The sequence below is a fragment of the Noviherbaspirillum sp. ST9 genome, assembly GCF_048799745.1.
GTDB lineage: Bacteria > Pseudomonadota > Gammaproteobacteria > Burkholderiales > Burkholderiaceae_D > Noviherbaspirillum.
Window position 1 is genome coordinate 453,609 of the sequence record NZ_JBLWFR010000004.1, and the last position, 54,273, is coordinate 507,881.

Sequence of the window (54,273 nt, forward strand, 5' to 3'; positions counted from 1 at the left end):
CGCCTTTTGTAACGCTTATCCCTCGCCCGAATCGAGGCGCTGGATCAAGTGTCCAACGCACAGTTTTCCCTCCTGGTTCCGGACAATCGATTCCGGGACTGTATTTTTATTAACGCAGTTATTTTGTTGGATTAAAGACCGATGCCAACCATCAATCAACTGATTCGCCAGCCGCGTGTTTCCGCACACGCCAAGAGCAAATCGCCGGCGCTGGAAAACAGCCCGCAAAAGCGCGGTGTTTGCACCCGCGTGTACACCACGACCCCGAAGAAGCCGAACTCGGCGCTTCGTAAGGTTGCCAAGGTGCGCCTGACCAACGGTTTCGAAGTCATTTCGTACATCGGCGGTGAAGGCCACAACCTGCAAGAGCACAGCGTCGTGCTGATCCGCGGTGGCCGTGTGAAGGACTTGCCGGGTGTGCGTTACCACATGGTTCGCGGTGCGCTGGATACCCAGGGCGTCAAGGATCGTAAGCAGGCGCGTTCGAAGTACGGCGCGAAGCGTGCAAAGGCTGGCGCAGCCAAGAAGTAATCAGGTTTTCCGCAGGTGCTTCACCGCGCGGATTGTGAGTCGGCCCAGGACAAAAGTTAGGGGTCGAGTAAGTGGAGGGTCATGATGGCCATCCGCGAGCGAGCGGCAAATCACTCTGTGCCGACGCTCAACTGAAGAGTGAAAGGAATCGAAATGCCACGTCGTCGTGAAGTCCCCAAGCGGGAAATTCTGCCGGATCCGAAGTTCGGCAATGTTGAAGTAGCGAAGTTCGTCAACGTCCTGATGCTGTCCGGTAAAAAATCGGTCGCCGAAAACATCATCTACGGTGCGTTTGACCACATCAAGACCAAGTCCGGCAAGGATCCGCTGGAAGTCTTCACCGCTGCAATCAACAACTGCAAGCCGATGGTCGAAGTCAAGTCCCGCCGCGTCGGCGGTGCCAACTATCAGGTGCCGGTCGAAGTGCGTCCGGTGCGTCGTATGGCACTGTCCATGCGCTGGCTCCGCGAAGCTGCCAACAAGCGCAGCGAAAAGTCCATGCCGCAGCGTCTGGGCGGTGAGCTGATGGAAGCTGCGGAAGGCCGCGGCGGTGCGATGAAGAAGCGTGATGAAGTGCACCGCATGGCAGAAGCCAACAAGGCGTTCTCCCACTTCCGTTTCTAATAGTAGTTTGAATAGTCGCCTTCGCATCGTTGAAGGCACTGCAATGTAAAACGGTCAAAACCGGGTGCATCTTTGATAAAAAGCGGCGCCCGGTTTTCGACCATTAAAAGACTTAGGATTGAATATGGCTCGCAAGACCCCCATCGAGCGCTACCGTAATATCGGTATTTCCGCTCACATTGATGCCGGTAAGACCACCACTACCGAGCGTATCCTGTACTACACCGGTGTTAACCACAAGATCGGCGAAGTGCACGACGGCGCTGCGACCATGGACTGGATGGAGCAGGAGCAAGAGCGCGGCATTACCATCACCTCCGCGGCGACGACCTGCTTCTGGAAGGGCATGGCCAACAACTTCCCCGAGCACCGCATCAACATCATCGACACCCCGGGCCACGTGGACTTCACCATCGAGGTGGAGCGCTCCATGCGCGTCCTGGACGGCGCTTGCATGGTGTACTGCGCAGTGGGTGGCGTGCAGCCGCAATCCGAAACCGTATGGCGTCAGGCCAACAAGTACGGCGTGCCGCGTCTGGCATTCGTCAACAAGATGGACCGTACCGGCGCAAACTTCTTCAAGGTCTATGACCAGATGCGCACTCGCCTGAAGGCAAACCCGGTACCCATCCAGGTGCCGATCGGCGCGGAAGAAAACTTCGAAGGCGTGATCGACCTCGTCAAGATGAAGGCCATCTACTGGGACGACGCTTCCCAGGGCATGAAGTTCGACTACCGCGACATTCCGGACAACCTGAAGGATGCCGCGAACGAATGGCGCGAAAAGATGGTTGAGGCCGCTGCCGAAGCTACCGAGGAACTGATGAACAAGTACCTCGAAGAAGGCGACCTGACCGAAGCCGAAATCAAGAAGGCAATCCGTTCCCGTACCATCGCCGGCGAAATCGTCCCGATGATGTGCGGTACCGCGTTCAAGAACAAGGGCGTGCAGGCCATGCTCGACGCCGTGATCGAATACCTGCCGGCACCGACGGACATCCCGCCGGTCAAGGGCACGGACGAAAACGACGAGCCGGCTGAGCGCAAGGCCGACGACGGCGAAAAGTTCTCCGCACTGGCATTCAAGATCATGACCGACCCGTTCGTCGGTCAGCTGATCTTCTTCCGTGTGTACTCCGGCGTTGTGAATTCGGGCGACACCGTCTTCAACCCCGTCAAGGGCAAGAAGGAGCGTATCGGCCGTCTGCTGCAGATGCACGCCAACCAGCGCGAAGAAATCAAGGAAGTCCGCGCAGGCGACATCGCCGCTGCAGTGGGCCTGAAGGAAGCGACCACCGGTGAAACCCTGTGCGATCCGGAAGCGATCATCACCCTGGAGCGCATGGTGTTCCCGGAGCCGGTGATTTCGCAGGCTGTCGAGCCGAAGACCAAGGCTGACCAGGAAAAGATGGGCATCGCGCTCAATCGCCTGTCGCAGGAAGATCCGTCGTTCCGCGTCAAGACCGACGAAGAATCCGGCCAGACCATTATTTCCGGTATGGGCGAACTGCACCTGGAAATTCTCGTCGACCGCATGAAGCGTGAGTTCAACGTTGAAGCAACCGTCGGCAAGCCGCAGGTTGCCTACCGCGAAACCATCCGCAAGACTTGCGAAGAAATCGAAGGCAAGTTCGTCAAGCAGTCCGGCGGCCGCGGTCAGTACGGTCACGTCGTTCTGAAGATTGAGCCGCAAGAGCCGGGCAAGGGTTTCGAGTTCGTCGACGCCATCAAGGGCGGTGTCGTTCCTCGCGAATACATCCCGGCAGTTGAGAAGGGCATTATCGACACCCTGCCGACGGGCGTGATGGCCGGCTATCCGGTCGTTGACGTCAAGGTTACGCTGATCTTCGGTTCCTACCACGACGTGGACTCGAACGAAAACGCGTTCCGTATGGCCGGTTCGATGGCATTCAAGGACGGCTGCCGCAAGGCCAACCCGGTTCTGCTCGAGCCGATGATGGCCGTTGAAGTCGAGACGCCGGAAGAGAAGATGGGTGACGTGATGGGCGACCTGTCCTCCCGTCGCGGCATGATCCAGGGCATGGACGACATCCCGGGTGGCGGCAAGATCATTCGCGCCGAAGTCCCGCTGTCGGAAATGTTCGGCTATTCCACCACGCTGCGTTCGCTGACCCAGGGTCGTGCAACGTACACGATGGAATTCAAGCACTACTCCGAAGCGCCGAAGAACGTTGCTGACGCTGTCATCAACGCCAAGGCCAAGTAATAAAGCAGTGCGGTCTCCGGCAAGCGCCGGAGACCGAATCGAAAAACTCAATAAATCGTTCTTTTTGAAGGATATCTAAAATGGCAAAAGGCAAGTTTGAGCGGACCAAACCGCACGTGAATGTAGGCACGATCGGTCACGTTGACCATGGCAAGACCACGCTGACCGCGGCAATCGCGACGGTGCTGTCGGCCAAGTTCGGCGGCGAAGCGAAGAAGTACGATGAAATCGATGCGGCGCCGGAAGAAAAGGCACGCGGCATTACCATCAACACCGCGCACGTCGAATACGAGACCGCCAACCGCCACTACGCCCACGTTGACTGCCCCGGCCACGCCGACTACGTCAAGAACATGATTACCGGTGCCGCGCAGATGGACGGCGCGATCCTGGTGTGCTCCGCCGCTGACGGCCCGATGCCGCAGACCCGCGAGCACATCCTGCTGGCCCGTCAGGTCGGTGTGCCGTACATCATCGTGTTCCTGAACAAGTGCGACATGGTCGACGACGCCGAGTTGCTCGAGCTGGTCGAAATGGAAGTGCGCGAACTCCTGTCCAAGTACGAATTCCCCGGCGACGATCTGCCGATCGTTCGCGGTTCGGCCAAGCTGGCGCTGGAAGGCGACAAGGGCGACCTGGGTGAAGGCGCGATCATGAAGCTGGCCGAAGCGCTGGACACCTACATCCCGACCCCGGAGCGTGCCATCGACGGTACCTTCCTGATGCCGGTGGAAGACGTGTTCTCGATCTCCGGCCGTGGCACCGTCGTGACCGGTCGCGTCGAGCGCGGCATCATCAAGGTCGGCGAAGAAATCGAAATCGTCGGTATCCGCGACACCCAGAAGACCACCTGCACCGGCGTGGAAATGTTCCGCAAGCTGCTGGACCAGGGTCAAGCTGGCGACAACGTCGGCGTTCTGCTGCGCGGTACCAAGCGTGAAGACGTCGAGCGCGGCCAGGTTCTGGCCAAGCCGGGTTCGATCAAGCCGCACAGCCACTTCACCGGCGAGATCTACGTTCTGTCGAAGGATGAAGGCGGTCGTCACACCCCGTTCTTCAACAACTACCGTCCGCAGTTCTACTTCCGCACCACGGACGTGACTGGCGCGATCGAACTGCCGGCAGGTAAAGAGATGGTCATGCCGGGCGACAACGTGTCGATCACCGTGAAGCTGATCAACCCGATCGCGATGGAAGAAGGCCTGCGCTTCGCAATCCGCGAAGGCGGCCGTACCGTCGGCGCCGGCGTCGTTGCCAAGATCATCGAGTAATTTGGTTGCAGGATTAACCGCTCTTTGACTAAACATCGCCGCGGGTGAGTACTCGCCCGCGGCTCGCTCTTTTAAGGACAAAACCATGCAAAACCAGAAAATCCGCATCCGCCTGAAGGCATTCGACTATCGCCTGATCGACCAGTCCGCACTGGAAATCGTCGACACCGCCAAGCGTACTGGCGCAGTGGTCAAGGGCCCGGTTCCGCTGCCGACCCGCATCCAGCGTTTCGACATCCTGCGTTCGCCGCACGTCAACAAGACCTCGCGCGACCAGTTCGAAATCCGCACCCACCAGCGCCTGATGGACATCGTCGACCCGACCGACAAGACGGTTGACGCCCTGATGAAGCTGGACCTGCCGGCTGGCGTGGACGTCGAAATCAAACTGCAGTAATCGTTGCAAACCCGCACATACCACAATTCTCGAAAGTCGTGGCTTGTGGAGTAAAAAAATGCGGGTTATAATAATCGGCTTCGGTATTGGCGCGGCAATCCGTGCCAATACGTTTTTGTAGTACAAACATCAGCCCCGCCCAATCGCAGGCGGGAATGGAGAAAACAATGAGCCTAGGCCTTGTTGGTCGCAAGGTTGGTATGATGCGCATCTTCACGGATGACGGGGATACGATTCCTGTTACCGTGCTGGACGTGTCGAACAACCGCGTGACGCAAATCAAAACCGACGAAACAGACGGCTACACTTCTGTTCAGGTCACCTTCGGTCAGCGCCGTGCTTCCCGCGTCAATAAAGCGGCAGCCGGTCACCTTGCAAAAGCAGGTGTTGAAGCGGGTACCGTCCTCAAAGAATTCCGTATCGATGCAGCCAAGGCTGCCGAGCTGAAGGCCGGCGACACCATCGCCGTCACGATGTTCGAAGCTGGCCAGAAGGTCGACGTGCAAGGCGTGTCGATCGGTAAGGGCTATGCCGGTACGATCAAGCGCTACAACTTCGGTTCCGGTCGCGCAACCCACGGTAACTCCCGTTCGCACAACGTTCCGGGTTCGATTGGTATGGCGCAGGATCCGGGTCGTGTTTTCCCGGGTAAGCGCATGACCGGTCACATGGGTGACGTCACCACCACCGTGCAAAACCTCGAAATCGCTCGCGTTGACGCTGAGCGCCAGCTGCTGCTGGTCAAGGGTGCGGTGCCGGGTGCGAAGAACGGTGAAGTCATCGTTCGTCCCGCTGTCAAAGTCAAAGCAAAGAAGGGAGCCTAATCGATGGAACTCAAGCTCCTGAATGACCAGGGTCAAGCTGCTTCCAATGTCGCTGCGCCGGATACCATTTTCGGTCGTGACTACAATGAAGCGCTGATTCACCAGGTCGTGGTTGCCTACCAGGCAAACGCTCGCAGCGGCAACCGCAAGCAAAAAGACCGTGAAGAAGTCAGTCACACGACCAAGAAGCCGTGGCGTCAAAAGGGTACGGGCCGCGCTCGTGCCGGTATGTCGTCCTCGCCGCTGTGGCGTGGTGGTGGTCGTATCTTCCCGAATAGCCCCGACGAGAACTTCTCGCACAAAGTCAACAAGAAGATGTATCGCGCAGGTGTCTGCTCGATCCTCTCGCAGTTGGCTCGCGAAGATCGTCTCTCGGTGATCGAGAACCTGTCGGTTGATGCGCCGAAGACCAAGCTGCTCGCGCAAAAGCTGAAGGGCATGGGTCTCGAGTCTGTGCTGGTGATTACTGACAATCTCGATGAAAACCTCCTGCTCGCGTCGCGCAACCTGCCGAACGTGCTGGTCGTCGAGCCGCGTCATGCCGATCCCGTTTCGCTGGTGTTCTACAAGAAGGTCCTGATCACCAAGCCGGCGTTGGCCAAGATTGAGGAGATGCTGGCATGAACGCAGTCGTTAAGCACAGCGAAGAGCGCCTGATGAAAGTGTTGCTGGCTCCGGTAATTTCGGAGAAGGCCACCTTCGTCGCAGAACGTAATGAACAAGTTGTTTTCCGCGTCGCGCCGGACGCAACCAAGCCGGAAATTAAGGCGGCTGTCGAGTTGCTGTTCAAGGTGCAAGTGGATTCGGTGCAAGTCGTCAACCGCCAGGGCAAGCAAAAGCGCTCCGGTCGTTTCACTGGCCGCCGCAACCATACGCGTCAGGCATACGTTTGCCTGAAGCCGGGCCAGGAAATCAACTTCACCGAGGAGGCTAAATAATGGCACTCGTGAAAATGAAACCGACGTCGGCCGGTCGCCGTGGCATGGTCAAGGTCGTCAATCCCGACCTGTACAAAGGCCGCCCGTTTGACGCCCTCGTCGAGAAGAAGTCGAAGACCGCTGGTCGTAACAACAACGGTCGCATCACCACCCGTCATATCGGCGGTGGCCACAAGCAGCACTACCGCGTTGTCGACTTCCGTCGCAACAAGGACGGCATCCCGGCGAAGGTCGAGCGTATTGAATACGATCCGAACCGTACCGCGCACATCGCTCTGCTGTGCTATGCAGACGGCGAGCGCAAGTACATCATCGCCCCGAAGGGCGTTGCTGTCGGCGATCAGCTGATGAACGGCTCCGAAGCACCGATCAAGGCCGGTAACTGCCTCCCGATCCGTAACATCCCGGTCGGTACCACGATGCACTGCGTCGAAATGCTGCCTGGCAAGGGCGCGCAAATGGCGCGTACCGCAGGTGCAGGTGTTGTCCTCATGGCCCGCGAAGGCACTTACGCCCAGGTTCGCCTGCGTTCCGGCGAAGTCCGCCGCGTGCACATCGAGTGCCGTGCAACGGTTGGTGAAGTCGGCAACGGCGAGCACAACCTGCGCAAGATCGGTAAGGCCGGTGCAACGCGTTGGCGCGGTATCCGCCCGACCGTTCGTGGTGTGGTCATGAACCCGATCGATCACCCGCACGGTGGTGGTGAAGGTCGTACCTCCGCAGGCCGCCATCCGGTGTCGCCGTGGGGCCAGCAGACCAAGGGCAAGAAGACGCGTCGCAACAAGCGCACGACTTCGATGATCGTCTCGCGCCGTGGCAAGAAATAAGGGGTAACACATGACACGTTCATTGAAAAAAGGGCCGTTCTGTGACGCCCACCTGATCAAGAAGGTCGAAGCTGCGCAGGCGTCGAAAGACAAGAAGCCGATCAAGACTTGGTCCCGTCGTTCGACGATCATGCCGGACTTCATCGGACTGACGATCGCGGTGCATAACGGCAAGCAGCACGTGCCGGTCTATGTGTCTGAAAACATGGTTGGTCACAAGCTCGGCGAATTCGCGCTGACCCGTACGTTCAAGGGTCACGCAGCCGACAAGAAGGCCAAGAAATAAGGTGCGATGATGGAAACTAAAGCTATTCTCCGTGGCGCACGCCTGTCGGAACAGAAGGGCCGCCTTGTTGCAGACATGATTCGTGGCAAGAAGGTCGACCAGGCTCTGAACATCCTGGCCTTCAGCCCGAAAAAGGGTGCTGCGATCATCAAGGGTGTGCTCGAGTCCGCAATCGCGAACGCCGAGCACAATGATGGTGCTGACATCGACGAACTGCGCGTCAAGACGATCTACGTCGAGCGTGGCGCTTTCCTGAAGCGCTTTATCGCACGTGCAAAGGGTCGTGGCGATCGCATCTCGAAGCAAACCTGTCACATCTACGTGACTGTCGGTAACTAAGGAGTCACGATGGGACAGAAAATTCATCCGACCGGTTTCCGTCTTTCGGTTACGCGTAACTGGGGTTCCCGTTGGTATGCTGGCAATGGCAACTTTGCCTCCATGCTGAACGAAGACCTGACCGTTCGCACCTATCTGAAGAAGAAACTGAAGAACGCTTCGGTTGGCCGCATCGTTATCGAGCGCCCGGCGAAGAACGCACGCATCACCATTTTCAGCTCCCGTCCGGGCGTTGTGATTGGCAAGAAGGGCGAGGACATCGAAGTCCTGAAGTCCGACCTGACCAAGCTGATGGGTGTGCCGGTTCACGTCAATATCGAAGAAATCCGCAAGCCGGAAGTCGACGCTCAGCTGATCGCTGACTCGATCGCCCAGCAGCTCGAAAAGCGCATCATGTTCCGCCGCGCGATGAAGCGCGCCATGCAGAACGCAATGCGTCTCGGCGCCCAGGGCATCAAGATCATGTCGTCTGGCCGTCTGAACGGTATCGAAATCGCTCGTAAAGAGTGGTATCGCGAAGGCCGTGTGCCCCTGCACACCCTGCGCGCTGACATCGACTACGGTTTCGGCGAAGCGGAAACGACCTACGGCATCATCGGTATCAAGGTCTGGGTCTACAAGGGCGATCGTCTGGCAAGCGGCGAAGCACCGACCATCGAGGCACCGGTCGAAGACGACAAGAAGCGTCGCGGTCCGCGTCGTGACGATGGCAAGCCGGGTGGCCGCCCGCGCGCCAAGAAGGCAGAGGGTTCCGAAGGGACTTCCGCCACTACTCCGGCTGCGAAGCGTGTTCGTGCCCCGAAGAAGGCTGACGGCGCTGCACCGGCTGAGAAAGCAGGAGAATAACCATGCTGCAACCAGCACGCAGAAAGTATCGTAAAGAGCAAAAAGGCCGCAACAAGGGCATTTCGCACGAGCGCGGCACTGCCGTCTCGTTCGGCGAATTCGGCCTGAAGGCGGTCGGTCGCGGTCGTATCACGGCCCGCCAGATTGAAGCGGCACGTCGTGCAATGACGCGTCACATCAAGCGCGGCGGTCGTATCTGGATCCGCGTTTTCCCGGACAAGCCGATCTCCCAGAAGCCCGCCGAAGTCCGTATGGGTAACGGTAAGGGTAACCCGGAGTACTACGTGGCCGAAATCCATCCAGGCAAGGTGTTGTACGAGATGGATGGTGTTGACGAATCGTTGGCTCGCGAGGCATTCCGCCTGGCAGCTGCCAAGCTTCCGCTGGCAACGACCTTCGTTCTGCGCCAAGTCGGCCAATAATAGGAGTGAAACATGAAAGCATCTGAACTCCGCGGCAAGGATCAGGCAGCTCTGCAAAAAGAGCTGAACGAGTTGCTCAAGGCGCAATTCAGCCTGCGTATGCAAGTCGCAACGCAGCAACTGAACAACACCGCGCAACTCAAGAAGGTGCGCCGCGACATCGCGCGCGTGAAGACGGTCATGAATCAGAAGGACGCCAAATAATGAACGATCAAGTGAAACAGTCGCTCAAGCGCACCCTGATTGGCAAGGTCGTGTCCGACAAGATGGACAAGACCGTGACCGTGCTCGTTGAGCGCCGCGTCAAGCACCCGCTGTACGGCAAGATCGTCGTGAAGTCGAACAAGTACCACGCTCACGACGAAACCAACCAGGTGAAAGAAGGCGATACCGTGGAAATCACGGAAGGTCGCCCGATTTCCAAGACGAAGGCATGGTCGGTGACCCGCGTGGTCCAGACTGCGCAGATCGTTTAAATAGTAGTTGCGGGCCCGGCATTTTGGTGTCATAATGCCGGGCTTGGTTCTCGTTAAGTGTTATCGAGGCCATGTTGCAGTGCCCTGCAGTTCGAAAGATTCGCGCAGTTGGTAATTGCGCAGAAGTAGTTTTTGTAACCGTCCACCTAATCGGCGCGGCTTAGCAAAGTCGGCTGACAGGACCAAGACTGACCGCGGCGCCGCGTTGGGCGGAAGAGCGGATTAAGTTGGGAAAGAAAATACTATGATTCAAACTGAAAGCCGGCTCGAAGTAGCCGACAACACGGGTGCGCGTGAAGTCCTGTGCATTAAGGTGCTGGGCGGTTCCAAGCGCCGTTACGCTAGCATCGGCGATGTCATCAAGGTGACGGTAAAGGATGCAGCTCCGCGTGGTCGCGTCAAGAAGGGCGAGATTTACAATGCTGTCGTCGTTCGCACCGCCAAGGGCGTGCGTCGCCAGGATGGCTCGCTGGTCAAGTTCGATGGCAACGCTGCAGTGTTGCTGAATAATAAGCTTGAGCCGATCGGCACCCGCATTTTCGGGCCGGTGACGCGCGAGCTGCGTACCGAGCGCTTCATGAAGATCGTGTCGCTCGCGCCTGAAGTTCTGTAAGGAGTCCTGTCGTGGATAAGATTCGCAAGAATGACGAAGTCATCGTCCTGACCGGTAAGGATAAGGGCAAGCGTGGCCTGGTCAAGCAGCGCGTCAGCGCTGATTATGTGGTTGTCGAGGGTGTGAATGTTGCCAAGAAGGCCGTTCGCCCGAATCCGATGACCGGTGCTACTGGCGGCATCGTTGACAAGCTGATGCCAATTCACGTCTCCAACGTTGCATTGTTCAATGCGGCGACTGGCAAGGCAGATAGCGTGGGCTTCAAGATCGTGGACGGCAAGAAGGTCCGCGTCTACAAGTCCAGCGGCGAAGTCGTTAAGGTGTAAGACATCATGGCCCGTCTCCAACAATTCTATAAAGATAAAGTCGTCGCCGACCTGACCGGTAAGTTCGGTTATAAGTCTGTGATGGAAGTCCCGCGCCTGACCAAGATTACCCTGAACATGGGTCTGTCGGAAGCGGTTGCGGACAAGAAGATCATCGAGCACGCTGTCGGCGACCTGACGAAGATCGCTGGCCAGAAGCCGGTTGTGACCAAGGCGCGCAAGGCAATCGCAGGTTTCAAGATTCGCGAAGGCTATCCGATTGGCTGCATGGTGACCCTGCGTGGCGCTCGTATGTACGAATTCCTGGATCGCCTGATCACTGTCGCGCTTCCGCGTGTACGTGACTTCCGTGGCGTTTCCGGTCGTGCTTTCGACGGTCGTGGTAACTACAACATCGGTGTGAAAGAGCAGATCATTTTCCCCGAAATTGAGTACGACAAGATCGACGCGCTGCGTGGCATGAACATCAGCATCACCACGACTGCGAAGACCGACGACGAAGCGAAAGCGCTCCTCGCCGCATTTAAATTCCCGTTCAGAAACTGAGGCTGCCATGGCAAAACTGGCACTGATTAACCGTGAACAAAAGCGCGCTGCCCTGGTAAAGAAGTACGCAGGCAAGCGTGCCGAGTTGAAGGCAATCATCGACGATCAATCGAAATCGGAAGAAGAGCGCTATGAAGCGCGCCTGAAGCTGCAGGCGCTGCCGCGCAACGCGAATCCGACCCGTCAGCGCAACCGTTGCGCCCTGACCGGTCGTCCCCGCGGTACTTTCCGCAAGTTCGGTTTGGCCCGTATCAAGATCCGTGAAATCGCCATGCGCGGCGAGATTCCGGGTGTAACCAAAGCTAGCTGGTAATAGGAGAACAAGCAATGAGTATGAGCGATCCTATCGCCGATATGCTGACCCGTATCCGCAACGCCCAAGTTGTGCAGAAGACCACGGTCGCAATGCCGTCGTCCAAAGTCAAGGTGGCGATTGCCAACGTCCTCAAGGACGAGGGTTACATTGAAGATTACGCAGTTTCCGAAGCTGACGGCAAGTCCGAGCTGAAGATCGGCCTGAAGTACTATGCTGGTCGTCCGGTTATCGAGCGTCTCGAGCGCGTATCCCGTCCTGGCCTGCGTATCTACAAGGGTAAGGATGATATTCCCCAAGTGATGAACGGCCTTGGCGTGGCGATTGTTTCCACGCCGAAGGGTGTGATGACAGACCGCAAAGCGCGCGCGACCGGTGTCGGTGGCGAAGTCATTTGCTACGTGGCCTAAGGAGTGCAAGATGTCTCGTGTAGGTAAAATGCCGATTGCACTGCCGACGGGCGCGGAAGCGACCATCGCTGCAGAGCGAATCACTGTGAAGGGCCCTCTGGGCACGCTGAGCCAGTCCCTGAGCGGCCTGGTCAAGATTGAGAACGACAACGGCACGCTGAAGTTTTCGCCGGCAAATGATAGCCGCGAAGCCAACGCAATGTCGGGCACCTTGCGTGCACTCGTGAACAATATGGTTAACGGCGTGACCAAGGGTTTTGAGCGCAAGCTGTCGCTGGTCGGCGTGGGCTATCGTGCCCAGGCTCAAGGCGACAAGCTGAATCTGTCGCTCGGTTTCTCTCACCCGGTCGTGCACCAGATGCCCGCTGGCGTGAAAGTTGAGACCCCGACGCAGACCGAAATCGTGATCAAGGGTGTCGACAAGCAGAAGGTCGGTCAGACCGCTGCCGAGATCCGCGCCTACCGCAGCCCGGAGCCGTACAAGGGCAAGGGCGTCCGCTATGTGGACGAAGTGGTAGTGATCAAAGAAACCAAGAAGAAGTAATAGGGGTTGACGATGGACAAGAAACAATCACGTCTGCGCCGCGCACGCCAAACTCGCGCGAAAATCGCGGAGTTGAAGGTAAATCGCCTGGCCGTGCATCGCACCAACCTGCACATTTACGCAAACATCATTGGTCCGGACGCCACGATTCTGGCATCTGCCTCCACGCTGGAAGCGGAAGTGCGTCAGGAATTGGCTGGCAAGTCGGGCAAGGGCGGCAACGCCGCAGCGGCTGCCCTGGTTGGCAAGCGCGTCGCAGAGAAGGCTCTGAAGGCTGGTATCTCCGAAGTTGCGTTCGATCGTTCCGGTTTCCGCTATCACGGCCGCGTCAAGGCTGTAGCGGAAGCGGCACGTGAAGCCGGTCTGAAGTTCTAAGGAAGAATCGTCATGGCAAAAATGCAAGCAAAGACGCAGCAAGGCGAAGAGCGCGACGACGGCATGCGGGAAAAGATGATTGCGGTCAACCGCGTGACCAAAGTGGTCAAGGGTGGTCGTATCATGGGTTTCGCAGCGCTGACCGTGGTCGGTGATGGCGATGGCCGCATCGGCATGGGCAAGGGCAAGTCGAAGGAGGTACCCGTCGCCGTGCAGAAGGCAATGGAAGAAGCCCGCCGCAAGATGATCAAGGTGACGCTCAAGAACGGGACTCTGCAGCACACCGTGACGGGCAAGCACGGCGCGTCTACCGTAATGATTTCGCCGGCAAAGGATGGTACCGGTGTGATCGCCGGTGGTCCGATGCGCGCAATCTTCGAAGTGATGGGCGTGACCAACGTCGTGGCAAAGTCCTACGGCTCGACCAACCCGTACAACATGGTTCGCGCCACGTTGAACGGCCTGGCAAACATGAACACCCCGTCGGAAATCGCTGCCAAGCGCGGCAAGTCCGTTGAAGAAATTCTGGGTTAAGGTGATCCGAATGGCAAACACAATCAAAGTGAAACTGGTCAAAGGCTTGATCGGCACTCGCCAGGACCATCGCGCCACCGTTCGCGGTCTCGGTCTGCGTCGTGTGAATTCGGTTTCGGAACTGCAGGACACGCCGGCAGTGCGCGGCATGATCAACAAGGTTTCGTATCTCGTGAAAGTGGTGTCGTAAGCCAACGGCTTGCGAACGGAGCAAATCATGGAATTGAACAACATTCAACCGGCTGACGGCGCCAAGCACGCGAAGCGTCGCGTCGGTCGTGGTATCGGTTCGGGCCTTGGCAAGACTGCCGGCCGCGGCCACAAGGGTCAAAAATCGCGTTCGGGCGGTTTCCACAAGGTCGGTTTCGAAGGCGGTCAGATGCCTCTGCAGCGTCGTCTGCCGAAGCGCGGCTTCAAATCACTGGCAACCCCGTTCAAGGCAGAAGTTCGCCTGGGGGATCTGGAAAAGCTGCCTGTTGCAGAAATTGATATGCTGGCATTGAAGCAGGCAGGTCTGGTTTCTGAGCTGGCTCGCGTCGTGCGCGTGATCAAGGCCGGCGAGATCAGCAAGAAAGTCACGATCAAGGGTTTGATCGCGACCAAAGGTGCCAAAGCTGCTATTGAAGCTGCTGGTGGTACGGTTGCGTAAGCAACTGGTTCGTTCGGAGCAATAATTGGCGACGACACCGCAACTCGCAAAGAGTGCAGCAAGCGGTTTTCCTTGGGGCCGCCTTTGGTTCCTGCTTGCTGCGTTAGTTGTTTATCGTATCGGTGCGCATATTCCCGTTCCGGGAATTGACCCCGATCAGTTGTCAGAGCTTTTCCGGCAGAACCAAGGGGGCATCCTCGGGATGTTCAATATGTTCTCCGGCGGCGCGCTGTCCCGCTTCACGATCTTCGCGCTAGGGATCATGCCGTATATTTCGGCATCGATCATCATGCAGCTGATGTCGATTGTGTCGCCGCAGCTGGAAGCGCTGAAGAAGGAAGGCGAAGCGGGTCGTCGCAAGATCACGCAGTACACCCGTTACGGAACCTTGGTTCTGGCAACTTTCCAGGCGCTGGGTATCGCAGTTGCTCTGGAGTCCCAGGCGGGGTTGGTGATTGATCCGGGGCTGGCTTTTCGGTTCACCACTGTTGTTACCCTGGTGACCGGAACGATGTTCCTGATGTGGCTGGGTGAGCAAATTACCGAGCGCGGACTGGGCAACGGCATCTCGATCATCATTTTCGCCGGTATTGCAGCGGGCTTGCCGAATGCGATCGGCGGACTGTTCGAGTTGGTGCGTACTGGGTCGATGAGCGCACTGTCCGCAATTCTGATCTGTGTGATCGTTGCTGGCGTGACGTTCCTGGTGGTGTTCATTGAACGTGGCCAGCGCAAGATTCTGGTGAATTATGCGAAGCGCCAGGTCGGCAACAAGATTTACGGTGGTCAGAGCAGCCATCTGCCGCTGAAGTTGAACATGGCTGGTGTGATCCCGCCGATTTTCGCATCGTCGATCATTCTGTTCCCGGCGACGATCACGAGCTGGTTTACAACCGGTGATACGAGCAATCCGTTTGTTCGTTTCCTCAAGGACCTCGCGGCATCGCTGGCGCCTGGGGAGCCGATCCACGCGTTGCTGTACGCAGGTGCGATTGTGTTCTTTTGCTTCTTCTATACCGCTCTGGTATTTAACAGCAAAGAGACCGCAGACAATTTGAAGAAGAGTGGTGCGTTTGTTCCGGGCATTCGTCCGGGCGACCAGACGGCGCGTTACATCGACAAGATTCTGATGCGTTTGACGCTGGTTGGCGCGGTGTACATCACACTGGTGTGCTTGCTGCCGGAATTCTTGATCGCGCGCTGGAAGGTGCCGTTCTACTTTGGCGGTACGTCGCTGCTGATTATCGTAGTGGTGACGATGGACTTCATGGCGCAGGTGCAGAATTACGTGATGTCGCAGCAATACGAATCACTGCTTCGTAAAGCGAATTTCAAGGGCGGCATGCCGACGCGGTGATCGGAAGCCCAAGGCGACAGAGCGAATGGCAAAAGACGACGTAATTCAGATGCAGGGCGAGATTCTTGAGAATCTTCCTAATGCAACATTTCGAGTCAAGTTGGAAAACGGGCACGTTGTTCTCGGACACATTTCCGGCAAGATGCGGATGAACTATATTCGCATCCTCCCCGGCGACAAGGTCACTGTGGAATTAACGCCCTATGATTTGAGCCGGGCACGGATTGTGTTCCGTACGAAGTAAGTAACAAGTAACCAAAGCTAGAAAGAGGGCAAAAATGAAAGTGCTCGCATCAGTTAAGCGGATCTGCCGCAACTGTAAGATCATCAAGCGCAAGGGCGTCGTTCGTGTTATCTGCACCGAACCGCGTCACAAGCAGCGCCAGGGTTAATTAACGTTATTGATCGAGGAATAACGAATGGCACGTATTGCAGGGGTGAACATCCCCAATCACCAACACACCGTTATCGGCTTGACTGCGATTTATGGTATTGGCCGTCCGCGCGCGGAAGAAATCTGCGAAAAGACGGGTGTCCCGACCACCAAGAAGGTCAAGGATCTGGACGATAACGAGCTGGAAAAGCTGCGCGACGAAGTAGGCAAGTTCGTCGTCGAAGGTGACCTGCGTCGTGAAGTGTCGATGAGCATCAAGCGTCTGATGGACCTGGGTTGCTATCGTGGTCTGCGTCATCGCAAGGGTCTGCCGGTCCGAGGCCAGCGTACCCGCACCAACGCCCGTACCCGCAAGGGGCCGCGTAAGGCAGCGCAGTCGCTGAAGAAGTAATCCAGCGCAGTTTGACTCGTAGTCGGATTCAAGGAAACCAACATGGCAAAAGCCCAAAATAACGCCGCAGCAGCACGCGTGCGCAAGAAAGTTAAAAAGAACGTTGCGGAAGGCATCGCGCACATTCACGCATCCTTCAACAACACCATCATCACCATTACCGACCGTCAGGGCAATGCCCTGTCGTGGGCAACGTCCGGTGGTGCTGGCTTCAAGGGTTCGCGTAAGTCGACCCCGTTCGCAGCGCAGGTTGCAGCTGAAGCGGCAGGCAAGGTTGCCATCGAGTGCGGCGTCAAGAACCTGGAAGTTCGCATCAAGGGCCCTGGCCCGGGTCGCGAGTCCGCAGTTCGCGCGCTGAACAGCCTTGGCATCAAGATTACGCAGATTCAGGATGTGACGCCGGTTCCGCACAACGGCTGCCGTCCGCCGAAGCGTCGCCGCATCTAATTGCACGACGTAGTAGTTGCAGTAAAACTGCCCGCCATATACTATGGCGGGCTTTGTACTTAAGACCACCGTCTGATAGCAGGCAGATCAGACTAGCGCCTGGCAGCTTGTTTCGTTGAAACGATCTGGTCGGGGCGTCATTCAATAAAAGGAAATCAACGTGGCACGTTATATCGGACCGAAAGCAAAACTCTCCCGCCGTGAAGGCACCGACCTGTTCCTGAAGAGCGCCCGCCGCTCGCTGGATTCCAAGTGCAAGCTGGACTCCAAGCCGGGCCAGCATGGTCGCACCTCCGGCGCACGTACCTCCGACTACGGCAACCAGCTGCGCGAAAAGCAGAAGGTCAAGCGTATGTACGGCATTCTTGAGCGCCAGTTCCGTCGTTACTTTGCCGAGGCTGACCGCCGCAAGGGCAACACCGGTGAGAACCTGCTGAAGCTGCTCGAATCCCGTCTGGACAATGTCGCTTACCGCATGGGCTTTGGCTCGACCCGCGCTGAAGCGCGTCAGCTGGTCAGCCATAAGGCACTGACCGTGAACGGTACCGTTGTCAACATCGCTTCCTACCTGGTCAAGCCGGGTGACGTCGTTGCCGTTCGCGAAAAGGCAAAGAAGCAGGCTCGTATCGTCGAGGCACTGTCCCTGGCAGAGCAGGGCGGCATGCCGTCCTGGGTCGCTGTTGATGCCAAGAAGATGGAAGGCACGTTCAAGGCCATGCCCGACCGTACCGAAATCGCTAACGACGTCAATGAATCGCTGATCGTCGAACTTTACTCGCGTTAATTCTCTTTCTTCGCCCGCCCTGCTATTCAGCAGAGCGGGTTTCTTTGTAATGCCATCAGCCTTATCGGTGTAACGAGCCGAGGGTATTGAAAAGGACATTTCATGCAAAACAGCCTGTTGAAACCCCGTATTATCGAAGTCGAGGCACTCGCTGCCGGCCAAGCAAAAGTGGTGATGGAGCCGTTCGAACGCGGCTACGGCCACACGCTCGGCAACGCGCTGCGCCGCGTCCTGCTGTCGTCGATGGTGGGCTATGCGCCGACCGAAGTGACGATCGCGGGTGTCGTTCACGAGTATTCGTCGCTGGACGGCGTGCAGGAAGACGTCGTCGACATGCTGCTGAACCTCAAGGGTGTCGTGTTCAAGCTGCACAACCGCGATGAAGTCACGCTGACCCTGAAGAAGGAAGGCGAAGGCGCGGTCATGGCATCGGATATCGACCTGCCGCACGACGTCGAACTGATCAATCCGGACCACGTGATTGCTCATCTGACCGCCGGCGGCAAGCTGGACATGCAGATCAAGGTTGAAAAGGGCCGCGGCTACGTGCCGGGTAACGTCCGTCGCCTGTCCGAAGATGCGAACAAGACAATTGGCCGCATCATTCTGGATGCATCGTTCTCGCCGGTTCGCCGCGTCTCCTATGCTGTCGAGTCTGCTCGTGTGGAACAGCGTACCGACCTCGACAAGCTGGTCATGAACATCGAAACCAACGGTGTGATTTCTCCGGAAGAAGCGATTCGCCAATCCGCCCGCGTGCTGGTTGATCAACTGAACGTGTTCGCCGCACTGGAAGGTACCGAAGCGACCGCGGAAGCGCCGTCGCGTGCTCCGGCTGTCGATCCGATTCTGCTGCGTCCGGTCGACGACCTCGAACTCACCGTTCGTTCCGCGAACTGCCTCAAGGCCGAGAACATTTACTACATCGGCGACCTGATCCAGCGCAGCGAAAACGAACTGCTCAAGACTCCGAACCTGGGCCGCAAGTCCCTGAACGAAATCAAGGAAGTGCTGGCATCCCGTGGTCTCACCCTGGGCATGAAGCTCGAGAACTGGCCGCCGGCTGGTCTGGAGAAGTAATCTGGTTGGGAGCGGCGACAGCCGCTCCTGCCATTTCAAGCAGTACCGCAACAATTCGTATTACCGGCCCGCGATTGGCATATGCCGACCGATAGAAGAGCTGGATTCAAACTCAAACTGAAAGGAAATACCATGCGTCACCGTCACGGCCTTCGTAAACTGAATCGTACTTCGTCGCACCGCCTCGCGATGCTGCGCAACATGACCGTTTCCCTGCTGCGCCACGAAGCAATCAAGACCACGCTGCCGAAGGCAAAGGAACTGCGCCGCGTTGTCGAACCGATTATCACCCTGGGCAAGACCGACAGCCTGTCGAACAAGCGCCTGGCATTCAACCGTCTGCGCGACCGCGAAATCGTTGTCAAGCTGTTCGCTGAAATCGGCCCGCGCTACGCAGCCCGTAACGGCGGCTATCTGCGTATCCTGAAGATGGGTTTCCGTCAGGGCGACAATGCACCGATGGCATTCGTTGAACTGGTCGACCGTCCGGAAATCAGCGACGAGGCAGAAGTGCCGAGCGCCGAGTAATCGGGATCGCATCGATTGCAAAAAGAGCCAGGCCTTGCCTGGCTTTTTTGTTTTGCGGTTTGGACTGTTTTGAGTCTTCCTCACACTTTGTCAGCGCCGCCGGTACTGACTTTTCGTTTGTGGCAAGATGTTCTTTTTGGCATGAGATAACGTTTCGGGATGAGTGAATTCGACATTCTGTCTGTGGCTAACCTGCGTAAGTCGTATGGCAACGGCGAATCGAAGAGCGTGGTGGTGGATGGTTTGTCGTTCAGCCTGCGGCGGGGTGAATGCTATGGATTGCTGGGGCCGAATGGCGCGGGCAAGACGACGACGCTCAGGTTGTGCCTCGGGCTGACGGCACCCGACAGCGGCGAGATCCGGTTGGTGGGGCGAATCATCCCGCAAGATGCACGACCGGCCCGGCTACGCGTTGGCGTTGTGCCCCAGGCGGACAATCTTGATCCGGATTTCACTGTCGAGGAGAACCTGCTCGTGTTCGGGAGGTACTTTGGCATCAGTGATCAGGAGATCAAGGCCCGTATTCCGAAATTGCTGGAATTCGCCAACCTGACGTCCAAAAAGGATGCGCACATCATCGAGCTGTCGGGTGGCATGAAGCGCCGCTTAACGCTTGCACGTTCCCTTGTGAACGACCCGGACCTGATCTTCATGGACGAGCCGACCACCGGATTGGATCCGCAGGCCCGGCACATGATCTGGGATCGACTGAAGACGCTCCTGAACGAGGGCAAGACCATCGTCCTGACGACACATTTCATGGATGAGGCAGAGCGGCTGTGCGACCGACTTGCGGTCATCGACCACGGGCAGATGATCGCGGAGGGTTCGCCGCGTGATCTTATCGGGCAACATATCGAGGCGGAGGTGGTCGAAGTCTATGGCGACAATGCGATCGCCTGGGGTGATAAGGAGGGGCGCGCAAAGTCGGCGCGCATCGAGGTCAGCGGAGAAACCGTCTTCTGCTATACGAACGATGCGCAGTCGTTGTTGGCCAGTCTGCATACGACGGAAGGCGTGCGCTATCTCCACCGCCCGGCCAACCTGGAGGATTTGTTCTTGAAGCTGACCGGAAGGGAAATGAGGGATTGAGATGAGTGCTGCCGCCTTCGCCTTGCCGGCGTTTTCATTCCGTTTTTTTCCGATCTGGCGCCGCAATTTCCTCGTCTGGAAAAAGCTGGCCCTCGCAAGCATTCTGGGGAATATCGCCGATCCGCTCATTACGCTGGTCGCCTTCGGCTATGGTTTGGGAAGCTTGCTGCATAGTATTAACGGAATTCCTTACATCCACTTCCTGGCATCCGGATCGATCTGCATGTCAGTCATGATGGCGGCATCGTTCGAGGCCTTGTATTCGGCGTTCTCGCGCATGCACGTGCAAAAGACCTGGGATGCCCTACTCAATGCGCCGCTGGCGCTGGATGACGTGGTGCTTGCCGAAATGCTATGGGCGGCGACAAAGTCGATGTTTTCCGGCATTGCCATCCTGATCGTCATTTTCATGCTTGGCATCGGTCTGCACCCGACCGCCTTGGCCGTTCCGCCATTGCTGTTTCTTATCGGCATGACTTTTGCATCGATAGGTTTGATCATCAATGCACTCGCGCGCGGGTATGATTTTTTTACGTATTACTTCACGCTCGTGCTGACGCCGATGGTGTTTCTTTCGGGGGTGTATTATCCGACTACGCAGCTTCCCGACTGGCTGCAGGTCGTTGCCAAGGTGCTTCCGCTGGGTGCGGCCGTCAGCCTGATTCGTCCGCTGATCCTGGGGGAATGGCCGCGCATGCCGTGGGTGGATATCATGATCCTTGCGGCGTATTGCGCCGGTGGGTTCTATCTTGCGACCGTCCTGACGCGGCGCCGGCTGTTGAAATGAATGTCAGTGTTGACGACAGGATTCGACTATGCAGGATGTACTGCTTGTCCTGACCAATGTTCCCGATGAGGTGACTGCTCACACGATTGCGCGTGGCGTCGTCGCGGACAGGCTCGCAGCCTGTGTCAATGTCTTACCCGCCGTCCGGTCGGTCTACCAATGGGAAGGCAAGATCGAGGAGGCGGTCGAGGTGACGCTGCTGATCAAGAGCACACAGGACAGATATGCCGCACTGGAAGCCGCAATCAGGAAGGCGCACCCTTACGATGTGCCTGAAATCATTGCGATGCCGGTGTCGGCCGGACTCCCGGCTTACCTGAACTGGGTTGTCTCGGAAACAAAAAAGGATGTAGATGTTTAAGTCTTACAAATCGCAAGCATGGCTTTCGTCCGTTGGCAGGATGGCCACGGGATTGCTGCTTGCCGCACTGGTCTTGCTTGCGCCGCTTTCTCACGCCGCCGAGGATTTTCTCGAACCTGAGATTGCGTTCAAGTTCTCGGCGCGCATGATTGATGAAAAAACGGCCGAGATCACCTACCGCATCGCGGACGGCTATTACATGTACCGCGAGGCGTTCAAGTTCAAGGCGGAAGGCGCAACGCTTGGCGAGCCGCTGATGCCTCCCGGGAAGGTGAAATTCGACGAGACTTTCCAGAAGGATGTCGAGTCGTACAGGAAGTCCGTGGCCATCACCATTCCGGTGACGGCGAGCGGCGCATTCACGCTCAAGTCGACCGGCCAGGGATGTGCCGACAAGGGGCTGTGCTATCCGCCGATGGAATCGGTCATCAAGCTGTCGATTGACGGTGGTGCCCCAGCGATGTCGACAGCCGGGGCGAGTTCCGCTGGCGCGTTGTCCTCCCCTGACTCGGAGATGGGTCGGATCGAAGCATCTCTCCAAAGCGGCAAGCTGCTTGTGATCCTGCCACTGTTCCTGCTGCTTGGCCTCGGCCTGTCGTTCACGCCGTGCGTGCTCCCGATGGTGCCGATCCTGTCGTCCATCATCGTCGGCGAGGGGACGGATGTCAGCCGCAGCCGCGGCTTCACCCTGTCGGCCGCCTATTCGCTCGGCATGGCGCTCGTGTACACCGCACTTGGGGTGGCCGCCGGACTGGCAGGCGAGGGGCTGGCCGCAGCGTTGCAGAACCCCTGGGTGCTGGGTGCCTTCGCGGTGCTGATGGCCGTCCTCTCACTGTCCATGTTCGGCGTATACCAGCTCCAGGTGCCGGCATCGATCCAGGCCAAGCTCGCTGATGCCTCCGGACGACAGTCCGCGGGCAAGATGGCCGGCGTGTTCGGCATGGGGGCCATTTCGGCCCTGATCGTCGGGCCCTGTGTTGCGGCACCGCTCGCCGGTGCGCTGCTGTACATCAGCCAGACCAGGGACGTACTGATCGGCGGCAGTGCATTGTTCGCCATGGCGGTCGGGATGAGCGTGCCCTTGATGCTGGTCGGCGTATCCGCTGGCGCCTTGCTGCCGCGTGCGGGGGCATGGATGGAGTCGGTCAAGTTCTTCTTTGGCGTCCTGATGCTGGGACTCGCAATCTGGATCGTCACGCCAGTGATTCCCGGCTGGGTGCCGATGGTGGGCTGGGCAGTGCTTGGGATCGGTTACGGCGGATACCTGCTCTGGAAGGGCGGCAAACTGGCCAAGGTGGCGGGAATTGTTTTCGCGGCATTCGGGCTGGTGCAGCTTGCGGGTGCGGCAACGGGTGGACGCGATCCGCTTGCGCCGGTTGCGCATCTGAACGGCGGCGTGCACAAGACGGAATTCAAGCGGGTCAAATCGGTGGCGGAACTGGAAGCGGTCATTGCGCAATCCGCCGGCAAGACCGTCATGCTCGATTTTTACGCGGACTGGTGTGTGTCCTGCATCGAGATGGAGAAACTGACCTTTTCGGACAAGCGTGTGCAGGCGCAGTTCGCCAACATGGTCCTGCTGCAGGCTGACGTGACGGCCAACAATGCGGATGACAAGGAGCTGCTCAAGCGGTTCAAGCTCTTCGGCCCGCCTGGCATCATTTTCTTTGACAAGCAGGGTCGAGAAATCCAGGGCGGCCGCGTGATTGGCTACCAGAACGCGGAGAAGTTCTTGAACTCGCTGTCACTGGTCTCCGGCTTCTGACAAAAGCGCCCTGAAACGGGCGCTTTTTCCTTATCGGTCGTTGTCGTCGAGGTAGCGTTTGCGCCAGAAGAGCACAAGCAGCACGATGACGATGGCTGCCATCATCCCCATCGCAATCCAGAATCCCGATTCATCACGCAGCAGAGGCATGGCCGCGAAGTTCATGCCAAAGATGCCCGTGATCAGTGTCAGGGGCATGAACAGCGCCGTGATCACGGTGAGCGTGCGCATGATCTCGCTCGTCCGGTGCGCCATGGCGGAGAAGTGGATTTGCACCGCGGATTCGATGGTCGATTCCAGCCGCTGTGCGTGGTTGAGTACCCGGGTGATGTGTTCCATCACATCGTTCACGCGCACGAGCATGAGGTCCTTGGTGCGGCTGTTGTGCGAGTTTTCCATCGTATCGACCAGGTAGTCGCGCAATTCCTGTATCGCATCCCGCTGCCCTTCGCATAGATGGTCGAGCTTGCGCAGTTCGATGCGGGCGTCGAGCAGGGCATTCCAGTCGTTGAAGGGGCTGCGGGGATTGAGCAGGGCGCGCTGCCAGCGATCGATCTGGGCGGTAAGCGGCTGGCGCAGCGCGAGATACTGGTCGACCATTGCATTGAGCAGACGGAGCATTAGCTCCTCGGGCGAGCCGGGCGCGCGCAGGACGTGCTGCCCGCCGTCGCGTTTGTTCCTGACTTCGAGGAGGCGGTTGCGGGCCGCTTCGATCGTACGGCTGTTTGCCATGTGCACGGTCACCAGTGCGCGGTCCATCAGCAGGAAGGCGACCGGTTTGGTGGCGAGTTTGGTCAGCGCCGGCGGAATCTTGCGCTTTACCTCCGTGTCGACACCCTCGTCCGGCTCGGCCGGCGTGCCCGTTCCATCGAGTGCCAGCTTGCGGAACACCACCATTGCATAGTCCTGCGTCGAGTCGAAATACGAAGGATGGGCGAGATTGATCACGTCGGTCATGTGGGGATCGTAGATCTGGGTCCCCGTTGCCTTTGCAATCGTCTCGCGCCATGCGGTGGGATCGGCGGCGACTTCATCGTGCGTGGCATCAATCCACAGAAAGCCGTCACGTGGCAATCCGGCATCGATCTGTTCGAGTTGGGCGACGTGGTGGCTGTTGACGTGAATAATTTCCATGGGCGGATGGCTGAGGTTTGGCAAGCATCGGAAGCATATCAGGCCAGAACCGCGCATCGCTCAAGAAAACGAAGATGGGTGTGGCAATCGGAGGAGGGGCGCCGGCTTTCGATAAAGCCGGCGCGATGCGGAGGGGATCAGAGCTGCTTGAGGCGGCGCGCGATGTCGCGCGCGAAGTAGGTCAGCACGCCGTCGGCGCCGGCGCGTTTGAACGACAGCATGGCTTCCATCATCGTCTTGTCGTGGTCAAGCCAGCCGTTTTGTGCAGCGGCCTTGATCATCGCGTACTCGCCGCTGACCTGGTAGGCAAACGTGGGAACCTTGAATTCGTCCTTCACGCGGCGCACGATATCCAAGTAGGGCATGCCGGGCTTGACCATGACCATGTCTGCGCCTTCGGCCAGGTCGAGCGCAACTTCACGCAGCGCTTCGTTGCTGTTGGCGGGATCCATCTGGTAGGTACTCTTGTCGCTCTTGCCGAGGTTGCCGGCGGAACCGACCGCGTCCCGGAACGGACCGTAGAAGGCGGACGCGTATTTCGCCGAGTAGGCCATGATGCGGGTGTGGATGAAATGGTGCGATTCCAGCGCCGAGCGAATGGCGCCGATGCGGCCGTCCATCATGTCGGAGGGCGCCACGATGTCCACGCCGGCCTCCGCCTGCGCGAGCGCCTGCCTGGTCAGGATGGCGCTGGTTTCATCGTTGAGCACATAGCCGTCGGCGTTGATGACGCCGTCCTGGCCGTGGCTGGTGTAAGGGTCGAGCGCGACGTCCGTCAGGATGCCCAGCTCGGGAAAGCGCTGCTTGAGCTCGCGCACGGCGCGCGGCACCAGGCCTTCCGGATTGACGGCTTCGATGCCGTCGGGTGTCTTCAGCGAAGAATTGATCACCGGGAACAATGCCATGACCGGGATCCCGAGCGCCACGCATTCCTCGGCGACGCCCAGCAGCAGGTCGACCGACAGGCGCTCCACGCCCGGCATCGACGCGACTTTCTCACGCTGGTTCTTCCCGTCGAGGATGAAGACCGGATAGATCAGGTCGGACGTCGAGATAACATGCTCGCGCATCATCGCGCGGGAGAAGGCATCCTTGCGCATGCGGCGCATACGGACGGCGGGGAAATGGTTCGGCGGCAGGGTCTGTGACATGGCAATGTATGGAAAATGGGGAGGCGATCGTTAAATTGTATAAATTCCTGAAACTTTTTGTGGGGCGGCTACTCATAGCGATAGGTGATCATTCACCTCCCGCTTCTCCTCCCTGAGCGGGGCCTATCGTGGCATTAGCGATATGGCGTTACTACCCTGGAGATCTTCCCCTTTCTCCAGGGTTTTTTTTGGCCCGCGATCTTCAAGCTTGATCGCTATCATCCTCATTGCCGGCCGCGTCGGTCAAGGCAAGCAGATCAAGAATCCTGTCATTTGCCTCATCCAGGCCAATCCGCTTCAGCGCCGAGAACAGCTGCACGGTGTAGGGGAAGGGCTGGCCTTGCTCGTCCACGTAGCTTTGCAGCACGGTCTTCGCTTGCCGGAGGGCATTCGTTGACTCGTTGCGGTTCAGCTTGTCGGCCTTGGTCAACAGGCAATGTACCGGCTTTCCGGTTGGCGCAAACCACTCCAGCATCTGCAGGTCGAGTTCCGTGAATGGACGGCGCGCGTCCATGATCAGCACCAGGGCGGCGAGCTGCTCGCGGCGTTGGATGTAGGTGCCGAGCAATTCGTTCCAATGGTTCTTTGCTTCGCCGGGGACCTCTGCGTAACCGTAGCCGGGAAGGTCAACCAGCATGGCCCTGATTTCGTCGACCTTGGTCGGATCCTTGCGATGCATCGCGACATGTGCGCCGCCGATGGAGAAATAGTTGATGTGCTGGGTACGGCCTGGCGTCTTGGAGGCAAAGGCGAGCCGTTTCTGGTTGCACAGCAGGTTGAGCGCGGTCGACTTGCCCGCGTTCGAGCGGCCGGCGAAGGCGATTTCAGGGACTTGCGTTTTTGGCAAATCGCGAAGGTGGTTCACCGTGGTGAAAAAACGGGCTTGCCAAAGTAGGGACATAGAGAGGGGGGAGAAATGCAGCAAAAGTAGAGGGAAATGCTCGAAAGCTATTGTACAATAAGGGGTTATTGTGTTGTTGCGCCGCAAAAGCACAACACATTAGCTTTGACCTCTGCCGTTGGCCAGAATTTTAAAATATCCAAGTCCTCAGGGTGTGTGAATGAACCGTGTGTTTTCCCCGTTTGTGAAGTCCTTGTTTGTCGCGATGCTGGCGGTTTCCTCGATCGCTTATGCCGAAGAGAAGAAGGCGCCCGCGGCCGACGCCGCCAAGGGTGAACAGCTGTACAACAGCGGCGATGCCGCCCGCGGCGTGATCGCCTGCGTCGGCTGCCACGGTGCAGCAGGCAACTCGACCATTACGCAAAACCCGAAGCTGGGCGCGCAGCATGCTGAATACGTCGCCAAGCAGCTCGCCGACTTCAAGTCCGGTCAGCGCAACAACCCGATCATGAGCGGTATCGCCAAGGGCATGTCGGATGAAGACATGAAGAATGTCGCCGCCTACCTCGACAAGCAGGAATCCAAGCCGGGCGCCGCAAAGAACAAGGAAACGGTCGAAGCCGGCAAGAAGATCTACCGCGCAGGCATTGCCGAGAAGAGCGTTCCGGCATGCGCGGGCTGCCATGGCGCCAGCGGCGCAGGCATCCCGGCACAGTTCGCACGCCTGGCCGGCCAGCATCAGGATTACACGACGGCACAGCTGACCGCGTTCCGCCAGGGCGCGCGCAAGAACAGCGTCCAGATGACGACCATTGCCAAGCGCATGTCCGACGATGAAATCCAGGCAGTTTCCGACTACATCGCCGGCCTGAAGTAAGACCAGCAGTAGCAAGAAAAACATGGAGGGGGTGGCAGATGCCACCCCTTTTTCATTTCCAGGCACAGATCCATGAATGATGTCAGTACCTCCGGATTGCAGCTGAAGACCGAACGCCGCTGGCTGGCGGACGCGGTGGAGCTGGTTTCGTCGATGCGTTTTGCGATCAGCCTGCTGACGCTGATTGCGATCGCGTCGGTCATCGGTACCGTGCTCAAGCAGAATGAGCCGATGCCGAACTACGTCAACCAGTTCGGCCCGTTCTGGTTCGAGATATTCAACAAGCTGGGGCTGTACGCGGTGTACTCGGCGTGGTGGTTCCTGCTGATCATGGCCTTCCTGGTCGTATCGACCACGCTTTGCATCGTACGGAACACGCCGAAGATGCTGCGCGACATGCGCAGCTGGCGCGAGAATGTGCGCGAGCAGTCCTTGCGCAATTTCCATCACAAGGTGGAGTGGAGTTCCGGCAAACCGATCGACGCGATGGCCCACGACCTGGCGCGCCGCATTGGCGACAGCGGCTACAAGTCGCTCACCGTGCCCAAGGAAAACGGCATGCTGATCGCCGCCAAGCATGGCGCGGCGAACAAGTGGGGTTACATCCTCGCGCACAGTGCGATCGTCATTATCTGTCTCGGCGGTCTGCTCGATTCGGACCTGCCGATCCGTTTCCAGCAATGGTTCCATGGGAAGACGCCTTACGCCGGCTCCGGCCTGATCTCGGAAATTCCGTCGCAGCACCGGCTGGGAATCGGCAACCCGACCTTTCGCGCCAACACCTTCATTCCCGAAGGCGCCACCAGCAATACCGCGATGATTCCGCAACAGACCGGCGTGCTGGTGCAGGAGCTGCCGTTTTCCATTCAATTGAAGAAATTCATCGTCGAGCATTACTCGACCGGCATGCCCAAGCTCTTTGCGAGCGATGTGGTGGTACGCGACAGCGAGACCGGCAAGACCTTCGAGACAACGATCAAGGTGAACCAGCCATTGATCTACAAGGGCATCGCGGTTTACCAGTCGAGCTTCGACGACGGTGGCAGCAAGCTCAAGCTCACTGCGTATCCGATGACAGGCGCCCAGGACACGCCATTCCAGCTCGCGGGCGAAGTTGGCGGAACGACGCCGCTGGGGAGTGAGAAAGCGGCGGAGTACACAATTGAATGGTCGGGCTTCCGCGCCTTCAACGTCGAGAACATGGCGCAGAGCGGGCAGGATCTGCGCGCGGTGGATGCCAGCAAGAGCTTCAATGAGCAGTTTGCCGCCGGGCTCGGCAGGCAACTCGGCTCTGCAGCAAAGAAAGCCGACAACAAGGATTTGAAGAATGTCGGCCCAAGCGTCCAGTACAAGCTGCGCGACAAGACGGGGCAGGCGCGCGAATTCCACAATTACATGCAGCCGGTCATGCTGGATGGAGATTATGTTTTCCTGACCGGAATGCGCGACACGCCTGCCGAGCAGTTCCGTTACCTGCGCATTCCTGCGGACGACAAGGACTCGGTGGAGGAGTGGATGCGCTTGCGCGCTGCGCTCTACGTTCACGCTTTACGTGAGGTGGCTGCAAAACGCTACGCCGAGCAGACCATTCCGCAGGAAAAGCAGGAGTTACGGGATCAGGTTCGACGTTCCGCCTTGCGCGGGCTGGATATCTTTGCCGGCGACGGCAAGGAAGCCGGATTTGTCGCCGTGACAAAATTCCTCGAACAGGTGCCGCAGGCGGAGCAGCAGAAGGCGGCCGAGATCTTCATGAAGATCCTGAACGGCACGCTCTGGGAGTTGTGGCAGGCCGCACGCGAAAAGGGCGGACTCAAGCCGCTCGCACCAGATGAAAAGCACCAGCGCTTCCTGCAGCTGGCAATGAATGCCATGGCCGATGCCAACTTCTACGGCGCGCCGGTCTACCTGCAACTGCGGGAGTTCGAGGAGGTCAAAGCTTCCGTACTGCAAGTGACACGCTCGCCGGGCAAGAATGTGGTGTACCTTGGCTGCCTGTTCCTGGTGCTCGGTGTGTTCGCCATGTTCTACATCCGCGAGCGCCGCTTGTGGATCTGGCTGAAGCCGGACGAAGAGGGCCGCACGCATGCCCTGATGGCAATGAGTACGCAGCGCAAGACGCTGGACTTCGAGAAAGAATTCGAGGCATTGAAAGCGCAAGTCCAGAAATAGACGCGCGCTGTTGGAGAAAATGATGGAACTGGCACAATCGCAAACCTACCGCCCGCGCCCGGGCTACTTCAAACGCCTGACGATGATTGACTGGCTGTATGGCGCGGCCCTGCTTGCCGGCGCACTGTTCGCGCTCAATCGCTTCGGCGCGTACATGGATGTGTACGAGAAAGGCATCCTGCTGCTGTCCGTGCCCACCTTTGCGTGGCTCGGCTGGCAGTGGAAGCAGGTGCGCTGGCTGATGGCGGTGCTGGCAGTGCTGTCGCTGGCCTCGATGTCGCTCTACGGCGGCTCACTCGATGCGGCGAATGCAAAGTTCTTCCTCAAGTACGGCTTGTCCAGCCAATCGGCGATCCTGTGGATGAGCACGCTCTTTGTACTGTCAACGCTGTTCTACTGGGGCGGGCTCGCCACGCGTTCCGAATTCGGCGGCGCGGTCGGCAGCAAGCTGTCGTGGGCGGCCGTCGTGCTCGGCTTTACCGGCATGCTGGTGCGCTGGTACGAGTCCTATCTCGTCGGTACCGACGTCGGGCACATCCCGGTGTCGAACCTGTACGAAGTCTTCATCCTGTTCTGCCTGATCACCGCGCTGTTCTACCTGTACTACGAAGAGCACTACGCCACGCGCCAGCTTGGCCCCTTTGTCCTGCTGGTCATCTCCGCCGCCGTCGGTTTCCTGCTGTGGTACACGGTCAGCCGCGACGCTGCCGAGATCCAGCCGCTGGTCCCCGCCCTGCAGAGCTGGTGGATGAAGATCCACGTTCCGGCCAACTTCGTCGGCTACGGCACGTTTGCGCTGGCAGCGATGGTGGCGCTGGCCTACCTGCTCAAGCTCAAAGGCGTCCTCGCCGACCGCCTGCCGGCGCTCGAATTGCTGGATGACGTCATGTACAAGGCGATCGCGGTCGGATTCGCCTTTTTCACCATCGCCACCATCCTCGGCGCCCTGTGGGCGGCGGAAGCCTGGGGCGGCTATTGGTCGTGGGACCCGAAGGAAACCTGGGCGCTGATCGTCTGGCTCAATTACGCCGCCTGGCTGCACATGCGCCTCATGAAAGGCCTGCGCGGGCAGGTTGCCGCCTGGTGGGCGCTGGTGGGCCTGCTGGTTACGACGTTTGCCTTCCTCGGCGTCAACATGTTCCTTTCCGGCCTGCATTCCTACGGCCAGTTGTAAAACGCATGGAATAAATCCTCGCTGACGGCTGTTAACCACATGTGCTGCATTCGCAGCGCATCAACTAGCCAAGCGAGGATTCCATGAAACTGTCCCCCCTGTTTGCCGCACCCGTGCTGGCGCTCGGCCTGATCGGCTGTGCCAGCATGGCGACCGCCCAGATGCCCGCCACCGCCAAGGACGGCATGCTGACCAACAGCGCCGGCATGACCCTCTACACGTTTGACAAGGATGCTGCCGGCAGCGGGAAGAGCGTGTGCAACGGCCAGTGCGCCGTCAACTGGCCGCCGCTGATGGCCAAGGAAGGCGACAAGGCAGCGGGCGACTACAGCGTCGTCACGCGCGACGATGGCGGCAAGCAATGGGCGTACAAGGGCAAGCCGCTCTATCTCTGGATCAAGGACCAGAAACCAGGTGACAAGACCGGTGACGGGGTGAACAATGTGTGGCGTGTAGCCCAGCCGTAACATCTATCGCCCATGGCCGACTTCGCCGAGCAGCTCGCGCAGCATATTCCCCGCTTACGGCGGTATGCGCGCGCGCTGGCACACGACGCGGCCTGGGCGGACGACCTCGTGCAGGACACGTTGGAACGTGCGTTGCAGCGGCGCTGGCAGTTCCGGATCGACAAGAGCCTGACTGCGTGGCTGTTCACGATCCTGTACCGCCGGTTCCTGAACGATGTTGCCCGCCATCGGGCAGTGGTGTCCGATGAAAGCGAAGTGCCTGAGCCCGCCGTGACACCGGATTTCCCCATGCAGATCGACATGCAGCGCGCGCTCGCCAAGCTGACACCGGAGCACCGCGCCGTCATTGTGCTGGTCGGACTGGAACAAGTTTCGTACCAGGAGGCCGCCGAAGTACTGGACGTCCCCATCGGAACCGTGATGTCGCGGCTGTCGCGCGCACGGGAGCATTTGCGTGCTGCGCTTTCGGGCGCTCCCGCAGCTGGCGCGGCCAGGCTTTCCCGGATCAAGTGACATGAAGACCGACCCGATCAGCGAACACGACCTGCACGCCTACGTCGACAACCAGCTCGGCCCGGATCGCCGCGCGCAGGTCGAAGCGTATCTGGCGGGCCAACCGGAGGCCGCTGCATTCGTCCAGGATTTGCGTCTGCAAAACCACCTGTTGCACGAGACCTACGATACGGTACTGAACGAGCCTGTCCCCGTCGCCATGGGCGCCGCCTTGCGGCGCCAGCGCTTTCCCCTTGCGTGGGCAGCGAGTGTTGCTGCGCTTGCCATCGGCCTTGTCGCAGGCTGGACAGCGCGTGACATGACGCAAGCTTCGCCGGGGCCGGCCGTATTTGCAGAACGTGCCTTGCGCGCGCACCTCCTCTACGCCAGCGAAAAGCGCCATCCGGTCGAGGTGCCCGCGGAGCAGGAAGCCCATCTGGTCGCATGGCTTTCCAAGCGCCTGGACGCACCGATCCGCGCACCCGCGCTGAATGCGCACGGATTTTCCCTGCTTGGCGGGCGCTTGTTGCCGGGCGAAGAGGGGCCGTTGGCACAGTTGATGTACGAATCGGCGGATGGCGAACGTCTTACCCTCGTGGTGCGGCGCACAGGCCGCGATACCGGCGACACCCGCTTCCAGGTGCTGGAACAAAACGGCAACAGCGTCTTCTACTGGGTAGACCGGGACTACGGTTATGCCCTGTCCGGCAGCATCGGCAAGAATCGCATGATGGAAGTCGCCAGGGCAGTAGACGCCCAACTGCGCCATCCGCGAAATTGATGTAAGGTTTTCCGGGTCAGCGCAGACCAAGCAGTGACATCACCCTTGCGGAGAACTCATGTTAATCAAGCGCAATCCCAACGGACTGGACATCCCTTTTCCGTCTGAAATTACGCCGCGCCACGTGTTCGAAGCGCGCCGGACTTTCATCAAGCAGCTTGCCCTCGGCTCGATTGCCGCGACGGCACCCGGTCTGTTTGTGCCAGAGGCATTCGCGCAGACCGGCCCGAAGCTTCCCGCAAAGCAGAATACCGCCTTCGTCGTGATGGACAAGCCCACGTCCTACAAGGACGCGACGAGCTATAACAACTTCTACGAATTCGGCACCGACAAGGACGATCCCGTCCGTGCAGCGGGGACGCTGCGCACGCGTCCATGGACGGTCGCCATCGAGGGCGAGGTCAAGAAGCCGATGACGCTCGATATCGACAGTCTGCTCAAGATGGCGCCACTGGAAGAGCGCATCTACCGCCTGCGCTGTGTGGAGGGCTGGTCGATGGTGATTCCCTGGATTGGTTACTCCTTCTCCGAGCTCATCAAGCGGGTCGAGCCAACCGGTAATGCCAAATTCGTCGAGTTCGTCACGCTAGCGGACCGCAAGCAGATGCCCGGACTGCGCAGTCCGGTACTGGAGTGGCCCTATGTGGAAGGCTTGCGCCTCGATGAGGCTAGCCACCCCCTGACCCTGCTGACGCTCGGCATGTACGGCGAAGTCCTGCCGAACCAGAACGGTGCACCGGTACGCATCGTGGTGCCGTGGAAGTACGGTTTCAAGTCGGCCAAGTCTATCGTCAAGATCCGCTTCGTGAAGGACCAGCCGAAGACGGCATGGAATATTTCGGCGCCGCAGGAATACGGCTTCTATTCCAACGTCAATCCCGATGTCGACCATCCGCGCTGGTCGCAGGCGACCGAGCGGCGCATCGGCGAGGATGGCTTCCTCACCCGCAAGCGCAAGACGCTGATGTTCAATGGCTATAGCGATGTCGCGTCGCTGTACGTCGGCATGGACCTGAAAAAGTTCTACTGATGATCACCTCGAGACAAATCACCGCCGCGAAGGTGGTGCTGTTCGCGGCTTCGCTGCTTCCCTTTGCGCGGTTGGTACTGTTTGCGTTCACCGACCGCCTCGGCGCCAACCCCATTGAATTCATCACGCGCAATACCGGCGACTGGACCTTGTACTTCCTGTGCCTGACGCTGAGCGTGACGCCGCTGCGCAAACTCACGGGGATGCATTGGTTGATCCGGCTGCGCCGCATGCTTGGATTGTTTGCCTTTTTCTATGCGACCCTGCACTTCACGACCTTCCTCTGGTTCGATCATTTCTTCGATGTCGACGAGATGCTGAAGGATGTGGTGAAGCGGCCCTTCATCACGGTGGGATTCACGGCCTTCGTGCTGCTCATTCCACTGGCGGTCACGAGTACGAACGGCATGGTGAAGCGCCTCGGCGGCAAGCGCTGGCAGTGGCTGCACCGGCTGGTCTACCTGATCGCGGCGCTGGGCATCCTGCATTTCTGGTGGATGAAGGCGGGCAAGAACGATTTTGCCCAGCCCATCCTGTTTGGAAGCATCGTCGCTGTGCTGTTGCTGATGCGGCTGTGGTGGAATGTGATCCAGCCGAGGCTGGAGCGGCGCCGGATGATGCCGGCGCCGGGATGCGGATTACGGGAGCAGCGTCTCGAGCGCAAATAGCTCGCCCGGTGTTTCGCGACGGCGGATCAGGTGTACCTGGTCGCCGTCGACCATCACTTCCGCTGCGCGGCCGCGGGTATTGTAGTTGGACGACATCGTCATGCCGTAAGCGCCGGCCGACATGATCGCCAGCAGGTCGCCCTGTTCGATTGCCAGAGAACGTTCACGCGCCAGCCAGTCACCCGATTCGCACACCGGGCCGACGATGTCATACGTCTTTTGCTCGCCCACCCGCTGCACGACCGGTTGCACGCCATGCCATGCCTCGTACATCGCCGGGCGCATCAAGTCGTTCATTGCCGCATTGACGATGGCGAAGTTTTTCGCCGCGCCGTGCTTCAGGTATTCGACTTCCGTGAGCAGCAGGCCTGCGTTGCCGACAATGGAGCGGCCGGGTTCGAACATCACCTGGATCGGCTTGCCCTTGTATTGGTGCAGGCGCCACTTGTCGATCTTCGCAAACAGCCGGCCGAGGTAATCGCCGATCGCGACCGGCTTGTCCTTGTCGTAGGTGATGCCGATGCCGCCGCCGATATCGATATGGTGCAGCACGATGCCTTCCTGCGTCAGCCGGTCCACCAGCTCGATCAGGCGGTCGAGCGCTTCCAGCAGCGGCGCATCGTCCAGCAGCTGTGATCCGATATGGCAATCGATGCCGGCGACACGGATATGCGGCAGCGTCGCGGCGGTGCGATAGGCGGTGAGCGCTTCGTCATAGGCGATGCCGAACTTGTTTTCCTTCAGTCCGGTGGAAATGTAGGGGTGCGTCTTCGCATCGACGTTGGGATTGACGCGCAGCGACACCGGCGCCTGCTTGCCCATCTCGCCCGCCACTTCATTCAGACGATGCAGTTCGGCCGTCGATTCGACGTTGAAGCACAGGATGTCGTGCGACAGCGCCAACTTCATTTCCTCATGCGTCTTGCCCACGCCGGAGAAGATGACCTTGCTCGGGTCGCCGCCCGCCGCGATCACGCGCAGCAGTTCGCCGCCGGAGACGATATCGAAGCCGGAGCCGAGCTTGCTCAGCAGGTCCAGCACCGCGATGTTGGAATTCGACTTGACCGAATAGCAGACCAGCGCCGTGCTCGCATCGCGCTGGTTTTCACGGCAGGCGTTCGCGTAGGCGGAAAAGTTTTCGACCAGCGCCGCTTTGGAATAGACGTAGGTCGGACTGCCGAACTGGCGGGCGATCTCGGTCAGCGGAACGTTTTCGGCGCACAGCGCGCCATTCTTGTAGGAAAAGTGGGACATGGTATGAGCAGACAACTATTTGGAAGCGGGCGCAGCGTTTTGTGCAGGCGCAGCCGGCGGCGCAGGTGTCGCAACGGGCTGTTTGGCGGGCAGGTAGAGCGGGCCCTTCTGGCCGCATCCGGCCAGAAGAATCGCCATGGACAGACCGGCAACACGCGACAGGTCAAGAACTGACTTCACGATTAGAATCACGGTTTTGGGAACCCAAGGAGTGTAGCATGACTGAATCCGAATTCCTGGCGCTGGCGGACGAGACGCTGGGCGCCATCGAGGCCGCACTGGAGCGGGCCGCGAACGACAGCGACCTGGACGTCGAGTGCAGCCGCAGCGGCAATGTGCTGGAGATCGAATTCGTCGACAACGGCTCGAAAATCATCGTCAACAGCCAGGCGCCGATGCAGGAAATGTGGGTGGCGGCGCGCTCTGGCGGTTTCCATTACAAGCGGATCGACGGCCAGTGGCGCAATACGCGCGACCAGTCCGAAATGTACGCGTCGCTGTCGAAAATGGTGACCGAGCAGGGCGGCATTGCCGTGGTCCTCAGCGGGAACGCATAAAAAAGGCCGGAATCCCTTTGGAGGATTCCGGCCTGAATTGTTTACTGCGAACGGTCAGAACAATTCGTTCTTCACATCTTCCTTCGCCTTTTCATCTTCAGGCGTCGTGCCGTTGCCCAGGCCCAGGCTGCGGACACCGGTACCCGGCGGATTCTCTGCGTAATAGTATTCCCCGCCGACCTGGATAATCCCCTCGGGAACGGCCCGTTCCGCAATAGGCACGTCCTTGAGCGCCTTGCTCATGTAACTGATCCAGATCGGTAATGCCAGTCCGCCGCCGGTCTCCTTGTTGCCCAGGTTTTTCGGCTGGTCGAAACCGATCCATGCGACGCCCACGATTTTTGGCTGGTAGCCGGCGAACCACGCGTCGATCGAATCGTTGGTCGTGCCGGTCTTGCCGGCGATATCCGTACGCTTCAGGGAAAGGGCGCGTGTCGCCGTTCCGGACTTGACCACGTCCTTCATCATGCTGTCCATCAGGAAGGCGTTACGCTCGTCGATGACGCGGTTCGCTTCTTCGCCGGCGCGGTCGGGGACGGCAGTGGACAAGACCCGGCCGGTCGTATCCGTCACTTTGGAAATGATGTACGGGCTGACACGATAACCGCCGTTGGCGAACACGGCGTACGCCCCCGCCATCTGTAGCGGCGTCACCGCGCCCGCGCCCAGCGCCAGCGTCAGGTAGGGTGGGTTTTTCTCCGCCTCGAAGCCGAAGCGGGTCGCGTACTCCTGGCCATACTTCGCGCCGATCTTGTGCAGGATGCGGATCGAGATCATGTTCTTCGACTTGGCCAGGCCTTTGCGCATCGGCATCGGGCCTTCGTACTTGCCGTCGTAGTTCTTCGGCTCCCACGCCTGTCCACCGGTCTGACCCGCGTCGAAACTGATCGGCGAGTCGGCAATGATCGTCGACGGCGACATGCCCTTTTCCAGCGACGCGGAATAGATGAACGGCTTGAACGAGGAGCCCGGCTGGCGCCACGCCTGCGTGACGTGGTTGAACTTGTTGCGATTGAAGTCGAAGCCGCCAACGAGCGCGCGGATAGCGCCGTCTTCTGTATTCGCGGCGACAAATGCGGATTCCACTTCAGGCATCTGGGTAATCGTCCAGGCATTGTTCTCCTGGGTCACGCGGATCACGGCACCCCGGCGCACTTTCTTTGCGGGCGGGGCCTTGTCGCTCAACAGGTTGGTTGCGAAGCTAAGGCCCGGTCCGGTAATGGTGATCTCTTCACCGGAGGAGAGCACCGCTTTCACGCTCTTGGGCGAAGCTTCCAGGACCACCGCGGCGACGATGTCGTCACTGTCCGGATGCTCGGCCAGCTCCACTTCGATGGCGTGGTCTGCCTCTTCCTTCGCGGCGGGAATTTCCATGTACGCTTCCGGTCCGCGATAGCCATGACGCTTCTCGTAATCCATCACGCCGCGGCGCAGCGCAAGGTAGGCTGCATCCTGGTCGGCCTTGGTAATGGTCGTGTAGACATTCAAGCCGCGGGTATAGGTTTCGTCCTTGAACTGGTCATAGACGAGCTGGCGCGTCATCTCGGCAACGTACTCGGCATGCACGCCGAATTCGCTGCTGTTCGTCTTGATTTTCATGACCTGGTCTTTGGCCGCGGTATATTGAGCGTCCGTGATATAGCCCAGCTGGAGCATGCGCTGCAGGATGTACTGCTGACGGATGCGCGCGCGCTTGGGATTGGCCACCGGGTTATAGGCCGACGGCGCTTTCGGCAGGCCGGCCAGCATGGCGGCTTCGGCCACGGTGATGTCCGCCAGCTTCTTGCCGAAGTAGATCTGTGCCGCGGAAGAGAATCCATAGGCGCGCTGCCCCAGGTAGATCTGGTTCATGTACACCTCAAGGATCTGGTCCTTGGTCAGGTTTTGCTCGATCTTCCAGGCCAGCAGCATCTCGTAAATCTTGCGCTTGAGCGTCTGCTCGCTGGACAGGAAGAAATTGCGGGCCACCTGCTGCGTAATGGTCGACGCACCCTGTCTCGAACTGTTCGTCAGGTTGTGGATGGCCGCGCGCATGATGCCGACGTAATCGACGCCGCTATGGTCGTAGAAGCGGTCATCCTCGATGGCCAGTACGGCCTTTTTCATGATGTCCGGCACGTCCTTGATGCGCACGAGGTTGCGGCGCTCCTCGCCGAATTCCCCGATCAGCACGTTATCGGCGGAATAGATCCGTAGCGGAATCTTGGGCCGGTAATCGGTCAGGGTATCCAGCGCCGGCAGGTTCGGATAGGCCATGGCCAGCGAGAAGCAAATGATCAGCACGCCGATGACGGCAAGGCCGACCACGCTTCCCACGAGACCCAGGAACAGGCGCGCAAGTAAGGAAAAGCGGGGCTTCGACGCGGTTTTGGAGGCGTCGCCTTCAGGTTTATTGCTGGACATGCGGGGGGATGAGCAGGAGAAAATTGGACTTCTGAATTATAACGGTGGGCAACATTATCGGATATTAGTAGAATTTCAATGTTTCTCACCGTAACGCGTCGGCTTTTGGCAACTGGTTACAAATTCCTGTACGGAAATCGCTTTACATGGCTCGAAGCTTATTGCTAGGATTTAATGTAACGTTGGATATATATAACCTAAATATCGGTTTTTAAACGGATTTTTTGTTGAAGTGCCACTATATCCGTTGCTTCGACATATAAATAAGTGGTGCGTTCACGCAATAAGCCACATTTTCGGGGAGTAAAACCCTTGGCCATTGATCTCGGATCGTTACTCGGCAAGAAGAATCCACCGTTGATCGGCCTGGACATCAGTACCTCGGGCGTCAAACTCGTCGAACTGTCTGAAACGGGCAAGAACGAATACCGGCTGGAACGCATCGCGAACGAACCCTTGCCGCGCGGTGCCGTCGTCGACGGCAACATCGAAAACATCGAACAGGTGTCCGAGGCGGTTCGCCGCGTCTGGAAGAAGAGCGGCACCAAAGCCAAGCATGCAGCCCTCGGCATGCCGCCCGCATCGGTCATTACCAAGAAAATCATCCTGCCCGCCGGCCTGTCGGAAGACCAGCTCGAAGTCCAGGTCGAGAGCGAGGCCAACCAGTACATCCCGTTTGCCCTCGAAGAGGTCAGCCTCGATTTCTGCGTGATCGGCCTCGCACCGAATTCGCCGGACGACGTCGAGGTCCTGATCGCCGCAACGCGCAAGGAAAAGGTGGAAGACCGCGTCGCCGTCGCTGAGTCCGCCGGGCTCAAACCGGTCGTCATGGATATAGAATCGTATGCGGCACGCGCCGCGGTGGACCGGATCACAGCACAGCTTCCGAAAGGTGGTCAGGGGCAGATCGTCGCCCTGTTCCAGATCGGCGCGCAGGCCACGCATGTCTCAGTGTTGCAGGATGGACAAACCATCTACGAGCGCGAGCAACCCTTTGGTGGCAACCAGCTGACGCAGGATATTGTGCGTGCATATGGATTGTCGTTTGAAGACGCCGAATCCAAGAAGCGCTCCGGCGACCTGCCGGAAGGCTATGACCGGGAACTGGTCGAGCCCTTCCTGGAAAATGCGGCGCTCGAGGTGACGCGGGCCATCCAGTTTTTCTTCACATCCACTCCCTATACCCATATCGACCAGATCTTCCTGGCGGGCGGCTGCGCGGTCATCCCCGGCCTGGTCGAGATCGTGGCCGAGCGGGCCAAGGTGTCGACCTCTGTTGTCAGCCCCTTCAAGGGAATGCAGCTCGCGCCGGCGATCCGTGAAAAGCAGTTGCGCGCCGAAGCGCCGGCGTACCTGGTCGCCTGTGGCCTGGCGATGCGGAGGTTTGAAGAATGATTCGTATCAACCTGCTTCCTCATCGCGAGGAAAAGCGCAAGCAGCGGAAGATTGCCTTCGTACGCTTGCTCGTTCTCGCCTCGTTGATGGGCCTCGCGTTCTCCGTCGCGTACGCCGCCTTCATCGGTGCAAAAATCTCCAACCAGAACCAGCGTAATAGTTTCATCAAGGATGAGAACGCCAAGCTGGACGCGGAAATCAAGGAAATCGCCACCCTCAAGCAGGAAATAGAAGCCCTGCAGGCCCGTCAGCAGGCCGTGGAAGACTTGCAGAGTGATCGCAACCAGCCCGTGTACCTGATGGACGAATTGGTCAAGCAGGTCCCGGAAGGCATTTACCTGCGCGCATTCAAGCAGGACAACCAGCGGGTGGCGGTCAGCGGCTATGCGCAGTCCAACGAGCGCGTCTCGGAGCTGCTGCGCAACCTCGGCAACAATTCCCCGTGGCTGGAACGCCCGGACCTGATCGAAATCCGCCTGACCAATCTCGGCCAGGGCAGGGACGCCAAGAAGGTATTCGACTTCACGGTGAACGTCGGCATCAAGCGCCCGCGCGAAAAGGAGCAGGCCGCCTCGACTCCCCCGAAGAAGCAGCCCTGACAGGAAAGACGCACTATGGCAGACCTAAAGAAAATCGGGGATACGATAACCAGCCAGTTCCGCGGCCTCAATGGACGCGACCCCGGGCAATGGCCGATCATTCCGCAATTGCTGTGCGCGTTTGGCACCTTTGTGGGTGTGATTGTGCTCGGCTGGTTCCTCTACCTGAGCGGTCAACAGGATGAACTGGAGCTTGGCGAGCAGGAAGAGGTCAAGCTGCGCGAAGAATACAAGACCAAGGTGCGGCAGGCGATCAACCTTGAGGGATTGCGAAAGCAGCGGGATCAGGTCAACGAGTACGTCTCATCGCTGGAGAAGCAATTGCCCAGCAAGGCAGAAATGGATGCGCTGCTTTCCGACATTAACCAGGCCGGCCTGGGGCGTGGCCTGCAATTCGAGTTGTTCAAGCCGGGACAGGTCATCGTCAAGGACTATTATGCGGAGCTGCCGATTGATATCAAGGTGACCGGCAGCTATCACGATATCGGCGCATTCACCAGCGACATCGCCAACCTGCCGCGGATCGTCACATTGAACAACCTGAACCTTGCCGCAGGCAAGGACGGCACCCTGACCCTCGAAGCCGTTGCGAAGACTTTCCGATACCTGGACAAGGACGAAGTCGCCGCGCAGCGCAAGGCGTCCGAGGAAAAGGCCAAGAAGGCCAAAGGGGCGAAGAAATGATGATCCCACGCGCCTTGAAGAAGGCAGTTCCGCTGCTGGCCTTGTCCGTGCTCGCGGGATGCGGGGACGGCGGACTGCAGGAAGTGAAAGACTGGATGAAGGAAGTCCGGTCGCAGACGCCGGTATCCGTGCCAAAGATTTCCGAACCCAAAAAATTCGTGCCGTTCTCCTATAGCGGCAAGGACGAGTTTGACCCGTACAATCCGGCAAAGCTTTCAGCCGCATTGGCCAAAATGCAGGCGAATACCGGCAGTGGCCTCAAGCCCGACCTCGACCGCCGGAAAGAGCCATTGGAAAGTTATCCGCTGGACAGCATCAAGATGGTCGGCACTTTGGAGAAACCTGGGCTGAGCTACGCTCTCCTGCAGGTGGACAAGGTGGTTTTTCAAGCCAAGGTCGGCAATTACATCGGCCAGAACTTCGGCATGATCACCAGGATTACCGACACGGAAGTCGAGATCAAGGAGATCGTGCGCGATGCCTCGGGCGAATGGACCGAACGCAAAGCCAAGTTAGAGTTGCAGGAGAATAAGAAATGATGTCCGCACAAACATACCTAAGAGGCTTTGGTGCCGACGTGCGCAGCGTATTGCGTCGGTTCGTGGTCGCGGGCCTGTCGCTCGCCTGTTGCATCGCCTACGCGCAGGAAAATGCGATCGAATCGATCGGTGCCAATCAGCAGGGCGCCAACGTCATCGTGAAGGTCAAGCTGAAGAAGCCACTGGCCAAGCCGCCGATCGGCTTTTCCATTACCAACCCCGCGCGGATTGCGCTGGATTTTTCCGGCGCATCGAATGCGACAGGGAAGATCTCCCAGGACATCGGGCTGGGCGACGTAAAGAGCGTGAATGTGGTGCAGGCGGGCGAGCGCTCACGCATCGTCTTTAACCTGCTCCGTCCGTTGAATTACGCGACCGTCGTCGAGGGGGATACGGTCATTGTCACCATCGATGGCTCTGGCGGAATCGCCTCGGCGGTGAATGCGGCCGGCATTCCTGTTGCCGCTACCCCGGCAGTCCCTGCCAAGCAGGTGTTGCGCGACATCGATTTCAGAAGGGGAGTGCTCGGCGAGGGGCGTGTTGTTGTCGACTTGCCCAGTAATCAGGTAGCGGTCGATGTTCGCCAGCAAGGGCAGTCGATCGTGGTTGATTTCGTGAAAACCAGCCTGCCGGAAGTATTGCGCCGTCGCCTCGATGTTGCCGATTTTGGCACGCCGGTGCAAACCATCACGACCTCGCCGCAGGGCGAAAACGTCCGTATGGTGATCGAGCCGAAGGGACTATGGGAGCACAGCGCCTACCAGAGCGATACTCAGCTGGTGGTCGAGGTGAAGCCCATCAAGGAAGACCCGAACAAGCTCGTCCAGGGAACGCAGGGGTATCGCGGCGAGCGACTGTCGCTCAATTTCCAGAACGTCGAAGTCCGCGCTGTCCTGCAGGTGATTGCTGATTTCACCGGATTGAACATCATTACCAGCGACACGGTCAGCGGCAATGTCACCTTGCGCCTGAAAGATGTGCCCTGGGACCAGGCGCTTGACATCGTCATGCAGGCAAAGGGCCTGGACATGCGCAAGAACGGCTCCGTGCTGTGGATCGCGCCGAAGGACGAGCTGCTGACGAAGGAAAAGCTCGAACTGGAACAGAAGGCCCAGATCGCCGAACTGGAACCACTCAAGACGGAAACCTTCCAGCTGAATTACCAGAAGGCTGAATCCTTCAAGCAGGTGCTCGGAGTTGAGGGAACGGATTCCAAGAAGAGTATTCTGTCCAAGCGGGGAAGCGCGGTCATTGACCCACGCACCAATCAATTGTTCGTAACCGATATCGCATCCAAGCTTGAAGAGATTCGCAAGCTTGTCCAGAAGACAGATATCGCCTCGAAGCAAGTCCTGATCGAAGCAAGGATTGTCGAGGCCGACGACAAGTTCAGCAAGAACCTCGGCGCAAAACTCGGTTTTACGGATATGCGCACTCTGCGCGGTGGTGATACAGGCTGGCAGATTTCACGCGGCAGCAATGCAAGGGTGGCAGTCACCGGCAACCTCACCGGCGTTGGCGAGCAGACGGGCCAGGTCGAAGAAAAAGACAGCGGCTACAACAACAGCCAGTTTATCAACCTTCCGGCTGCCGGCATCAACGGCATCGCTCCAGGAACGCTGGCCGTCAGCCTCTTTTCAGCGGCGGCGAACCGCTTCCTGAACCTCGAGCTTTCCGCCCTGGAGGCTGACGGAAAGGGGAAGATCATCTCCAGCCCGCGTGTCGTGACAGCAGACCAGCTCAAGGCCGTGATCGAACAAGGTACCGAGCTTCCGTATCAGGTTGCCACTTCCAGCGGTGCTACATCGATCATGTTCCGCAAGGCGAACCTCAAGCTCGAAGTGACCCCGCAAATTACCCCGGACGGAAACGTCATCCTTGACGTCGACGTCAACAAGGACAGCGTCGGCGTGGAGACGCGTGCAGGGTTTGCGATCGATACAAAGCACGTGAAGACGCAGGTGCTCGTGGAAAATGGCGGAACCGTCGTACTCGGCGGTATTTTCCAGCAGGTCGAGCGCGAACAGGTGTCGAAGGTGCCAGTCTTTGGCGACATTCCTGTCGTCGGTCACTTGTTCAAGACGCAGGGACGCACCAATGACAAAACAGAGTTGTTGATTTTCATTACACCTAAAATAGTTGCCGATCGCGTGGTATCACGCTAATCAAGAGCAATAAGCAAGAATTCGAATAACGTTAAGGGTAGGGCTTATGAAATTAGGGGATATCGGGACTTCGGTCCAAAAGATTGTTCGATTCGCAGCGTGCGGGCTGATGGCGCTGTCGCTTGCGTCATGCGGCGGCGGCGGCGGTTCAGCTGGTACCGTATCGGGCACGAGCGGCTCCACGGCAACGACACCGTCGTCGATTTCCTTGCTGTTCAGCAGTACGGAATTGCCGTCATCCGGCACGGCTGGCACGGAAGTGACCGTCACCGCGTTGGTCAAGAATGGAAACAACAATGCGATTGCATCCGCGCCGGTGATCTTTACGGCCAGCTCGGGCGCGTTGACCGCCGTCTCGGCGACGACTGATGCCAATGGCAAAGCCACTGCGCTTCTCAGCACTTCCGGTGACCGCACCAATCGGTCAATCACCGTCACTGCAAAGGCAGGCAATGTGACGACGACAGGTACCGTCAATGTCGTCGGAACGGCCGTCGCAATTACTGGTCCGTCGACGGTTACAGCTGGTGGCACCGGCGACTTTGCCATTACTGTCCGCGATCAGGCCGGAAAGGCGATCTCGGGTGTTCCGGTGGCGATTTCCACTGCGAAGGGGAACGGAATTGCGATCAAGTCGTCTGGTGGCGGTAGCGCAAGTGCGGCGATCACGAATTCCCAAGGCCAAGTGGTGATTACCGTGACCGGTACGATTGCAGGCAAGGACTCGATTGTCGCGTCATCGCAGGGACATACCTTCTCCTATGATTTCAACGTGAACACGCTCAGTCTTACCGTCACCCCCGCGGCGACACAGGCAAACGTGAGCACATGTACCAGCATCAGCGCACGTCTGGAAAACTCCGGCGTCGGACAAAATGGGATCATCAACATCAGTACATCCCGCGGCCTGATCTATTCCGACAGCGGCTGTAATTCTCCCCTGGGAAGCACTGGCGTGCCCGTTACTGCAGGACAGGCACAGACTACCTATATCAAGTCTGACATGATCGGCGTGGCGACAATTACGGGTACCGTTGCAAATGGCCCGACGGCGCAGAGCAGCATCACTTTCGTCGCACCGTTGACGTCCACGGCAACGATCAGCGTCCAGCCGGAACCGTCAGTCGTCAGTCCGAGCGGCACCGGTCAGAGCAACACCAGCGTCTTGACGGTCACTGTGCGTGACGGAACCGGCAACAACAATCTGGTGAAAGGTGCTGTGATCGAGTTCTCGATCGTCTCCGATCAGAGCGGCGGCTCATTGTCCAATCCGTCTGTCGTGACAACGGAAGACGACGGAACTGCCAAGGTAACCTTCACTGCCGGTCCGGCAACGACTCCTGCAAACGGCGTACAGATCCAGGCGCGCATTCAGGGCACGACGAAGACGGCGACGGCAAGCCTGACCGTTTCCCGCAAATCCCTGTTCATCACTGCCGGTACCGGCAACAAGCTTGAGACGCCTTCCACATCAACCTATCGTCAGGACTACACGGTCTTTGTGACTGATGCGTCCGGCAACCCGGTGCCGGAAGTTGCGGTCACGGCTTCCGTCAAGGCGATGTTCTACCGCAAGGGGGGGTATCGTTTCGATTCCGATCAGGCAACCCCGGAAACCGGCTGGGTCTATGCCTCGCCGCACTATGTCTGCTCGAACGAAGATAGCAATAACAACGGTATTCTCGACGCGGGAGAGGATTTCAACAGCAACGGGACGCTTGAACCTCGCATTCCGTTGTCTGTGACGTCGAGTGGTAAGACGGATGCAACCGGTACAGCAGTCATCTCGATCCTGTATCCACGCGATCGCGGTAACTGGACGGATGTGCGGATGTCGATCACAGGCAGTGTTCAGGGTACTGAGGCAATTTACACGACTTCGACGTATACTCTGCCGGTACTCGCAACGGACCTGTCCGACCAGTCAACTGCGCCGCCGGGTTCGCCCAGCCCGTATGGGACGAATGCCTGCAACGTGTCAAATTGACCTCAAACATTTTCCTGGTAGGCCTCATGGGCGCCGGCAAGACGACAGTCGGCCGCGCCCTGGCCAAAAAACTCAACAAACGGTTCATCGATTCGGACCACGAAATCGAGGCGCGCACAGGCGCCTCGATTCCTTTGATCTTTGAGATCGAGGGGGAGGCGGGTTTTCGGCAGCGAGAGTCGGAGGTCATTCGCGACCTCACCTCGCAAACCGACCTGGTCCTCGCGACCGGCGGCGGTGCAATCCTGAAGCCTGAAAACCGTGAATATCTGAAGACGCGCGGGACCGTGATCTACTTGCGGGCCAGCATCAACAGCATCCTCCAGCGCACCAGCCACGACAAGAACCGGCCCTTGTTGCAGACAGCCGATCCTCGCGGCCGCCTTGAGCAGCTTTCGCGCGAACGCGAGCCGCTCTACCTGGAAGTTGCCGACTTTGTCATCGAAACCGGCCGTCCTAACGTACAATCTCTGGTGCAAACCATCATTTCCCAGTTGGAGATGGCGCAGAAAGCGTCGCCCGGGAACGACACGCCGAACCAGACCTCCTGAAACCTATGACCGCGCAGCATTCATCGCCGATCACCTTGCAAGTTGACCTGGGTGATCGCAGTTACCCTATTGCGATTGGCCAATCGTTGTTGACCGATCCTTCCCTCGTTACACGCCAGATCGCAGGCAAGCGGGTGGCAGTCGTCACGAATACCACGGTCGGCCCCCTATACCTCGATCGCCTGGTTGGTATCCTCGAAGGCGCGGGCAAGCAAGTCACAACGGTGGTGCTGCCGGACGGTGAAGAGGAGAAAAACTGGGGCAACCTGATGCGCGTGTTTGACGTGCTGCTCGAACAGAAGTGCGACCGCAAGACGACGCTGATTGCCTTGGGCGGCGGTGTGATTGGAGACATGACCGGGTTTGCCGCGGCGACATACATGCGCGGCGTGCCGTTTATCCAGGTGCCGACAACGCTGCTGGCGCAAGTTGATTCCTCCGTTGGCGGCAAGACCGGCATCAACCACCCGCTTGGCAAGAACATGATCGGCGCGTTCTACCAGCCGCAGGCCGTCATTGCCGATACGTCGACCCTGAATACCCTTCCCGACCGCGAACTGTCCGCAGGGCTTGCAGAGGTCATCAAGCACGGCGCCATCATCGATTCGGCGTTCTTCGACTGGATCGAGGCAAATATCGGAAAGCTCGTGGACCGCGATCCGGAAGCGCTGGCGTATTCCATCCAGCGATCCTGCGAGATCAAGGCGGAAGTTGTGCGCCAGGATGAGCGCGAAGGTGGATTGCGTGCAATCCTGAATTTCGGCCACACGTTCGGACACGCGATCGAGGCCGGCATGGGGTATGGCGCATGGCTGCACGGCGAGGCAGTCGGATGCGGCATGGTCATGGCGGCCGATTTGTCCCATCGCCTTGGATTCATCGATTCGGCCAGTGCATCGCGATTGAAGGCGCTGGTGAAGGCAGCGCGGCTGCCCTTTGTTGCGCCGGATCTCGGCATCGAGCGATGGCTTGAACTGATGCAGGTGGACAAGAAGAACGAGGGTGGCCAGATCAAATTCATCCTCCTCAAGCCCCTCGGCACATCGGTCATCATGCCAGTGCCGCAGGATGCCTTGGTAGAAACCCTGAAAGCCTGCATTCGTTAATGGATTTCGAAGCCAACCTCGCACCTTATGCTGCACGTTCCGCGGCATCGCGGGGGAGGCGTTTCGCGGAACCGGCCCCGGCTTCGCGTACGGAGTTCCAGCGCGACCGTGACCGCATCATCCATTCGACCGCATTTCGCCGGCTCGAGTACAAGACACAGGTCTTCGTCAACCATGAGGGCGATCTCTTCCGCACTCGCCTGACGCACAGTATCGAAGTCGCGCAGATCGCACGGTCGACCGCACGCAACCTGCGTCTCAACGAAGACCTGGTCGAAGCGATTTCGCTGGCGCACGATCTGGGTCATACGCCGTTCGGTCATGCGGGACAGGAGGCGCTGGACGCGTGCATGAAGGAGTACGGTGGCTTCGAACATAACCTGCAAAGCTTGCGCGTCGTCGATCAGCTTGAGGAGCACTACGGGGCATTCGATGGGCTGAACCTGATGTTCGAAACGCGCGAAGGCATCCTCAAGCACTGTTCCACTTCAGATGCAAAGACGCTGGGAGAAGTTGGCCAGCGCTTCCTCGATAAGAAACAGCCGACTCTGGAGGCGCAGCTGGCCAACCTCGCCGACGAGATTGCGTACAACAATCATGACATCGACGACGGCCTGCGTTCGGGCTTGTTGACCACTGGCCAACTGGACGAGGTGGATTTCTATGCGCGTCACCGGACAGAAGTGGAACGCGCCTACCCCGGCATCACCGGACGCCGTGCCATCCATGAAACCATCCGGCGCATGATCAATGCATTGATCGTCGATCTGATCAATACTTCGAAGGCCCGCATTGAAAGCACCCAGCTCAAGTCCATTGAGGACGTGCGCAACGCGCCTCCCATGATCGCGTTCTCCGCGGAGATGAACAGGGAGGCCGCACAGTTGAAGCATTTCCTGCGTCACAACCTGTACCAGCACTACCAGGTCAACCGCATGACCAGCAAGGCGCGACGCATCATTCGCGAATTGTTCGAGGCATTCATGCGTGAACCGCGCCTGCTTCCCCCGGATTACCAGACAGGTCTGCGCGACGGCGCGACTGCCGACCAGATGCGGGCGCAGGCGCGCAAGGTCGCCGACTATATCGCTGGCATGACGGATCGATACGCGATGCGCGAATTCCGCCGCCTTTTCACCGTCGAAGAAATCTAGTCCAGCGTGCGCAGGGGGTGCGCATGCGCCGGCCATGCCGGTTCAAAGAAGCGCTCGATCATTTCCGTGCTGACGCCGGCCAGTTGTGCCGGCGACCATTTCGGCGCATTGTCCTTGTCGATCACCACCGACCTGATTCCTTCGAGCACTTCGCCGTTCTCAAAACTGCGGCGCACCATGGTACGCTCCATGCGCAGGTTGTCCGCAACGCCCATCGTCCTTCCACGACGCAGCTGCGACAAGGTCACGCACATCATGAGCGGCGAGCGTTTGCTCATGGTGTCGAGTGCTTTTCGTGCAAATGCGCTGTCGTCTTTCCTGAGAGAGTCCGCAATCGACAGCACATCGTCATGTGCAAAATGCCGGTCGATTGCGCTGCGCTCGGTAGCGAGCACGCTTGCTGCAGGTTCAGCCTGCGATGCGAATCGCGACGCGAATTCACGAATGGCGTCGGGCAGTCCGGAGGAATCTACGGACTCAAGCATGGCGGAGAGCGAAGCAAGTTCCGCAGCAGGCACAAACACGTCGGCGAGGCCGGCATACAGGGCATCGGCAGCGCCGATGGTTTCGCCGGTGACGCCGAGGTAAGTGCCGATTTCGCCGGGCACGCGCGACAGGAAATATCCCCCGCCCACATCAGGGAACAGGCCAATGTTCACCTCCGGCATCGCCATCTTCGTGCGCTCGGTGACGATGCGCAGTCGGTTGGATTCGCCCCCTTGCGCAACACCCATTCCACCCCCCATGACGATGCCGTCCATGACGGCGACATACGGCTTGGGATAGAAGTGGATGAGATGGTTCAGTGCATACTCTTCCGTGAAAAAGTCTTCCAGCGATGCGCTTCCGCCCTGCGGATTCGCCCGTCCCGCGTCGTAAAAGAAACGTATATCGCCACCCGCACAAAACGCACGCTCGCTGCTACTGCGGATCGCCACTGCGCGCACCGCACTATCGCTGCGCCACGCGATCAATGTCGTCGTGAGCGCGCGAACCATGTCGAGCGACAGGGAGTTCAGTGCTTTGGGGCGATCAAGCGTGATGAAGCCGATGTTGTTCTTGATATGGGTCTGGACGAATTCAGTCATGGCCGGCAAGTAAGTACGGGAAGCGGATCATTGTATCGGCAATGCCAGAAGCTCGCAGTCGCACGCCCGACATTCGCCGCGTGGCGGCGGCCAAATAAAAAGGGCGCATTGATGCGCCCTTGATCGTCATGGCCCTGACGGGCCGGAGAAATGTCACGCAGCGGCCGATGTGTCCGGCATGCGCTTGAACGATTCGTGCTGGTGGTCCTGGATCTTTGTCTTGTACTTCAGTACCTGACGGTCCAGTTTGTCAATCAATGTGTCGATGGCAGCGTACAGGTCTTCCGCAAAACTCTCGACATGAATGACGTTGCCCCGTAGTCGCAGATTGACTTCTGCTCTCTGTCTCTTTTCCTTTTCTGACGGTTTTTCCACACCCAAGATGACTGCGATATCAATGACATGGTCGAAATGGCGGATGATGCGTTCCAGCTTGGTTTCCGTATATTCGCGGATGGCCGGTGTCAGTTCGAGGTGATGTCCACTGATTGTAAGATTCATACAGCGCTCCTATGGATGGCGTCGCTGGAGGTTCGCACGTGCCCGCGTAGTCGAGCTACGCCGAACACAGCAACTACACTACAACACGAAAGCTACAGGGATTTGCGCAGATTGACTGGAGGGATTTTCAGGGCTTCGCGATACTTCGCGACGGTACGTCGTGCCACGACCATGCCTTGCTCCCCCAACATATCCGCAATTTTGCTGTCTGAGAATGGATTCTTGGGGTCTTCTGCTCCTATCAATTGTTTGATCAGCGCGCGGATTGCCGTCGATGAAGCTTCGCCCCCCGCTTCTGTGGCGACGTGGCTGCCGAAGAAGTACTTCAACTCGAACATGCCATGGGGGGTCAGCATGTACTTTTGAGTTGTCACACGAGAAATAGTACTCTCGTGTAAACCCAGTGTATCAGCAATTTCACGCAAGACAAGAGGGCGCATGGCGACGGCGCCATGGGAGAAGAAATTGCGTTGGCGGTCGACAATCGCCTGGGCGACGCGCAGGATCGTGTCGAAGCGCTGGCGCATGTTCTTGATCAGCCACTTGGCTTCCTGCAGCTGCGAAGTAAGCGACCCCTCACCCTTGCTCTGCTTGAGGATGTTGGCGTAGAGGGCATTCACGCGCAGGCGCGGCATGACGTCATGGTTGAGGAAAACCTGCCAGCCGTTCTTTGTTTTCTTGACAATGACGTCGGGGACGACGTAATCGGACGCATCCGAGGCAAACAGCGCGCCGGGGTGCGGATTGCAGCTGCGGATGACCGCCTGCGCCTCACGCAGGTCTTCTTCGTCGCAGTCGAGTGCCTTCTTCAGCTTGTTGAAGTCGCGCTGCGCGAACAGGGCGAGATGATTTTCGACGATGTCCAGCGCGCGGCGGCGCGTCACGAGCGCAATTTTCGGAAAGCGACGGATCTGGATTGCAAGACACTCGGATGCATTGCGTGCACCGACGCCTGCGGGCTCAAAGCTCTGGACCAGTTTCAGTGCGACGGCGAGTTCCTCGAGTTCGATCCCGAGCTCTTCCGGCAGACGTGCGTGGATTTCCTCGAGCGGTTCTTCAAGGTAGCCGTTGTCATTGAGCGCGTCGATGATCAGTTCGACGAGTGCGCGGTCGCGATGCTCGCGCACAGTGACGCGCATCTGCTCCAGCAGGTGCTCGCGCAGTGTGACTTCGTGGGCCTCGAGCTGAGGGCGTGCGTCGTCGTCTTCGGGCGCCTTTGAGGTGCGCGCGACGTCGTCGAAACTCCAGTCGCTGTCGCCGGAGCTGGCATCCGATCCCTCTGCGTTGCCACCTTCAAACGCACCTTCGGGTTCTTCGGATGAAGACGCGCTGCTGCTGCCTTCCGCTGCCGGTGCTTCCGTCGTGCTGCCGTTTGCCGTCGGGGATGCGCTGATGGCGCCGTCAGCAAGCAGGCGAACGGAATGGTCGAGGGGATCGTCGACCCGCTCCAGCATCGGGTTGTCCGAGAGGATCTGTTCCAGCTCCTGGTGCAGCTCGAGCGTCGACAGCTGCAGCAGGCGGATCGACTGTTGCAACTGGGGCGTCAGCGCCAGATGTTGCGAGATTCGAAGTTGGAGTGTCTGTTTCATACGTTCTGGTCTTCTTCCGTCACATCCGGAAGTGTTCACCCAAATACACGCGCCGCACCGACTCGTTTGCAATGATGTCGTCAGGACGGCCGCTTGCCAGGACTGAGCCCTGGTTGATGATATAGGCTCTGTCGCAAATGCCCAAGGTCTCCCGCACGTTATGGTCGGTAATCAGCACGCCGATGCCGCGTTCCTTGAGGAAGCGCACGATGCGCTGGATTTCGATGACCGCGATCGGATCCACGCCCGCAAACGGTTCGTCGAGCAGCACGAAGCGCGGGTTGGTCGCCAGGGCACGCGCGATCTCGACGCGACGGCGCTCGCCGCCCGAGAGCGAGAGCGCCTGGTTTTCGCGCAGGCGCTCGATCTGCAATTCGGCGAGGAGCGTGTTCAGCCGCTTGTCGATTTCAGCCTTGGAAAGCGGCTTGTCGTCGATACGTTGCAATTCCAGCACCGCGCGGATGTTGTCCTCGACGCTGAGCTTGCGGAACACCGACGCTTCCTGCGGCAAGTAGGACAAGCCGAGCGTGGCGCGCCGGTGAATGGGCAGGCGGGAAATCGCGACGCCGTTGAGATCGATTTCTCCGGCGTCCGACGGCACCAGCCCCACGATCATGTAGAACGACGTTGTTTTGCCGGCGCCATTCGGACCGAGCAGGCCGACTACTTCACCGCTCGCAACTTGCAGCGAGACATCGTGCACGACCTGGCGCGTGCCGTAGCTCTTTTGCAAACCGTTGACTACCAGTGTGCTCGTCATCTCATTTGTCCTTTGATTCGGAGCGTGGCTGGATAATGGCCTTGATACGGCCGCCGCCGGGCTTGTTTGCACCGGTCGCCGTGTTGTTCACGGTGAAAAATTCGGCGCGGCTGTCGTAGGAGATGAACTCGCCTTCAACTTCGTCGGTCGGCTTGTTGCCTTCGAGGCGGCGCATCTTTGCCTTCGAGAACAGTTTCACCATTTCGGACTTGCCGTCGTATTCGATGCGTTCTGCTTGACCTTCCATCCACTGATTCGGGCCGGCGTCGCGCTTCTGGCGAAAGGTCGCCACGCCGCCAGGCGGTGCGAACAGCGTCGCGAACTGGTAGCCGGCGGGATCCTGCGATACCACCAGCTTGTGCGCGCGCATGATCAGCGTGCCGCGCGTCAGGATCACGTTGCCGGTGAAAGTATTGACCTGCTTGATGTCGTCATAGGCCATCTGGTCGGCCTCGACATTGGTCGGCTTGTCGGAATCGGCTTTTTCCGCGTGCGCATTGCCTGCGACCATCGCGATCAGCGTCATCAGCAACAAGAAAAAATGTTTCATGAAAGATCTCGAATAGGAAGCATCAAGTTATACCGAATCAGCGCACGCGGGCTTGATACGTGCCATGAACATTGCTCGTCAGGTTGAACTCCCGCGTTGCATTGTTCGCCACCATGCCCGTACCCGTCAGCTTGGCGCGGTCCGTCGTGATTTCAACCGGCTTGTCGGTCTTCATCACATCGTCGTCCGGAAGCACCAGCATGTACTCGGTACGGATACGAATCGGCTCCGCCGTTGCGGATGCCGGCCTGTCCATGCGCACGTTTCGGTACAGGTGCACCTGGCTGTTGTCGCTGTTGACGCGCGCGCGCTCCGCACGAATGGTCATCGGTGCATTGGCATCGCGGATATTGCTCACGACAGGATTCACGATGTCGTACGAATCATCCTGCGGATTGTGCGTCATTCTTTCGCCGGCAACATGGTATTGCGCCGAGCCTGTCTTCGACAACTTCACGTAGCTGAACTTTTCAACGTAGAAATCAGGTTCACTGCGCTCCGGGCTCGGGACAACCGTATCGGTCGCGCGGCGCATGACTTCGTACAGCCAGAAACTGGCCAGTGCCAGCACGACCAGCGGCGCGAGTGTCATGAATAACCGGATGCGCCATGGCCGCATGCTCTGCACCTACTTCAGGTAGGGCGCCAGCGCCGCTTCGTAATTGCCCTGGGCGCGCATGATCAGGTCGCACAGCTCGCGCGCCGCACCTTGACCGCCATTCGCCTTGGTCACGTAATGCACGCGCGATTTCACTTCGCCATGTCCATTCGGGACACTGGCCGCGAATCCGACGCGCAGCAGGATGGGCAGGTCGATCACGTCGTCGCCGACGAAGCCGCATGCTTCCCGCGCCGTGCCGGTCTTGGCTAGCAGTTCTTTAAACGCTTCCAGCTTGTCGTGCACGCCTTGATACAGGTGCTGCACACCGAGATCGGCCGCGCGCTTGGCGACGATGGCGGACCTGCGCGCGCTGATGATCGCGGTGGCCACGCCCGATTGCTGCAGCAGCTTGATGCCGTGCCCGTCCAGCACGTTGAACGTCTTGATCATTTCGCCGTCGGGGGCGTAATGCAGACTGCCGTCGGTCAGGATGCCGTCGACGTCGAAGATCATGAGCCGGACTTGCGCTGCCCTTGCCAGTATGTCTTGCATCAGATCACCTTTGCGCGGGTCAGGTCATGGATGTGCAGCGCGCCGACGAGCTTGCCGTCGGCATCGGCGACCAGCAACTGGTTGATCCGGAAATGCTCCATCAGCTCGACGGCCTCGACCGCGAGCTGATCGGGCAGGATGGTGCGCGGA

67 protein-coding genes and 1 pseudogene (1 of these 68 cut by a window edge) are annotated in these 54,273 nt (G+C 58.9%); 54 read left to right on the top strand and 14 right to left on the bottom strand.

The genetic code is table 11. From position 1 onward, the window contains the following. Nucleotides 1-141: 141 nt before the first annotated feature. From rpsL to dsbD, 37 genes are all read left to right on the top strand, one after another. A complete protein-coding gene (rpsL, locus tag ACNOHI_RS11235; protein WP_088710582.1) occupies nt 142-531 on the top strand; it encodes a 30S ribosomal protein S12 in 390 nt (129 codons plus the stop codon). 153 nt (nt 532-684) lie between these two features. Beyond that, entirely contained in the window at nt 685-1,155 is a 471-nt protein-coding gene (gene rpsG, locus ACNOHI_RS11240; protein ID WP_088710581.1) for a 30S ribosomal protein S7, read from the top strand. A gap of 124 nt (nt 1,156-1,279) precedes the next feature. Next, a complete protein-coding gene (gene fusA / locus ACNOHI_RS11245; RefSeq protein ID WP_420474762.1) occupies nt 1,280-3,382 on the top strand; it encodes an elongation factor G in 2,103 nt (700 codons plus the stop codon). 80 nt (nt 3,383-3,462) lie between these two features. Further along, the gene (gene tuf / locus ACNOHI_RS11250) at nt 3,463-4,653 is read left to right on the top strand and encodes an elongation factor Tu (RefSeq protein WP_420474753.1); all 1,191 of its coding nucleotides are present in this window, start codon (nt 3,463-3,465) and stop codon (nt 4,651-4,653) included. 85 nt (nt 4,654-4,738) lie between these two features. Next, nucleotides 4,739-5,050 (top strand): 30S ribosomal protein S10, encoded by a 312-nt coding sequence (gene rpsJ / locus ACNOHI_RS11255; RefSeq protein WP_019139724.1) that lies wholly within the window; start codon nt 4,739-4,741, stop codon nt 5,048-5,050. Nucleotides 5,051-5,217: 167 nt separating this feature from the next. Next, the gene (rplC, locus tag ACNOHI_RS11260) at nt 5,218-5,874 is read left to right on the top strand and encodes a 50S ribosomal protein L3 (protein ID WP_088710713.1); all 657 of its coding nucleotides are present in this window, start codon (nt 5,218-5,220) and stop codon (nt 5,872-5,874) included. 3 nt (nt 5,875-5,877) lie between these two features. Continuing rightward, nucleotides 5,878-6,498: a 50S ribosomal protein L4 gene (gene rplD, locus ACNOHI_RS11265; RefSeq protein WP_420474763.1), complete on the top strand. Its 621-nt coding sequence runs from the start codon at nt 5,878-5,880 to the stop codon at nt 6,496-6,498. After that, a complete protein-coding gene (gene rplW / locus ACNOHI_RS11270) occupies nt 6,495-6,812 on the top strand; it encodes a 50S ribosomal protein L23 (RefSeq protein ID WP_088710711.1) in 318 nt (105 codons plus the stop codon). Before rplD ends, rplW begins: the two co-directional genes overlap by 4 nt. After that, entirely contained in the window at nt 6,812-7,639 is an 828-nt protein-coding gene (gene rplB, locus ACNOHI_RS11275) for a 50S ribosomal protein L2 (protein WP_420474764.1), read from the top strand. The genes rplW and rplB overlap by 1 nt, the downstream gene beginning before the upstream one ends. A gap of 10 nt (nt 7,640-7,649) precedes the next feature. Continuing rightward, entirely contained in the window at nt 7,650-7,925 is a 276-nt protein-coding gene (gene rpsS, locus ACNOHI_RS11280) for a 30S ribosomal protein S19 (RefSeq protein ID WP_088710709.1), read from the top strand. A gap of 6 nt (nt 7,926-7,931) precedes the next feature. Beyond that, complete coding sequence (rplV, locus tag ACNOHI_RS11285) at nt 7,932-8,264, top strand: 50S ribosomal protein L22 (protein ID WP_324898701.1); 333 nt, start codon at nt 7,932-7,934, stop codon at nt 8,262-8,264. 9 nt (nt 8,265-8,273) lie between these two features. Next, on the top strand, nt 8,274-9,110 hold the full coding sequence (gene rpsC, locus ACNOHI_RS11290; protein WP_324898699.1) for a 30S ribosomal protein S3: 837 nt from the start codon (nt 8,274-8,276) through the stop codon (nt 9,108-9,110). A 2-nt stretch (nt 9,111-9,112) separates the two neighbouring features. Further along, on the top strand, nt 9,113-9,532 hold the full coding sequence (gene rplP, locus ACNOHI_RS11295; RefSeq protein WP_324898697.1) for a 50S ribosomal protein L16: 420 nt from the start codon (nt 9,113-9,115) through the stop codon (nt 9,530-9,532). A gap of 12 nt (nt 9,533-9,544) precedes the next feature. Continuing rightward, nucleotides 9,545-9,736, top strand: coding sequence for a 50S ribosomal protein L29 (gene rpmC / locus ACNOHI_RS11300; protein WP_088710706.1), 192 nt, complete (start codon nt 9,545-9,547; stop codon nt 9,734-9,736). Beyond that, on the top strand, nt 9,736-10,008 hold the full coding sequence (gene rpsQ / locus ACNOHI_RS11305) for a 30S ribosomal protein S17 (RefSeq protein ID WP_324898694.1): 273 nt from the start codon (nt 9,736-9,738) through the stop codon (nt 10,006-10,008). The genes rpmC and rpsQ overlap by 1 nt, the downstream gene beginning before the upstream one ends. Before the next feature lie 244 nt (nt 10,009-10,252). Next, entirely contained in the window at nt 10,253-10,621 is a 369-nt protein-coding gene (rplN, locus tag ACNOHI_RS11310) for a 50S ribosomal protein L14 (protein WP_088710704.1), read from the top strand. Nucleotides 10,622-10,632: 11 nt separating this feature from the next. Beyond that, on the top strand, nt 10,633-10,947 hold the full coding sequence (gene rplX / locus ACNOHI_RS11315) for a 50S ribosomal protein L24 (RefSeq protein ID WP_420474765.1): 315 nt from the start codon (nt 10,633-10,635) through the stop codon (nt 10,945-10,947). 6 nt (nt 10,948-10,953) lie between these two features. After that, nucleotides 10,954-11,493, top strand: a complete 540-nt coding sequence (gene rplE, locus ACNOHI_RS11320; RefSeq protein ID WP_136417869.1) for a 50S ribosomal protein L5 — start codon at nt 10,954-10,956, stop codon at nt 11,491-11,493. A 7-nt stretch (nt 11,494-11,500) separates the two neighbouring features. After that, complete coding sequence (gene rpsN / locus ACNOHI_RS11325; RefSeq protein WP_420474766.1) at nt 11,501-11,806, top strand: 30S ribosomal protein S14; 306 nt, start codon at nt 11,501-11,503, stop codon at nt 11,804-11,806. A 14-nt stretch (nt 11,807-11,820) separates the two neighbouring features. Then, nucleotides 11,821-12,216: a 30S ribosomal protein S8 gene (gene rpsH, locus ACNOHI_RS11330; RefSeq protein WP_420474767.1), complete on the top strand. Its 396-nt coding sequence runs from the start codon at nt 11,821-11,823 to the stop codon at nt 12,214-12,216. 10 nt (nt 12,217-12,226) lie between these two features. Next, complete coding sequence (rplF, locus tag ACNOHI_RS11335) at nt 12,227-12,760, top strand: 50S ribosomal protein L6 (RefSeq protein WP_420474768.1); 534 nt, start codon at nt 12,227-12,229, stop codon at nt 12,758-12,760. A 12-nt stretch (nt 12,761-12,772) separates the two neighbouring features. Further along, nucleotides 12,773-13,135 (top strand): 50S ribosomal protein L18, encoded by a 363-nt coding sequence (gene rplR / locus ACNOHI_RS11340; RefSeq protein ID WP_420474769.1) that lies wholly within the window; start codon nt 12,773-12,775, stop codon nt 13,133-13,135. A gap of 12 nt (nt 13,136-13,147) precedes the next feature. Beyond that, nucleotides 13,148-13,669: a 30S ribosomal protein S5 gene (gene rpsE, locus ACNOHI_RS11345; RefSeq protein ID WP_420474770.1), complete on the top strand. Its 522-nt coding sequence runs from the start codon at nt 13,148-13,150 to the stop codon at nt 13,667-13,669. 10 nt (nt 13,670-13,679) lie between these two features. Further along, nucleotides 13,680-13,859: a 50S ribosomal protein L30 gene (gene rpmD, locus ACNOHI_RS11350; protein ID WP_040039196.1), complete on the top strand. Its 180-nt coding sequence runs from the start codon at nt 13,680-13,682 to the stop codon at nt 13,857-13,859. Nucleotides 13,860-13,886: 27 nt separating this feature from the next. Continuing rightward, on the top strand, nt 13,887-14,318 hold the full coding sequence (gene rplO, locus ACNOHI_RS11355; protein WP_420474771.1) for a 50S ribosomal protein L15: 432 nt from the start codon (nt 13,887-13,889) through the stop codon (nt 14,316-14,318). A 25-nt stretch (nt 14,319-14,343) separates the two neighbouring features. After that, complete coding sequence (secY, locus tag ACNOHI_RS11360; protein WP_420474772.1) at nt 14,344-15,675, top strand: preprotein translocase subunit SecY; 1,332 nt, start codon at nt 14,344-14,346, stop codon at nt 15,673-15,675. Between the two features lie 25 nt (nt 15,676-15,700). Then, nucleotides 15,701-15,919, top strand: a complete 219-nt coding sequence (gene infA, locus ACNOHI_RS11365; RefSeq protein WP_005663428.1) for a translation initiation factor IF-1 — start codon at nt 15,701-15,703, stop codon at nt 15,917-15,919. A 34-nt stretch (nt 15,920-15,953) separates the two neighbouring features. Further along, nucleotides 15,954-16,067 (top strand): 50S ribosomal protein L36, encoded by a 114-nt coding sequence (rpmJ, locus tag ACNOHI_RS11370; RefSeq protein WP_014004415.1) that lies wholly within the window; start codon nt 15,954-15,956, stop codon nt 16,065-16,067. 27 nt (nt 16,068-16,094) lie between these two features. Continuing rightward, on the top strand, nt 16,095-16,460 hold the full coding sequence (gene rpsM / locus ACNOHI_RS11375; protein ID WP_420474773.1) for a 30S ribosomal protein S13: 366 nt from the start codon (nt 16,095-16,097) through the stop codon (nt 16,458-16,460). 42 nt (nt 16,461-16,502) lie between these two features. Then, nucleotides 16,503-16,907, top strand: coding sequence for a 30S ribosomal protein S11 (rpsK, locus tag ACNOHI_RS11380; RefSeq protein WP_088710692.1), 405 nt, complete (start codon nt 16,503-16,505; stop codon nt 16,905-16,907). A 160-nt stretch (nt 16,908-17,067) separates the two neighbouring features. Continuing rightward, nucleotides 17,068-17,691, top strand: coding sequence for a 30S ribosomal protein S4 (rpsD, locus tag ACNOHI_RS11385; RefSeq protein ID WP_420474774.1), 624 nt, complete (start codon nt 17,068-17,070; stop codon nt 17,689-17,691). Nucleotides 17,692-17,793: 102 nt separating this feature from the next. Beyond that, entirely contained in the window at nt 17,794-18,771 is a 978-nt protein-coding gene (locus ACNOHI_RS11390) for a DNA-directed RNA polymerase subunit alpha (RefSeq protein WP_420474775.1), read from the top strand. Nucleotides 18,772-18,903: 132 nt separating this feature from the next. Then, on the top strand, nt 18,904-19,299 hold the full coding sequence (gene rplQ, locus ACNOHI_RS11395) for a 50S ribosomal protein L17 (protein WP_420474776.1): 396 nt from the start codon (nt 18,904-18,906) through the stop codon (nt 19,297-19,299). A gap of 159 nt (nt 19,300-19,458) precedes the next feature. Beyond that, complete coding sequence (locus ACNOHI_RS11400; protein WP_420474777.1) at nt 19,459-20,391, top strand: ATP-binding cassette domain-containing protein; 933 nt, start codon at nt 19,459-19,461, stop codon at nt 20,389-20,391. Between the two features lies 1 nt (nt 20,392). Next, nucleotides 20,393-21,178 carry an ABC transporter permease gene (locus ACNOHI_RS11405; protein WP_420474778.1) on the top strand — a complete coding sequence of 262 codons (786 nt, stop codon included), beginning with the start codon at nt 20,393-20,395 and terminating at the stop codon, nt 21,176-21,178. Between the two features lie 28 nt (nt 21,179-21,206). After that, nucleotides 21,207-21,539 carry a divalent-cation tolerance protein CutA gene (cutA, locus tag ACNOHI_RS11410; RefSeq protein WP_420474779.1) on the top strand — a complete coding sequence of 111 codons (333 nt, stop codon included), beginning with the start codon at nt 21,207-21,209 and terminating at the stop codon, nt 21,537-21,539. Then, on the top strand, nt 21,532-23,304 hold the full coding sequence (dsbD, locus tag ACNOHI_RS11415; RefSeq protein WP_420474780.1) for a protein-disulfide reductase DsbD: 1,773 nt from the start codon (nt 21,532-21,534) through the stop codon (nt 23,302-23,304). The genes cutA and dsbD overlap by 8 nt, the downstream gene beginning before the upstream one ends. A gap of 30 nt (nt 23,305-23,334) precedes the next feature. Here dsbD and ACNOHI_RS11420 read toward each other — a convergent pair whose 3' ends face one another. The 3 genes from ACNOHI_RS11420 to yihA form a co-directional block, all read right to left on the bottom strand. Next, on the bottom strand, nt 23,335-24,438 hold the full coding sequence (locus ACNOHI_RS11420; RefSeq protein WP_420474781.1) for a magnesium transporter CorA family protein: 1,104 nt from the start codon (nt 24,436-24,438) through the stop codon (nt 23,335-23,337). 137 nt (nt 24,439-24,575) lie between these two features. Further along, on the bottom strand, nt 24,576-25,589 hold the full coding sequence (gene hemB, locus ACNOHI_RS11425) for a porphobilinogen synthase (RefSeq protein WP_420474782.1): 1,014 nt from the start codon (nt 25,587-25,589) through the stop codon (nt 24,576-24,578). A gap of 202 nt (nt 25,590-25,791) precedes the next feature. Continuing rightward, nucleotides 25,792-26,490, bottom strand: coding sequence for a ribosome biogenesis GTP-binding protein YihA/YsxC (gene yihA / locus ACNOHI_RS11430; RefSeq protein WP_420474783.1), 699 nt, complete (start codon nt 26,488-26,490; stop codon nt 25,792-25,794). A gap of 160 nt (nt 26,491-26,650) precedes the next feature. On the opposite strand from yihA, the gene ACNOHI_RS11435 reads away from it, so the two are divergent. The 8 genes from ACNOHI_RS11435 (at nt 26,651) to ACNOHI_RS11470 (ending at nt 34,088) form a co-directional block, all read left to right on the top strand. Then, complete coding sequence (locus tag ACNOHI_RS11435) at nt 26,651-27,307, top strand: c-type cytochrome (RefSeq protein WP_420474784.1); 657 nt, start codon at nt 26,651-26,653, stop codon at nt 27,305-27,307. Between the two features lie 72 nt (nt 27,308-27,379). Then, nucleotides 27,380-29,476, top strand: coding sequence for a cytochrome c biogenesis protein ResB (locus tag ACNOHI_RS11440; protein ID WP_420474785.1), 2,097 nt, complete (start codon nt 27,380-27,382; stop codon nt 29,474-29,476). A gap of 22 nt (nt 29,477-29,498) precedes the next feature. Next, a complete protein-coding gene (gene ccsB, locus ACNOHI_RS11445) occupies nt 29,499-30,650 on the top strand; it encodes a c-type cytochrome biogenesis protein CcsB (protein ID WP_420474892.1) in 1,152 nt (383 codons plus the stop codon). An 83-nt stretch (nt 30,651-30,733) separates the two neighbouring features. Then, entirely contained in the window at nt 30,734-31,117 is a 384-nt protein-coding gene (locus ACNOHI_RS11450; protein WP_420474786.1) for a hypothetical protein, read from the top strand. Between the two features lie 12 nt (nt 31,118-31,129). Next, nucleotides 31,130-31,630, top strand: coding sequence for an RNA polymerase sigma factor (locus tag ACNOHI_RS11455; protein WP_420474787.1), 501 nt, complete (start codon nt 31,130-31,132; stop codon nt 31,628-31,630). A gap of 1 nt (nt 31,631) precedes the next feature. Further along, nucleotides 31,632-32,390, top strand: a complete 759-nt coding sequence (locus ACNOHI_RS11460) for an anti-sigma factor family protein (protein ID WP_420474788.1) — start codon at nt 31,632-31,634, stop codon at nt 32,388-32,390. 58 nt (nt 32,391-32,448) lie between these two features. Then, a complete protein-coding gene (gene msrP / locus ACNOHI_RS11465; protein WP_420474789.1) occupies nt 32,449-33,420 on the top strand; it encodes a protein-methionine-sulfoxide reductase catalytic subunit MsrP in 972 nt (323 codons plus the stop codon). Further along, complete coding sequence (locus ACNOHI_RS11470) at nt 33,420-34,088, top strand: protein-methionine-sulfoxide reductase heme-binding subunit MsrQ (RefSeq protein WP_420474790.1); 669 nt, start codon at nt 33,420-33,422, stop codon at nt 34,086-34,088. The genes msrP and ACNOHI_RS11470 overlap by 1 nt, the downstream gene beginning before the upstream one ends. Here ACNOHI_RS11470 and lysA read toward each other — a convergent pair. Continuing rightward, nucleotides 34,059-35,342 (bottom strand): diaminopimelate decarboxylase, encoded by a 1,284-nt coding sequence (gene lysA / locus ACNOHI_RS11475; protein ID WP_420474791.1) that lies wholly within the window; start codon nt 35,340-35,342, stop codon nt 34,059-34,061. The genes ACNOHI_RS11470 and lysA overlap by 30 nt on opposite strands. Before the next feature lie 15 nt (nt 35,343-35,357). Further along, nucleotides 35,358-35,522, bottom strand: coding sequence for an LPS translocon maturation chaperone LptM (gene lptM / locus ACNOHI_RS11480; protein WP_420474792.1), 165 nt, complete (start codon nt 35,520-35,522; stop codon nt 35,358-35,360). A 38-nt stretch (nt 35,523-35,560) separates the two neighbouring features. On the opposite strand from lptM, the gene cyaY reads away from it, so the two are divergent. After that, nucleotides 35,561-35,899 carry an iron donor protein CyaY gene (gene cyaY / locus ACNOHI_RS11485; protein WP_420474793.1) on the top strand — a complete coding sequence of 113 codons (339 nt, stop codon included), beginning with the start codon at nt 35,561-35,563 and terminating at the stop codon, nt 35,897-35,899. Between the two features lie 54 nt (nt 35,900-35,953). Here the strand turns inward: cyaY and ACNOHI_RS11490 are convergent, their stop codons facing one another. Next, the gene (locus ACNOHI_RS11490) at nt 35,954-38,302 is read right to left on the bottom strand and encodes a penicillin-binding protein 1A (RefSeq protein ID WP_420474794.1); all 2,349 of its coding nucleotides are present in this window, start codon (nt 38,300-38,302) and stop codon (nt 35,954-35,956) included. Between the two features lie 312 nt (nt 38,303-38,614). On the opposite strand from ACNOHI_RS11490, the gene ACNOHI_RS11495 reads away from it, so the two are divergent. The 8 genes and pseudogenes from ACNOHI_RS11495 to ACNOHI_RS11530 all read left to right on the top strand — a co-directional run bounded on the left by ACNOHI_RS11495 (nt 38,615) and on the right by ACNOHI_RS11530 (nt 48,482). Continuing rightward, nucleotides 38,615-39,697, top strand: a complete 1,083-nt coding sequence (locus ACNOHI_RS11495) for a pilus assembly protein PilM (RefSeq protein ID WP_420474795.1) — start codon at nt 38,615-38,617, stop codon at nt 39,695-39,697. Further along, on the top strand, nt 39,694-40,296 hold the full coding sequence (locus tag ACNOHI_RS11500; protein WP_420474796.1) for a PilN domain-containing protein: 603 nt from the start codon (nt 39,694-39,696) through the stop codon (nt 40,294-40,296). Before ACNOHI_RS11495 ends, ACNOHI_RS11500 begins: the two co-directional genes overlap by 4 nt. A gap of 15 nt (nt 40,297-40,311) precedes the next feature. Further along, nucleotides 40,312-40,980 carry a type 4a pilus biogenesis protein PilO gene (locus tag ACNOHI_RS11505; protein WP_420474797.1) on the top strand — a complete coding sequence of 223 codons (669 nt, stop codon included), beginning with the start codon at nt 40,312-40,314 and terminating at the stop codon, nt 40,978-40,980. Beyond that, nucleotides 40,977-41,519 carry a pilus assembly protein PilP gene (locus ACNOHI_RS11510; RefSeq protein ID WP_420474798.1) on the top strand — a complete coding sequence of 181 codons (543 nt, stop codon included), beginning with the start codon at nt 40,977-40,979 and terminating at the stop codon, nt 41,517-41,519. The genes ACNOHI_RS11505 and ACNOHI_RS11510 overlap by 4 nt, the downstream gene beginning before the upstream one ends. Next, nucleotides 41,519-43,684, top strand: coding sequence for a type IV pilus secretin PilQ (gene pilQ, locus ACNOHI_RS11515; RefSeq protein WP_420474893.1), 2,166 nt, complete (start codon nt 41,519-41,521; stop codon nt 43,682-43,684). Before ACNOHI_RS11510 ends, pilQ begins: the two co-directional genes overlap by 1 nt. Nucleotides 43,685-43,730: 46 nt before the next feature. Further along, nucleotides 43,731-45,671 (top strand): Ig-like domain-containing protein, encoded by a 1,941-nt coding sequence (locus tag ACNOHI_RS11520; protein ID WP_420474799.1) that lies wholly within the window; start codon nt 43,731-43,733, stop codon nt 45,669-45,671. Beyond that, nucleotides 45,668-47,328 (top strand): annotated as a pseudogene (aroKB, locus tag ACNOHI_RS11525) (bifunctional shikimate kinase/3-dehydroquinate synthase AroKB). Before ACNOHI_RS11520 ends, aroKB begins: the two are co-directional and overlap by 4 nt. Then, the gene (locus ACNOHI_RS11530) at nt 47,328-48,482 is read left to right on the top strand and encodes a deoxyguanosinetriphosphate triphosphohydrolase (protein ID WP_420474800.1); all 1,155 of its coding nucleotides are present in this window, start codon (nt 47,328-47,330) and stop codon (nt 48,480-48,482) included. Before aroKB ends, ACNOHI_RS11530 begins: the two are co-directional and overlap by 1 nt. On the opposite strand, the gene ACNOHI_RS11535 is transcribed toward ACNOHI_RS11530, so the two are convergent. The 8 genes from ACNOHI_RS11535 to ACNOHI_RS11570 form a co-directional block, all read right to left on the bottom strand. Further along, nucleotides 48,479-49,570, bottom strand: coding sequence for an enoyl-CoA hydratase/isomerase family protein (locus ACNOHI_RS11535; protein WP_420474801.1), 1,092 nt, complete (start codon nt 49,568-49,570; stop codon nt 48,479-48,481). The two genes, ACNOHI_RS11530 and ACNOHI_RS11535, sit on opposite strands and share 4 nt — an antisense overlap. Nucleotides 49,571-49,723: 153 nt before the next feature. Beyond that, nucleotides 49,724-50,071: a ribosome hibernation-promoting factor, HPF/YfiA family gene (gene hpf, locus ACNOHI_RS11540; protein ID WP_420474802.1), complete on the bottom strand. Its 348-nt coding sequence runs from the start codon at nt 50,069-50,071 to the stop codon at nt 49,724-49,726. A gap of 92 nt (nt 50,072-50,163) precedes the next feature. Beyond that, nucleotides 50,164-51,660, bottom strand: coding sequence for an RNA polymerase factor sigma-54 (locus ACNOHI_RS11545; RefSeq protein WP_420474803.1), 1,497 nt, complete (start codon nt 51,658-51,660; stop codon nt 50,164-50,166). Nucleotides 51,661-51,679: 19 nt separating this feature from the next. Beyond that, nucleotides 51,680-52,420 carry an LPS export ABC transporter ATP-binding protein gene (lptB, locus tag ACNOHI_RS11550; RefSeq protein WP_420474804.1) on the bottom strand — a complete coding sequence of 247 codons (741 nt, stop codon included), beginning with the start codon at nt 52,418-52,420 and terminating at the stop codon, nt 51,680-51,682. A 1-nt stretch (nt 52,421) separates the two neighbouring features. After that, nucleotides 52,422-52,970: a lipopolysaccharide transport periplasmic protein LptA gene (gene lptA, locus ACNOHI_RS11555; RefSeq protein ID WP_420474805.1), complete on the bottom strand. Its 549-nt coding sequence runs from the start codon at nt 52,968-52,970 to the stop codon at nt 52,422-52,424. A gap of 37 nt (nt 52,971-53,007) precedes the next feature. Beyond that, on the bottom strand, nt 53,008-53,589 hold the full coding sequence (gene lptC / locus ACNOHI_RS11560) for an LPS export ABC transporter periplasmic protein LptC (protein WP_420474806.1): 582 nt from the start codon (nt 53,587-53,589) through the stop codon (nt 53,008-53,010). A 9-nt stretch (nt 53,590-53,598) separates the two neighbouring features. Continuing rightward, complete coding sequence (locus ACNOHI_RS11565) at nt 53,599-54,123, bottom strand: KdsC family phosphatase (RefSeq protein WP_420474807.1); 525 nt, start codon at nt 54,121-54,123, stop codon at nt 53,599-53,601. Next, a protein-coding gene (locus ACNOHI_RS11570) for a KpsF/GutQ family sugar-phosphate isomerase (protein ID WP_420474808.1) crosses the window boundary here: on the bottom strand, nt 54,123-54,273 show its 3' portion. It continues 878 nt past the right edge of the window; the window shows 151 of its 1,029 coding nt (coding positions 879-1,029); its start codon lies beyond the right edge, outside the window; it ends in the stop codon at nt 54,123-54,125. The genes ACNOHI_RS11565 and ACNOHI_RS11570 overlap by 1 nt, the downstream gene beginning before the upstream one ends.

Coding starts and splice junctions, on each gene's coding strand:
- rpsL (WP_088710582.1), top strand. CDS start 142: ATGCCAACCATCAATCAACTGATTCGCCAGCCGCGTGTTTCCGCACAC.
- rpsG (WP_088710581.1), top strand. CDS start 685: ATGCCACGTCGTCGTGAAGTCCCCAAGCGGGAAATTCTGCCGGATCCG.
- fusA (WP_420474762.1), top strand. CDS start 1,280: ATGGCTCGCAAGACCCCCATCGAGCGCTACCGTAATATCGGTATTTCC.
- tuf (WP_420474753.1), top strand. CDS start 3,463: ATGGCAAAAGGCAAGTTTGAGCGGACCAAACCGCACGTGAATGTAGGC.
- rpsJ (WP_019139724.1), top strand. CDS start 4,739: ATGCAAAACCAGAAAATCCGCATCCGCCTGAAGGCATTCGACTATCGC.
- rplC (WP_088710713.1), top strand. CDS start 5,218: ATGAGCCTAGGCCTTGTTGGTCGCAAGGTTGGTATGATGCGCATCTTC.
- rplD (WP_420474763.1), top strand. CDS start 5,878: ATGGAACTCAAGCTCCTGAATGACCAGGGTCAAGCTGCTTCCAATGTC.
- rplW (WP_088710711.1), top strand. CDS start 6,495: ATGAACGCAGTCGTTAAGCACAGCGAAGAGCGCCTGATGAAAGTGTTG.
- rplB (WP_420474764.1), top strand. CDS start 6,812: ATGGCACTCGTGAAAATGAAACCGACGTCGGCCGGTCGCCGTGGCATG.
- rpsS (WP_088710709.1), top strand. CDS start 7,650: ATGACACGTTCATTGAAAAAAGGGCCGTTCTGTGACGCCCACCTGATC.
- rplV (WP_324898701.1), top strand. CDS start 7,932: ATGATGGAAACTAAAGCTATTCTCCGTGGCGCACGCCTGTCGGAACAG.
- rpsC (WP_324898699.1), top strand. CDS start 8,274: ATGGGACAGAAAATTCATCCGACCGGTTTCCGTCTTTCGGTTACGCGT.
- rplP (WP_324898697.1), top strand. CDS start 9,113: ATGCTGCAACCAGCACGCAGAAAGTATCGTAAAGAGCAAAAAGGCCGC.
- rpmC (WP_088710706.1), top strand. CDS start 9,545: ATGAAAGCATCTGAACTCCGCGGCAAGGATCAGGCAGCTCTGCAAAAA.
- rpsQ (WP_324898694.1), top strand. CDS start 9,736: ATGAACGATCAAGTGAAACAGTCGCTCAAGCGCACCCTGATTGGCAAG.
- rplN (WP_088710704.1), top strand. CDS start 10,253: ATGATTCAAACTGAAAGCCGGCTCGAAGTAGCCGACAACACGGGTGCG.
- rplE (WP_136417869.1), top strand. CDS start 10,954: ATGGCCCGTCTCCAACAATTCTATAAAGATAAAGTCGTCGCCGACCTG.
- rpsN (WP_420474766.1), top strand. CDS start 11,501: ATGGCAAAACTGGCACTGATTAACCGTGAACAAAAGCGCGCTGCCCTG.
- rpsH (WP_420474767.1), top strand. CDS start 11,821: ATGAGTATGAGCGATCCTATCGCCGATATGCTGACCCGTATCCGCAAC.
- rplF (WP_420474768.1), top strand. CDS start 12,227: ATGTCTCGTGTAGGTAAAATGCCGATTGCACTGCCGACGGGCGCGGAA.
- rplR (WP_420474769.1), top strand. CDS start 12,773: ATGGACAAGAAACAATCACGTCTGCGCCGCGCACGCCAAACTCGCGCG.
- rpsE (WP_420474770.1), top strand. CDS start 13,148: ATGGCAAAAATGCAAGCAAAGACGCAGCAAGGCGAAGAGCGCGACGAC.
- rpmD (WP_040039196.1), top strand. CDS start 13,680: ATGGCAAACACAATCAAAGTGAAACTGGTCAAAGGCTTGATCGGCACT.
- rplO (WP_420474771.1), top strand. CDS start 13,887: ATGGAATTGAACAACATTCAACCGGCTGACGGCGCCAAGCACGCGAAG.
- infA (WP_005663428.1), top strand. CDS start 15,701: ATGGCAAAAGACGACGTAATTCAGATGCAGGGCGAGATTCTTGAGAAT.
- rpmJ (WP_014004415.1), top strand. CDS start 15,954: ATGAAAGTGCTCGCATCAGTTAAGCGGATCTGCCGCAACTGTAAGATC.
- rpsM (WP_420474773.1), top strand. CDS start 16,095: ATGGCACGTATTGCAGGGGTGAACATCCCCAATCACCAACACACCGTT.
- rpsK (WP_088710692.1), top strand. CDS start 16,503: ATGGCAAAAGCCCAAAATAACGCCGCAGCAGCACGCGTGCGCAAGAAA.
- ACNOHI_RS11390 (WP_420474775.1), top strand. CDS start 17,794: ATGCAAAACAGCCTGTTGAAACCCCGTATTATCGAAGTCGAGGCACTC.
- rplQ (WP_420474776.1), top strand. CDS start 18,904: ATGCGTCACCGTCACGGCCTTCGTAAACTGAATCGTACTTCGTCGCAC.
- ACNOHI_RS11400 (WP_420474777.1), top strand. CDS start 19,459: ATGAGTGAATTCGACATTCTGTCTGTGGCTAACCTGCGTAAGTCGTAT.
- ACNOHI_RS11405 (WP_420474778.1), top strand. CDS start 20,393: ATGAGTGCTGCCGCCTTCGCCTTGCCGGCGTTTTCATTCCGTTTTTTT.
- cutA (WP_420474779.1), top strand. CDS start 21,207: ATGCAGGATGTACTGCTTGTCCTGACCAATGTTCCCGATGAGGTGACT.
- dsbD (WP_420474780.1), top strand. CDS start 21,532: ATGTTTAAGTCTTACAAATCGCAAGCATGGCTTTCGTCCGTTGGCAGG.
- ACNOHI_RS11420 (WP_420474781.1), bottom strand. CDS start 24,438: ATGGAAATTATTCACGTCAACAGCCACCACGTCGCCCAACTCGAACAG.
- hemB (WP_420474782.1), bottom strand. CDS start 25,589: ATGTCACAGACCCTGCCGCCGAACCATTTCCCCGCCGTCCGTATGCGC.
- yihA (WP_420474783.1), bottom strand. CDS start 26,490: ATGTCCCTACTTTGGCAAGCCCGTTTTTTCACCACGGTGAACCACCTT.
- ACNOHI_RS11435 (WP_420474784.1), top strand. CDS start 26,651: ATGAACCGTGTGTTTTCCCCGTTTGTGAAGTCCTTGTTTGTCGCGATG.
- ACNOHI_RS11440 (WP_420474785.1), top strand. CDS start 27,380: ATGAATGATGTCAGTACCTCCGGATTGCAGCTGAAGACCGAACGCCGC.
- ccsB (WP_420474892.1), top strand. CDS start 29,499: ATGGAACTGGCACAATCGCAAACCTACCGCCCGCGCCCGGGCTACTTC.
- ACNOHI_RS11450 (WP_420474786.1), top strand. CDS start 30,734: ATGAAACTGTCCCCCCTGTTTGCCGCACCCGTGCTGGCGCTCGGCCTG.
- ACNOHI_RS11455 (WP_420474787.1), top strand. CDS start 31,130: ATGGCCGACTTCGCCGAGCAGCTCGCGCAGCATATTCCCCGCTTACGG.
- ACNOHI_RS11460 (WP_420474788.1), top strand. CDS start 31,632: ATGAAGACCGACCCGATCAGCGAACACGACCTGCACGCCTACGTCGAC.
- msrP (WP_420474789.1), top strand. CDS start 32,449: ATGTTAATCAAGCGCAATCCCAACGGACTGGACATCCCTTTTCCGTCT.
- ACNOHI_RS11470 (WP_420474790.1), top strand. CDS start 33,420: ATGATCACCTCGAGACAAATCACCGCCGCGAAGGTGGTGCTGTTCGCG.
- lysA (WP_420474791.1), bottom strand. CDS start 35,342: ATGTCCCACTTTTCCTACAAGAATGGCGCGCTGTGCGCCGAAAACGTT.
- cyaY (WP_420474793.1), top strand. CDS start 35,561: ATGACTGAATCCGAATTCCTGGCGCTGGCGGACGAGACGCTGGGCGCC.
- ACNOHI_RS11490 (WP_420474794.1), bottom strand. CDS start 38,302: ATGTCCAGCAATAAACCTGAAGGCGACGCCTCCAAAACCGCGTCGAAG.
- ACNOHI_RS11500 (WP_420474796.1), top strand. CDS start 39,694: ATGATTCGTATCAACCTGCTTCCTCATCGCGAGGAAAAGCGCAAGCAG.
- ACNOHI_RS11505 (WP_420474797.1), top strand. CDS start 40,312: ATGGCAGACCTAAAGAAAATCGGGGATACGATAACCAGCCAGTTCCGC.
- ACNOHI_RS11510 (WP_420474798.1), top strand. CDS start 40,977: ATGATGATCCCACGCGCCTTGAAGAAGGCAGTTCCGCTGCTGGCCTTG.
- pilQ (WP_420474893.1), top strand. CDS start 41,519: ATGTCCGCACAAACATACCTAAGAGGCTTTGGTGCCGACGTGCGCAGC.
- ACNOHI_RS11520 (WP_420474799.1), top strand. CDS start 43,731: ATGAAATTAGGGGATATCGGGACTTCGGTCCAAAAGATTGTTCGATTC.
- ACNOHI_RS11530 (WP_420474800.1), top strand. CDS start 47,328: ATGGATTTCGAAGCCAACCTCGCACCTTATGCTGCACGTTCCGCGGCA.
- ACNOHI_RS11535 (WP_420474801.1), bottom strand. CDS start 49,570: ATGACTGAATTCGTCCAGACCCATATCAAGAACAACATCGGCTTCATC.
- hpf (WP_420474802.1), bottom strand. CDS start 50,071: ATGAATCTTACAATCAGTGGACATCACCTCGAACTGACACCGGCCATC.
- ACNOHI_RS11545 (WP_420474803.1), bottom strand. CDS start 51,660: ATGAAACAGACACTCCAACTTCGAATCTCGCAACATCTGGCGCTGACG.
- lptB (WP_420474804.1), bottom strand. CDS start 52,420: ATGACGAGCACACTGGTAGTCAACGGTTTGCAAAAGAGCTACGGCACG.
- lptA (WP_420474805.1), bottom strand. CDS start 52,970: ATGAAACATTTTTTCTTGTTGCTGATGACGCTGATCGCGATGGTCGCA.
- lptC (WP_420474806.1), bottom strand. CDS start 53,589: ATGCGGCCATGGCGCATCCGGTTATTCATGACACTCGCGCCGCTGGTC.
- ACNOHI_RS11565 (WP_420474807.1), bottom strand. CDS start 54,123: ATGCAAGACATACTGGCAAGGGCAGCGCAAGTCCGGCTCATGATCTTC.